The organism is Actinomycetospora aurantiaca (assembly GCF_037401875.1).
Taxonomy (GTDB): domain Bacteria; phylum Actinomycetota; class Actinomycetes; order Mycobacteriales; family Pseudonocardiaceae; genus Actinomycetospora; species Actinomycetospora aurantiaca.
Genome location: NZ_JBBEGN010000001.1, coordinates 739,213 through 794,772, shown reverse-complemented (window position 1 = coordinate 794,772; position 55,560 = coordinate 739,213). Strand labels below are relative to the sequence as shown.

General features: G+C 74.0%; 57 protein-coding genes and 1 riboswitch (1 of these 58 only partly in view). Of the genes, 19 read left to right on the top strand and 38 right to left on the bottom strand.

Annotation, left to right across the window (positions count from 1 at the left end; translation table 11 throughout):
- The first annotated feature begins 391 nt into the window (after positions 1–391).
- Positions 392–1,636, top strand: a complete 1,245-nt coding sequence (locus WCD74_RS03690) for an acyl-CoA dehydrogenase family protein (RefSeq protein ID WP_337693463.1) — start codon at positions 392–394, stop codon at positions 1,634–1,636.
- 75 nt (positions 1,637–1,711) lie between these two features.
- Here WCD74_RS03690 and WCD74_RS03685 read toward each other — a convergent pair whose 3' ends face one another.
- From WCD74_RS03685 to WCD74_RS03650, 8 genes are all read right to left on the bottom strand, one after another.
- Positions 1,712–3,310: a dipeptide ABC transporter ATP-binding protein gene (locus WCD74_RS03685; protein ID WP_373696024.1), complete on the bottom strand. Its 1,599-nt coding sequence runs from the start codon at positions 3,308–3,310 to the stop codon at positions 1,712–1,714.
- A gap of 11 nt (positions 3,311–3,321) precedes the next feature.
- Complete coding sequence (locus tag WCD74_RS03680; RefSeq protein ID WP_337693462.1) at positions 3,322–4,224, bottom strand: ABC transporter permease; 903 nt, start codon at positions 4,222–4,224, stop codon at positions 3,322–3,324.
- Entirely contained in the window at positions 4,221–5,174 is a 954-nt protein-coding gene (locus WCD74_RS03675; RefSeq protein ID WP_337693461.1) for an ABC transporter permease, read from the bottom strand. The genes WCD74_RS03680 and WCD74_RS03675 overlap by 4 nt, the downstream gene beginning before the upstream one ends.
- A complete protein-coding gene (locus WCD74_RS03670; protein ID WP_286056701.1) occupies positions 5,156–6,754 on the bottom strand; it encodes an ABC transporter substrate-binding protein in 1,599 nt (532 codons plus the stop codon). The genes WCD74_RS03675 and WCD74_RS03670 overlap by 19 nt, the downstream gene beginning before the upstream one ends.
- Positions 6,751–8,124, bottom strand: coding sequence for an NtaA/DmoA family FMN-dependent monooxygenase (locus tag WCD74_RS03665; protein ID WP_337693460.1), 1,374 nt, complete (start codon positions 8,122–8,124; stop codon positions 6,751–6,753). The genes WCD74_RS03670 and WCD74_RS03665 overlap by 4 nt, the downstream gene beginning before the upstream one ends.
- Positions 8,121–9,332 (bottom strand): LLM class flavin-dependent oxidoreductase, encoded by a 1,212-nt coding sequence (locus tag WCD74_RS03660; protein ID WP_337693459.1) that lies wholly within the window; start codon positions 9,330–9,332, stop codon positions 8,121–8,123. Before WCD74_RS03660 ends, WCD74_RS03665 begins: the two co-directional genes overlap by 4 nt.
- A 49-nt stretch (positions 9,333–9,381) precedes the next feature.
- Positions 9,382–9,483 (bottom strand): putative leader peptide, encoded by a 102-nt coding sequence (locus tag WCD74_RS03655; RefSeq protein WP_337693458.1) that lies wholly within the window; start codon positions 9,481–9,483, stop codon positions 9,382–9,384.
- Between the two features lie 5 nt (positions 9,484–9,488).
- A riboswitch (SAM riboswitch) is annotated at positions 9,489–9,582 on the bottom strand.
- Positions 9,583–9,680: 98 nt separating this feature from the next.
- Positions 9,681–10,418 (bottom strand): helix-turn-helix domain-containing protein, encoded by a 738-nt coding sequence (locus WCD74_RS03650; RefSeq protein ID WP_337693457.1) that lies wholly within the window; start codon positions 10,416–10,418, stop codon positions 9,681–9,683.
- 47 nt (positions 10,419–10,465) lie between these two features.
- Between WCD74_RS03650 and WCD74_RS03645 the strand changes: the two genes are divergently transcribed.
- On the top strand, positions 10,466–11,419 hold the full coding sequence (locus tag WCD74_RS03645) for a TIGR03564 family F420-dependent LLM class oxidoreductase (protein WP_337693456.1): 954 nt from the start codon (positions 10,466–10,468) through the stop codon (positions 11,417–11,419).
- Here WCD74_RS03645 and WCD74_RS03640 read toward each other — a convergent pair.
- Positions 11,371–12,672 carry an LLM class flavin-dependent oxidoreductase gene (locus tag WCD74_RS03640; protein ID WP_337693455.1) on the bottom strand — a complete coding sequence of 434 codons (1,302 nt, stop codon included), beginning with the start codon at positions 12,670–12,672 and terminating at the stop codon, positions 11,371–11,373. The genes WCD74_RS03645 and WCD74_RS03640 overlap by 49 nt on opposite strands.
- Complete coding sequence (locus tag WCD74_RS03635) at positions 12,672–13,700, bottom strand: LLM class flavin-dependent oxidoreductase (RefSeq protein ID WP_337693454.1); 1,029 nt, start codon at positions 13,698–13,700, stop codon at positions 12,672–12,674. The genes WCD74_RS03640 and WCD74_RS03635 overlap by 1 nt, the downstream gene beginning before the upstream one ends.
- Positions 13,701–13,720: 20 nt before the next feature.
- On the opposite strand from WCD74_RS03635, the gene WCD74_RS03630 reads away from it, so the two are divergent.
- From WCD74_RS03630 to WCD74_RS03620, 3 genes are all read left to right on the top strand, one after another.
- Positions 13,721–14,368 (top strand): nitroreductase family protein, encoded by a 648-nt coding sequence (locus tag WCD74_RS03630; RefSeq protein WP_337693453.1) that lies wholly within the window; start codon positions 13,721–13,723, stop codon positions 14,366–14,368.
- Between the two features lie 486 nt (positions 14,369–14,854).
- Positions 14,855–15,211 carry a hypothetical protein gene (locus WCD74_RS03625; RefSeq protein ID WP_337693452.1) on the top strand — a complete coding sequence of 119 codons (357 nt, stop codon included), beginning with the start codon at positions 14,855–14,857 and terminating at the stop codon, positions 15,209–15,211.
- Between the two features lie 172 nt (positions 15,212–15,383).
- Positions 15,384–16,526, top strand: coding sequence for an LLM class flavin-dependent oxidoreductase (locus WCD74_RS03620; RefSeq protein ID WP_337693451.1), 1,143 nt, complete (start codon positions 15,384–15,386; stop codon positions 16,524–16,526).
- Between the two features lie 80 nt (positions 16,527–16,606).
- Here WCD74_RS03620 and WCD74_RS03615 read toward each other — a convergent pair whose 3' ends face one another.
- Positions 16,607–17,914 (bottom strand): MFS transporter, encoded by a 1,308-nt coding sequence (locus WCD74_RS03615; protein ID WP_337693450.1) that lies wholly within the window; start codon positions 17,912–17,914, stop codon positions 16,607–16,609.
- Positions 17,911–19,083 carry an LLM class flavin-dependent oxidoreductase gene (locus WCD74_RS03610; protein ID WP_337693449.1) on the bottom strand — a complete coding sequence of 391 codons (1,173 nt, stop codon included), beginning with the start codon at positions 19,081–19,083 and terminating at the stop codon, positions 17,911–17,913. The genes WCD74_RS03615 and WCD74_RS03610 overlap by 4 nt, the downstream gene beginning before the upstream one ends.
- A gap of 240 nt (positions 19,084–19,323) precedes the next feature.
- Between WCD74_RS03610 and WCD74_RS03605 the strand changes: the two genes are divergently transcribed.
- From WCD74_RS03605 to WCD74_RS03575, 7 genes are all read left to right on the top strand, one after another.
- A complete protein-coding gene (locus WCD74_RS03605) occupies positions 19,324–20,118 on the top strand; it encodes an IclR family transcriptional regulator (RefSeq protein ID WP_337693448.1) in 795 nt (264 codons plus the stop codon).
- Positions 20,119–20,235: 117 nt separating this feature from the next.
- Positions 20,236–21,099: an ABC transporter substrate-binding protein gene (locus WCD74_RS03600; RefSeq protein WP_337693447.1), complete on the top strand. Its 864-nt coding sequence runs from the start codon at positions 20,236–20,238 to the stop codon at positions 21,097–21,099.
- A 258-nt stretch (positions 21,100–21,357) separates the two neighbouring features.
- Positions 21,358–22,377 (top strand): ABC transporter substrate-binding protein, encoded by a 1,020-nt coding sequence (locus WCD74_RS03595; RefSeq protein ID WP_337693446.1) that lies wholly within the window; start codon positions 21,358–21,360, stop codon positions 22,375–22,377.
- Positions 22,374–23,213 carry an ABC transporter permease gene (locus tag WCD74_RS03590; protein ID WP_337693445.1) on the top strand — a complete coding sequence of 280 codons (840 nt, stop codon included), beginning with the start codon at positions 22,374–22,376 and terminating at the stop codon, positions 23,211–23,213. Before WCD74_RS03595 ends, WCD74_RS03590 begins: the two co-directional genes overlap by 4 nt.
- Positions 23,210–23,953 carry an ABC transporter ATP-binding protein gene (locus tag WCD74_RS03585; protein ID WP_337693444.1) on the top strand — a complete coding sequence of 248 codons (744 nt, stop codon included), beginning with the start codon at positions 23,210–23,212 and terminating at the stop codon, positions 23,951–23,953. Before WCD74_RS03590 ends, WCD74_RS03585 begins: the two co-directional genes overlap by 4 nt.
- A gap of 26 nt (positions 23,954–23,979) precedes the next feature.
- Positions 23,980–24,888, top strand: a complete 909-nt coding sequence (locus WCD74_RS03580; protein WP_337693443.1) for an ABC transporter substrate-binding protein — start codon at positions 23,980–23,982, stop codon at positions 24,886–24,888.
- A 4-nt stretch (positions 24,889–24,892) separates the two neighbouring features.
- Complete coding sequence (locus WCD74_RS03575) at positions 24,893–26,050, top strand: MFS transporter (protein WP_337693442.1); 1,158 nt, start codon at positions 24,893–24,895, stop codon at positions 26,048–26,050.
- Between the two features lie 50 nt (positions 26,051–26,100).
- Here the strand turns inward: WCD74_RS03575 and msrA are convergent, their stop codons facing one another.
- The 3 genes from msrA to WCD74_RS03560 form a co-directional block, all read right to left on the bottom strand.
- Entirely contained in the window at positions 26,101–26,613 is a 513-nt protein-coding gene (gene msrA, locus WCD74_RS03570; RefSeq protein ID WP_337693441.1) for a peptide-methionine (S)-S-oxide reductase MsrA, read from the bottom strand.
- Between the two features lie 56 nt (positions 26,614–26,669).
- The gene (locus WCD74_RS03565) at positions 26,670–26,864 is read right to left on the bottom strand and encodes a hypothetical protein (RefSeq protein WP_337693440.1); all 195 of its coding nucleotides are present in this window, start codon (positions 26,862–26,864) and stop codon (positions 26,670–26,672) included.
- Positions 26,865–27,354: 490 nt separating this feature from the next.
- Entirely contained in the window at positions 27,355–28,659 is a 1,305-nt protein-coding gene (locus WCD74_RS03560) for an MFS transporter (protein WP_337693439.1), read from the bottom strand.
- 762 nt (positions 28,660–29,421) lie between these two features.
- Here WCD74_RS03560 and WCD74_RS03555 point away from each other — a divergent pair.
- Positions 29,422–30,177, top strand: a complete 756-nt coding sequence (locus WCD74_RS03555) for a calcium-binding protein (protein ID WP_337693438.1) — start codon at positions 29,422–29,424, stop codon at positions 30,175–30,177.
- 23 nt (positions 30,178–30,200) lie between these two features.
- On the opposite strand, the gene WCD74_RS03550 is transcribed toward WCD74_RS03555, so the two are convergent.
- Positions 30,201–31,298 (bottom strand): LLM class flavin-dependent oxidoreductase, encoded by a 1,098-nt coding sequence (locus tag WCD74_RS03550; protein ID WP_337693437.1) that lies wholly within the window; start codon positions 31,296–31,298, stop codon positions 30,201–30,203.
- Positions 31,299–31,381: 83 nt separating this feature from the next.
- Here WCD74_RS03550 and WCD74_RS03545 point away from each other — a divergent pair, with 83 nt between their 5' ends.
- Positions 31,382–32,587, top strand: a complete 1,206-nt coding sequence (locus WCD74_RS03545; RefSeq protein WP_337693436.1) for an NAD(P)/FAD-dependent oxidoreductase — start codon at positions 31,382–31,384, stop codon at positions 32,585–32,587.
- On the opposite strand, the gene WCD74_RS03540 is transcribed toward WCD74_RS03545, so the two are convergent.
- From WCD74_RS03540 to WCD74_RS03530, 3 genes are read right to left on the bottom strand one after another with little or no spacing between them, the layout of a single operon-like run.
- Positions 32,578–33,738, bottom strand: coding sequence for an acyl-CoA dehydrogenase family protein (locus tag WCD74_RS03540; RefSeq protein WP_337693435.1), 1,161 nt, complete (start codon positions 33,736–33,738; stop codon positions 32,578–32,580). The genes WCD74_RS03545 and WCD74_RS03540 overlap by 10 nt on opposite strands.
- Positions 33,735–35,036: an MFS transporter gene (locus tag WCD74_RS03535; RefSeq protein WP_337693434.1), complete on the bottom strand. Its 1,302-nt coding sequence runs from the start codon at positions 35,034–35,036 to the stop codon at positions 33,735–33,737. The genes WCD74_RS03540 and WCD74_RS03535 overlap by 4 nt, the downstream gene beginning before the upstream one ends.
- Positions 35,033–35,473: a cupin domain-containing protein gene (locus WCD74_RS03530; protein WP_337693433.1), complete on the bottom strand. Its 441-nt coding sequence runs from the start codon at positions 35,471–35,473 to the stop codon at positions 35,033–35,035. The genes WCD74_RS03535 and WCD74_RS03530 overlap by 4 nt, the downstream gene beginning before the upstream one ends.
- A gap of 364 nt (positions 35,474–35,837) precedes the next feature.
- On the opposite strand from WCD74_RS03530, the gene WCD74_RS03525 reads away from it, so the two are divergent.
- Positions 35,838–36,326, top strand: a complete 489-nt coding sequence (locus WCD74_RS03525) for a beta-class carbonic anhydrase (RefSeq protein WP_337693432.1) — start codon at positions 35,838–35,840, stop codon at positions 36,324–36,326.
- A gap of 84 nt (positions 36,327–36,410) precedes the next feature.
- On the opposite strand, the gene WCD74_RS03520 is transcribed toward WCD74_RS03525, so the two are convergent.
- The 7 genes from WCD74_RS03520 to WCD74_RS29915 all read right to left on the bottom strand — a co-directional run bounded on the left by WCD74_RS03520 (position 36,411) and on the right by WCD74_RS29915 (position 42,499).
- Positions 36,411–37,310, bottom strand: coding sequence for a sulfite exporter TauE/SafE family protein (locus WCD74_RS03520; RefSeq protein WP_337693431.1), 900 nt, complete (start codon positions 37,308–37,310; stop codon positions 36,411–36,413).
- A 110-nt stretch (positions 37,311–37,420) separates the two neighbouring features.
- Positions 37,421–38,698 (bottom strand): sulfate adenylyltransferase subunit 1, encoded by a 1,278-nt coding sequence (locus WCD74_RS03515; protein ID WP_337693430.1) that lies wholly within the window; start codon positions 38,696–38,698, stop codon positions 37,421–37,423.
- Between the two features lies 1 nt (position 38,699).
- Entirely contained in the window at positions 38,700–39,605 is a 906-nt protein-coding gene (gene cysD, locus WCD74_RS03510) for a sulfate adenylyltransferase subunit CysD (protein ID WP_337693429.1), read from the bottom strand.
- Positions 39,602–40,321: a phosphoadenylyl-sulfate reductase gene (locus tag WCD74_RS03505; RefSeq protein WP_337693428.1), complete on the bottom strand. Its 720-nt coding sequence runs from the start codon at positions 40,319–40,321 to the stop codon at positions 39,602–39,604. Before WCD74_RS03505 ends, cysD begins: the two co-directional genes overlap by 4 nt.
- Positions 40,318–40,443, bottom strand: coding sequence for an Insertion element protein (locus WCD74_RS03500; RefSeq protein ID WP_337693427.1), 126 nt, complete (start codon positions 40,441–40,443; stop codon positions 40,318–40,320). The genes WCD74_RS03505 and WCD74_RS03500 overlap by 4 nt, the downstream gene beginning before the upstream one ends.
- Positions 40,440–42,206, bottom strand: a complete 1,767-nt coding sequence (locus WCD74_RS03495) for a nitrite/sulfite reductase (RefSeq protein WP_337693426.1) — start codon at positions 42,204–42,206, stop codon at positions 40,440–40,442. Before WCD74_RS03495 ends, WCD74_RS03500 begins: the two co-directional genes overlap by 4 nt.
- A 116-nt stretch (positions 42,207–42,322) precedes the next feature.
- The gene (locus WCD74_RS29915) at positions 42,323–42,499 is read right to left on the bottom strand and encodes a putative leader peptide (protein ID WP_373696023.1); all 177 of its coding nucleotides are present in this window, start codon (positions 42,497–42,499) and stop codon (positions 42,323–42,325) included.
- A 51-nt stretch (positions 42,500–42,550) separates the two neighbouring features.
- On the opposite strand from WCD74_RS29915, the gene hemW reads away from it, so the two are divergent.
- A complete protein-coding gene (hemW, locus tag WCD74_RS03490) occupies positions 42,551–43,783 on the top strand; it encodes a radical SAM family heme chaperone HemW (protein WP_337693425.1) in 1,233 nt (410 codons plus the stop codon).
- Positions 43,784–44,183: 400 nt separating this feature from the next.
- On the opposite strand, the gene WCD74_RS03485 is transcribed toward hemW, so the two are convergent.
- From WCD74_RS03485 to WCD74_RS03455, 7 genes are all read right to left on the bottom strand, one after another.
- Positions 44,184–44,495 carry a hypothetical protein gene (locus WCD74_RS03485; RefSeq protein WP_337693424.1) on the bottom strand — a complete coding sequence of 104 codons (312 nt, stop codon included), beginning with the start codon at positions 44,493–44,495 and terminating at the stop codon, positions 44,184–44,186.
- A gap of 54 nt (positions 44,496–44,549) precedes the next feature.
- A complete protein-coding gene (locus WCD74_RS03480) occupies positions 44,550–45,686 on the bottom strand; it encodes a WXG100-like domain-containing protein (protein ID WP_444876339.1) in 1,137 nt (378 codons plus the stop codon).
- Positions 45,686–46,036, bottom strand: coding sequence for a hypothetical protein (locus tag WCD74_RS03475; protein WP_337693422.1), 351 nt, complete (start codon positions 46,034–46,036; stop codon positions 45,686–45,688). The genes WCD74_RS03480 and WCD74_RS03475 overlap by 1 nt, the downstream gene beginning before the upstream one ends.
- Positions 46,037–46,114: 78 nt before the next feature.
- Complete coding sequence (locus WCD74_RS03470; RefSeq protein WP_337693421.1) at positions 46,115–46,711, bottom strand: hypothetical protein; 597 nt, start codon at positions 46,709–46,711, stop codon at positions 46,115–46,117.
- An 11-nt stretch (positions 46,712–46,722) separates the two neighbouring features.
- Entirely contained in the window at positions 46,723–47,556 is an 834-nt protein-coding gene (locus WCD74_RS03465; RefSeq protein ID WP_337693420.1) for an EamA family transporter, read from the bottom strand.
- A gap of 40 nt (positions 47,557–47,596) precedes the next feature.
- Complete coding sequence (locus WCD74_RS03460) at positions 47,597–47,767, bottom strand: hypothetical protein (RefSeq protein ID WP_337693419.1); 171 nt, start codon at positions 47,765–47,767, stop codon at positions 47,597–47,599.
- Between the two features lie 63 nt (positions 47,768–47,830).
- Complete coding sequence (locus tag WCD74_RS03455; RefSeq protein ID WP_337693418.1) at positions 47,831–48,619, bottom strand: HemK2/MTQ2 family protein methyltransferase; 789 nt, start codon at positions 48,617–48,619, stop codon at positions 47,831–47,833.
- A gap of 242 nt (positions 48,620–48,861) precedes the next feature.
- Here WCD74_RS03455 and WCD74_RS03450 point away from each other — a divergent pair, with 242 nt between their 5' ends.
- Positions 48,862–49,836: an iron-containing redox enzyme family protein gene (locus WCD74_RS03450; protein ID WP_373696031.1), complete on the top strand. Its 975-nt coding sequence runs from the start codon at positions 48,862–48,864 to the stop codon at positions 49,834–49,836.
- Here WCD74_RS03450 and WCD74_RS03445 read toward each other — a convergent pair.
- Positions 49,788–50,024, bottom strand: a complete 237-nt coding sequence (locus tag WCD74_RS03445; protein WP_337693416.1) for a CDGSH iron-sulfur domain-containing protein — start codon at positions 50,022–50,024, stop codon at positions 49,788–49,790. The two genes, WCD74_RS03450 and WCD74_RS03445, sit on opposite strands and share 49 nt — an antisense overlap.
- A 114-nt stretch (positions 50,025–50,138) precedes the next feature.
- Here WCD74_RS03445 and WCD74_RS03440 point away from each other — a divergent pair, with 114 nt between their 5' ends.
- Both WCD74_RS03440 and WCD74_RS03435 read left to right on the top strand, forming a co-directional pair.
- Positions 50,139–50,705 carry a hypothetical protein gene (locus WCD74_RS03440; protein ID WP_337693415.1) on the top strand — a complete coding sequence of 189 codons (567 nt, stop codon included), beginning with the start codon at positions 50,139–50,141 and terminating at the stop codon, positions 50,703–50,705.
- A complete protein-coding gene (locus WCD74_RS03435; protein WP_337693414.1) occupies positions 50,702–51,721 on the top strand; it encodes a serine/threonine-protein kinase in 1,020 nt (339 codons plus the stop codon). Before WCD74_RS03440 ends, WCD74_RS03435 begins: the two co-directional genes overlap by 4 nt.
- On the opposite strand, the gene WCD74_RS03430 is transcribed toward WCD74_RS03435, so the two are convergent.
- From WCD74_RS03430 to WCD74_RS03415, 4 genes are all read right to left on the bottom strand, one after another.
- Positions 51,722–53,362, bottom strand: coding sequence for an acyclic terpene utilization AtuA family protein (locus WCD74_RS03430; protein ID WP_373696030.1), 1,641 nt, complete (start codon positions 53,360–53,362; stop codon positions 51,722–51,724).
- 131 nt (positions 53,363–53,493) lie between these two features.
- Positions 53,494–54,282, bottom strand: coding sequence for a TIGR03084 family metal-binding protein (locus WCD74_RS03425; protein ID WP_337693412.1), 789 nt, complete (start codon positions 54,280–54,282; stop codon positions 53,494–53,496).
- Positions 54,283–54,287: 5 nt separating this feature from the next.
- Positions 54,288–55,034, bottom strand: coding sequence for an enoyl-CoA hydratase/isomerase family protein (locus tag WCD74_RS03420; RefSeq protein ID WP_337693411.1), 747 nt, complete (start codon positions 55,032–55,034; stop codon positions 54,288–54,290).
- A protein-coding gene (locus WCD74_RS03415) for a class I adenylate-forming enzyme family protein (protein ID WP_337693410.1) crosses the window boundary here: on the bottom strand, positions 55,031–55,560 show its 3' portion. 982 nt of this gene lie beyond the right edge of the window; 530 of the gene's 1,512 nt are visible here — the last part of the coding sequence; the start codon falls outside the window, past its right edge; its stop codon occupies positions 55,031–55,033. The genes WCD74_RS03420 and WCD74_RS03415 overlap by 4 nt, the downstream gene beginning before the upstream one ends.

Here is a 55,560-nt window from a genome sequence, read left to right as displayed (position 1 = left end):
CACTCCCGGAGTGGCCACCTCGACCCGGGACCAACGCCTGATGTGACGGCGGCCTCGAACCGGCCCGCGTCGTCGGCCGTGCCGGTTGACAGGGTCGGCCGTCCCGGGTTCGGTGATCGGTGTGACGCGCGGAGACGAGGTGCCGGTCATGGCACTGCTGACCTCGCGTCGTCACGTCGACCTGCTGCTGGTCTGCTCCAGCGCCTGTCGCGGCTGACCTCGACGGTCCCCGGCGCCCTCTGGGCGCGCCTCTCCCCGCGCGTCGTCCGCGCGGTCCCCGGCGTCCCCGCACGCCGTTCCCCGGCCCGGGATGCGCACCGCCCGTGCGGTCCTCGCGGCCCGTACCCGCGCGCGCCGACGTCGTGCGCTCATCCCCGATGGAAGGACAGCCATGACCGAGGTGGCCGAGATCGTGACCGCCCCCCGTGACGGCGGGGTGGACTTCACCGCCCTGCCCGTCCCGCGCACGCCCGACGAGTGGCTGGAGCGTGCCCGCCTCGTCCGGCGCGTGCTCGAGGTCGACGCCGCGGACCGTGACGCGGCGGGTGCGACGCCGTACGACGAGGTGGCCCTGCTCAAGCGATCGGGCCTGGTCACGCTCCTGGGCCCGACCGCGCAGGGCGGCGGGGGCCAGGACTGGACGCTCGCCTACCGGGTGATCAGGGAGGTGGCTGCCGGCGACGGGTCGATCGGGCAGCTCCTCGGCTACCACTACCTGTGGTTCTGGGCGGCACGGCTGGTGGGCACGCCCGAGCAGATCGACGCCGTGGAGGCCCAGGCCACCACCGAGCAGTGGTTCTTCGGCGGCGCGGTCAACCCGCGCGACGACGACGTCGTCATCCACGACGAGGGCGACGAGCTCGTCTACCACGGCAAGAAGTCGTTCTCGACCGGCAGCAGGGTCTCCGACGTGACCGTCCTGGAAGGGGTCGTCTCCGGCACCGACACCCACGTCTTCGCCATCGTCCCCTCGCGCCAGGACGGCATCGTCTACCACGACGACTGGGACAACATCGGGCAGCGGCTCACCGAGTCCGGCAGCGTCACCATCGACGCGGTCCGGGTGCCGTGGGCCGCGGCGGCCGGCTTCCGCGACAAGGTCTTCCAGCCGCGGGTCTACAACACCCTCAACGTCCCGGTGATCCAGCTGGTCTTCGTGAACTTCTATCTGGGGATCGCGCGCGGCGCGCTCGACACGGGCGCCGAGTACACCCGCACCACCACCCGCCCCTGGCTGCACGGCGGCCAGGAGCGTGCCACCGACGAGCCCTACATCATCGACGGCTACGGCGACCTCACGGCGAAGCTGTGGGCCGCCGAGGCCCTCGCGGACGCCGTCGCCGAGGAGCAACAGGAGATCCACCGCGACCCCGATGCCCTCACCGAGCAGGCACGCGGCGAGCACGAGGTCCGGGTGGCCGCGGCCAAGGCGGTGGCCACCGACGTCGCCCTCGCGGCGTCGAACGCCGTCTTCGAGCTCACCGGTGCGCGTGCCACGAAGGCGTCGCTGGGCTTCGACCGCTTCTACCGCAACGTCCGCACGCACTCCCTGCACGACCCGGTGGCCTACAAGCGCCGGGAGGTCGGGCGCTTCGTGCTGACCGGCGAGCTGCCCCGGCCGACCTGGTACAGCTGATCCGTCCGGACGCCCCGAGCTCGCGGGACCCCGGGTCGAGCGAGCGGTGGCCCGGGAGGTCCCCGGGCCACCCGCTCACACCCGCGCCTGCTGCCCGGCGATCGCCCCCAGGAGGGTCCGCGTGTACTCGTGGTGCGGATCGTCGAAGAGCTCGCGCGTGGGCCGCAGCTCGAGCAGCCGCCCGCCCTGCATCACGCCGACCCGGTGGGCGACGCGGCGCACCACGGCGAGGTCGTGGGAGATGAACAGGTACGACAGCCCGTCGCGCTCCTGGAGCTCGTGCAGCAGGTCCAGCACCTGGGCCTGCACCGACACGTCGAGCGCGGAGACCGGCTCGTCGCACACCACGAGGTCGGGGGACAGGGCGAGCGCCCGGGCGATCGCCACCCGCTGGCGCTGCCCGCCGGAGAGCTCCACCGGCCGCCGGTCGAGCATCGCCTCCGGGAGCGCCACCCGGTCGACCAACTCCGCCGCCCGCGCGGCCTGCTCCTCGCGGGTGCCCACCCCGAAGGCCCGCAGCGGCTCCGTGATCACCTCGCGGACGGAGAAGCGGGGATCGAGCGAGGCGAACGGGTTCTGGTAGACGAGCTGGGCGCGGCGCCGCAGGTCCCGCCAGGCCACCCCGCGCACCGTCGTGATGTCTGCGCCGTCCAGGAACACCTGTCCCGACGTCGGGTCGGCCAGGCGCAGCAGCAGCCGCGCGGTGGTCGACTTGCCCGACCCGGACTCCCCGACGAGCGCGAGGGTCTCGCCGCGGGCGATCGTGAACGACACGTCGTCCACCGCCCGCAGGTGCTCGCGCCGCCACGAACCGCGAGCGCGCGGCAGCGGGAAGTCCTTCACCAGGTTCCGCACTTCCGCGATCGGCGTCCCGCTCACCGGCACCGGCGGCAGGGCGTCGACGACGGCGAGCCCGGGCGCCGCGGCGAGCAGCTCCCGCGTGTACGGGTGGGTCGGCCGCTCGAGGATCTCCGCGGTCGGCCCCTGCTCGACGATCCGGCCCTGCGACATCACGACGATGCGGTCGGCCCGGTCCGCGGCCACACCGAGGTCGTGGGTGACCAGCAGCAGGGCGCTTCCGGTCTCCGCGCGCAGCGTGTCGAGGTGGTCGAGGATCTGTCGCGCCACGGTCGCGTCGAGCGCGCTCGTCGGCTCGTCGGCGATCAGCAGGGCGGGGGAGGCGGCGATCGCGACCGCGATCAGCGCCCGCTGCCGCAGGCCGCCGGACAGCTCGTGCGGGTACTGGCCCGCGCGCACCGCCGCGTCCGGGATGCCGGCGCGTTCCAGCAGCTCCACGGCCCGCGCCGGGGCGGACCGCCGGTCGGCCAGGACGTGCACCCGCAGCACCTCGGCGACCTGGGTACCGATCTTCTGCACCGGGTTCAGCGAGACGCCCGGGTCCTGCGGGACCAGGCCGATCCGGGCACCGCGCACCGAGCGCAGCGCCTTCTCCGAACGGCCCAGCAGCTCCTCGCCGTCGAGCGCGACGCTGCCGGCCCGGACGGCTCCGTTGGCGGGCAGCAGCCCGATCACGGCCTGCGCCAACGTCGACTTCCCCGACCCGGACTCCCCGACGACGGCCACGACCTCGCCGGTCGCGACCTCGAGGTCGACCCCGCGCACGGCGTCGACGGTGCCGCCGGCGACGCGGTAGTCGACCTGCAGGTCCTGCACGCGTAACAGGCTCACCGGTCCCGCCCCCACTCGCCGTCGAGCGCCTTCGAGACGCGGTTCACCGAGAGCACGGTCGCGGCGATCGTCAGACCGGGCATGGCGCACATCCACCAGGCGGTCGCCAGGTAGTTGCGACCCTCCGAGACCAGCGACCCCCATTCGGGCGCGGGCGGCGGCGCGCCGTAGCCGAGGAACGACAGCGACGACACCGCGAGGATCGCGAGCCCGAACTCCAGCACCGCGAGCACGAGCACCGGGCCCGCCGCGTTCGGCAGGACGTGCCGACCCAGCGTCACCCACCACCGCGTCCCGACCGCCCGTGCCGCTTCGACGTACACGGTGCCGCGTATCCGCATCGTCTCCGCGCGCATCACGCGGGCGAACTGCGCCACGCTCGCGACGCCGACCGCGATCGCCACGTTCGTCGTGCCGAAGCCGAGCGCGGCGATGAGGGCGAGCGCCAGCAGGATCGGCGGGATCGCGAGCAGGACGTCGACGACGCGCATGAGCACCTCGTCGACCCAGCCCCCGACGAAGCCGGCGAGCAGCCCGATCAGGCCGCCGACGACGAGCGCGACCGCCACCGCGATCAGGGTCGCCTGCAGCGACAGCGAGGTGCCGTGCACGACGCGGGTCCACACGTCGCGCCCCAGGTAGTCGGTGCCGAACCAGTGCCCCGGGCCGGGCGGCAACGACCGCTGCCGGGGCACCGCCAGGGTCGGGTCGCCCGGCGCGAACAGCGCCGGGAAGACCGCCGAGACCAGCACGAACACGATCACCAGGATCGAGACGACAAGCCCCGGACGGCGCCGCAGGAAGCGGCCGAGCCGGGCGCGGCCCGTCGTCGGGGGCCGTCCTGACGACGGGGTCGGGGTCGGGTCCGCGGCGGTCCGGGGGTCCAGGAGATCGGTCATGCGGGCACCGCCTGGGTGACGCGGGGGTCGAGCAGGGGATAGATCAGGTCGACGGCGAGGTTCACCAGCACGAACACGAGCGCTGCGAACAGCACGACGCCCTGGACGAGCGGGACGTCCTGGTCGGCGACCGCCTCGACGGTGGTCCGCCCGAGGCCGGGGCGGGTGAAGACCGTCTCGACGACGACCGTCCCGGCCAGCAGGTTGCCGGTCACGTAGCCGAGCACGGTCAGCGCGGGGATCGCCGCGTTGCCGAGCGCGTGCCGGAGGTGGACCGCGAGCGGCCCGACCCCCTTGGCCCGCGCCGTCGTCACGTACGGCTCGGTCAGGGCGGTCGACATGCTCTTGACCAGCACCTGGGCGATCAGCGCGCCCGTCGGCAGCGCCAGGGTGACCGCCGGGAGGATCAGCGCAGCCGGCCCGCGCGCCCCGACGGCGGGCAGCCACCCGAGCTGGAACGAGAACAGCTGGACCAGCATCAGCCCGACCCAGAACACCGGCAGCGACACCGCGAGCGACGGCAGGCCCATCAGGACCTGCGCGAGCCAGCGGCTCCGCGTGTAGGTGGCGGTCAGCGCGACCCCGGCGCCGAACACGACGGCGAGGACCAGCCCCGCCGTCGCGATCTGCAGGGTCGGGGGCAGCGCCTCGGCGATCGTGCGGCCGACGGGCTGACCGTTGACGAAGGACGTTCCGAGGTCACCCCGGAGTGCCGCGCCGAGCCGCTCCAGGTACTGCACCGGCACCGGCTGGTCGAGCCCGTAGCGGGCCCGCAACGCGTCCAGCTCGGCCGTCGTGATCGCCGTCCCGTCCGACGCCCGGGCGACGAGCGTCGCCACCGGGTCGGCCAGGAGGTAGAGAACGGCGAACGACACGGTGTACGACGCCCACAGGACGAGGGCCGCGAACCCGAGCCGGCGCAGGAGATAGATCACGGTGCCGACTTCCACGTGTCGTGCAGCTGGATACGCGACGAGGCGTCGAAGGCGACGGAGTGCGCGGCCGGACCGACCGCGAGCGTCGTGGTGAGCTCCGCGACCGGCACGACCAGGTGCTGCGCGACCAGCTGCTGCTGGGCCTGCGCCACGATCTGCGTGCGCTGCGCGGGGTCGAGCGTCCCGGCCTGCGCGACGAGCAGCCCGTCGAGGGGGGTGCCGGCGGGGAAGCGGAAGACGTTCGAGCCGGCGCTGCCGTACTGCGCACGCAGGATGTCCGGGTCGGCTCGGCTGACGTTGAGCCAGGCCGCGGTGAACTGCCCGCTCTGCTGGATGGTCGCGGTGTCGGACACCGGCCGTTCCTGCAGCTGGAGGTCGATCCCGACGGCGCGCAGCTGTTGCTGGAGCAGTTCGAGCGCCGGTCGGTTGGTCGCGATGACCGGCGCGTAGAGCAGCGGCAGCGTCAGCCGCGCTCCGGCCTTCGCTCGGATGCCGTCCGGACCCCGGACCCAGCCGGCGGCGTCGAGCGCCTGGTTCGCCCGGTTCGGGTCGAACGGGAGCACTGCGGACTGGTCGGCGTAGTCCGGCGTCGTCGATGCCAGCGCAGAGGTCGCCGGCTTCGTCTGCGAGGTGTAGACCGCCGACACGACCTCCTGCCGGTTGATCGCGGTCGAGACGGCCTCGCGCACGGCCGGGTCGGCGCCGAGCGGCGTCGCCTGGTTGAACACGATCCCGAACGGTGTCCCCGGATTGGCGCGAGACGGCAGGTCGATTCCGGCGCCGGCGAGCGGCGCCTCGTCCTGCGGGCCGATGCTCGCGATCGCGTCGACCTCGCCGGACTGCAGGCTGCCGGTCCGCACGCCGGACTCCGGGACGACCCGGAACTCGGCGCGGTCGAGGTAGGCCTCGCCGGGGTGGGTGAACAGCGACGAGCCCCAGGAGTAGCCGGGCCGCTTCGTCAGGACCGTGGCCTGGTTCTTCGTGTACGAGGCCAGCACGAACGGCCCGGACCCGATCACGCCCGCGCAGCGCTGGTCGTCGGTCTGCGCCGCGCTCGCGGGGGACACCAGGCCGAGGCTGTGGGTCGAGGTGCCCTGCAGGAACTGCACGTTGGGCTGGGCGAACCGCACCGTGAACGACGTCGGGCTCGTCACCGTCGTGCCCTGGTAGCCCGCGAGGTAGCCCTTCGGCAGCGTGCCGCGGGCGCCGAGGGACGGCACGCGGTCGAAGTTCGCCTTGACCGCGTTCGCATCGACCGGGGCGCCGTCGGAGAACGTCGCACCCGGGCGCAACTGGAAGGTCCACTCGGTGGCCTGCGGGTTCGACGACCACGAGGTCGCGAGCCACGGCTTGATGTCGCCGGTGGCCGGGTCCTGGTCGGTGAGCGAGTCGACGATCTGGCGCATCGAGTAGATCGAGTCGTTGCTGCCGACCTGCGCCGGGTCGGCGCACCCGGCGTCGCTGGACACCGCGAACACGAGCGTGCCGCCGGGCCGGGGCGGGCCGGCGTCCTCGCCGGACCCGCCCGCGCCGCTGCTGCAGGCGGCCAGGGCGAGCAGACCCGCCGTCAGGAACGCGGGGACGGTGAGCCTCACGACGCCACCACCGACGGACGACGCTCACCGAAGCGGGCCGGGGAAGCCAGCCCGAGGTTCTCGCGCAACGTGCCTCTTTCGTAGTCGGTACGGAACACCCCGCGGTCGGCGAGGATCGGGACGACCTTCTCGACGATCTCGTCGAGGCCGGTCGGGCTCACGTGGGAGCCGAGGATGAAGCCGTCGCAGGCGTCGGCCTGGACGTAGCGGTCGATCTCGTCGGCGACGTGCTCCGGGGTGCCGACGAACACCGCCCGGTCGAACACGTGCTTGACCGTCTCGCGCAGCGACAGCCCGCGGGCGTCGGCGATCTCCCGCCACGCCTTCGCGGTGGCGTGCGCGTCCTGGGTCAGCGGGGCGCGCCCGCGGATCCAGGTCGGGGCCTCGGGCGTGGGGTCGACGTCGGGGAGCGGGCCGTCCGGGTCGTACGCCGAGAGGTCGCGGTTCCAGACCATCTCTGCCAGCACGATCGCGGTCCACGGGTCGACCTGGCGGTCGTGGATCTCGGCGTGCCGCTCGCGCGCCTCGGCCTCGGTGTCGCCCAGCACGACCGCGGCCGAGGGCAGGATGCGTACCTCGTCGGGGTTGCGCCCGGCCTTCGCGACCCGCGCCTTCACGTCGTCGAAGAACGCCCGCGCCTCATCGAAGCGCTGGTACCGCGAGAAGATCGCGTCGGCGTTCGCGGCCGCGAAGTCGCGGCCGGCCGGGGACTCGCCTGCCTGCAGGATCACCGGGTGGCCCTGCGGGCTGCGGGGCACGGTGAAGCGGCCGGCGATGTCGAACTGGTTCCCGTGCACGGCGAAGTCGCCCACGTGACCGTCGCGCAGGAACGTCCCCGACGACGGATCCGCGACGACGGCGTCCGACCCCCACGAGTCCCAGAGCGCACGCACCGCCGCGAGGGTCTCGCCCGCCCGCTCGTAGCGCTGGTGGTGCCCGAGGTAGCCCCCGCGACGGAAGTTCTCGCCGGTCGGCGCGTCCGAGCTGGTCACGACGTTCCACGCGGCGCGTCCGCCGGAGAGCACGTCCAGCGTGGCGAACTTCCGCGCCAGCTCGTAGGGCTCGTTGAACGTGGAGTTGATCGTGCCCGCGAGGCCGATGTGGGAGGTGACGGCGGCGAGCGAGGCCAGGACGGTGAAGGTGTCCGGTCGTCCGACGACGTCCTGGTCGAAGAAGTCCTCGCCCCGGGTGCGGATGCGCAGGCCCTCGGCGAGGAAGAGCAGGTCCAGCTTGCCGCGCTCCGCGGTGCGGGCCCAGTGCTCGAACGAGGCGAAGTCGATGTGGCTCCCCGACGCCGGGTCGCTCCAGACGGTGTCGTGGTTGACGCCCGGGAAGTAGGCGCCGAGCACGATCTGCTTGCGGTCGCTCATGCGGGGCTCCCGACTCCTGCGTAGCGGCTGACGGGTCGCGGCAGGCCGAAGCGCTCGCGCAGGGTCGGCTCCGCGTACACGGTGCGGAACGCCCCGCGGCGCTGGAGCTCCGGCACCAGGCCGTCGACGATGCGGTCGAGGTCGGTCGGCAGGACGGCGGGCCGGAGCCGGTAGCCGTCCAGGCCGGCCTCCTGCCAGGCGACGAGCAGGTCCGCGAGGGCGGACGGCGTGGTCGCGAGGATCGTCGCGTCGCTCGTCAGCGCGTCGATCGCGTCCAGGCGGTCCAGCCGCTCACGGGCCTCGTCATCGGTGTCGGCGAGGACGACGACGAGGTCTGCGAGGATCCGGAGCGGCTCCTCGCGAGCGGTCTCGCGCTCGATCTCCCGGAACCGCCCGACGATCCGGCAGGCCTCGTGCGCGTCGTGCGGGGTGACGAACACGACGTCCCCGCCCCGGGCGGCGAGGCGGTACGGCTCGTCGCCGTGGCCGAGGGAGACGACGAGGGGTTGTCCCTGCGGCGGTCGCGGCACGATCGAGGGCCCGCGGACCGAGAACTGCTCGCCGACGAAGTCGACGTGGTGCAGCTTGTCGCGGTCGAGGAACCTCCCGGAGGTCGCGTCGCGAATCTCGGCGTCGTCCTCCCAGGAGTCCCAGAGGCGCCGAACCACCTCGATCGCGTCCGCGGCCTCGCCGAAGAGCTCGGCGACCAGGGCCTTCGCCGCCGGCGTGTCGAGCTCGTCGCGGCGCAGCCCGGCGATCGTCCGGCGCCCGAAGTGCGCGGCCTCGTCGGGCCGCACCGACGTCTGGACCCGCCAGCCGGCGCGACCCCGGGAGTCGTGGTCGAGGGTGGCCAGCGCCGACGCGACGTGGAACGGCTCGGTATGGGTGGTGGTGACCGTCGGGACGAGGCCGATCCGGTCGGTGAGCGGCGCGACGAACGCGGCGATCAGCTCGGCGTCGAGGCGGCCCTGCACGCGATCGGTGCGGCGCGTCGGCGTGGCGAGGTGGTCGCCGGACTGCAGCCCGAGGGAGTCCTCGATCGTGACGAGGTCGAGCAGCCCCCGTTCCGCGGTGCGGACCAGATCGGCCCAGTAGCGGGCGGAGAAGAGCTCGTCGGGGCGGGCGCCGGGCTCGCGCCAGGCGGCGGGGTGCCAGCCGGCGCCGTCGAGCGCGACGGCGACGTGCAGCGGCAGGAATGTTCCGGGCATGGGGGTACCGCGCTCCTGCGGGGGAGGGGGGAGTGGTCGGTCGGGCTGGTCAGGCCGGACAGACCGCGCTCGCGACCCGCTGCAGGTCGACGTGGCGGCGGTAGCTCCCGCGGTGCTGGGCGCCCAGGACGGTGTCCCGCTCCGTGCGCATCGCGTCCTCCATCGGTCCTGGCATGAGCACCCGCACCCGGTGGTCGGGGGGTTGCTGCGGCGTCGTTGAGCCAGGTCTCTCGGCCGCTCGGGATGGCTGGGTCAGACTGTATGGAGTCGGACCCGTGAGCTGTCAACCGTGCCAACGTCACACCGGAGCGGCTCACTCACGCACGGTGGTCGTCCTCGACGGAGATCTCACGGAACGTGCGCGGGGAGGAGGACCAGGACCGAGGCCTCGGCCGCATCGGCGGCCCCCGCCTCGCCGAGCAGGAACGCCTCGCGCGGGACCCCGTCCACCCGCACCCGCGGGCGGCCGAACGCCCCCACCGCCCGGCAGTCCCACAGCGGCGTGAGCCCCGGCGCCACGGCGCGGGCACGGTCCCGGACCCGGGCCACGCGCTCGTCGTCGCCCAGCAGGTTCTCCACCATGCGCAGTCGCCGGGCGACCGCCCGGACGAGCTCCGCCACGTCGTCCCGGCCGACGAGCGTCCCCAGCAGAGCCCGCCCGGCACTCGGGCCGAACCCGTCCTCCCACGCCTCGTTGGCGGCCCGGACGTCGAGGCGGGCGTCGAGCAGGACGGCCGGGTGGGCCGACCAGCTCGCGAGCAGCGGGCGCAGTGCCTCCGGTCCGGACAGGGCCCCGACGGGCGGGCGGGACAGCGCGCGCAGGTGCCCGCGTCCGACGTCGTCGATCCCCAGCACCCGGCCGACCGCGTCGACGACCTGCTCGGACGCCGCGACCCGGCCCTGCTCGAGCCACGTGTACCAGGTGACCCCGACCCCGGCGAGCGCCGCGACCTCCTCGCGTCGGAGCCCGGGCGTGCGCCGCCGGTCGCCGGTCGGCAGCCCGACCGCGCCCGGCGTCCGCAACTCGCGGTAGGACCGGACACAGCGTCCGAGTTCGCGACGGCGGGCGTCGGTCGAGCCTGTCACCGTCGGGCTCCTGGTTCCGCCGCGCGTCGTTCCGCAGCCTCGCTCGCATGATCCGACTCGGAGTGAACCTGGCCGCCGGGCTGCGCGCGGGCGGCCACCTCGTCGACGAGCTCGTGGCCCGGGCGAGGGCGGTCGAGGCCGCGGGCCTGGACACGGCGTGGCTCCCGCAGGGCTACGGGTTCGACACCCTGACCACCCACGCGGCGCTCGCCCGCGAGACCGCGCGGGTGGAACTCGGCGCGTCCGTCGTCGTGGTCCAGCCACGCCACCCGCGGGTCCTCGCCGCGCAGGCCCAGACGGTGCAGGCCGCGTCGCACGGGCGGCTCGCGCTGGGGCTCGGGGTCAGCCACCCGGGCCTGCTGGAGATCTACGGCCTGCCGTTCGAGCGACCCGTGGCGGCGCTGCGGGCCCACCTCGACGTCCTCGAGCCGATCCTCGACGGCCGGTCGGTCCCCGGGACGAGTGGCGCCGGCTCGAGGCCGGCGGACACCGCGGTGCCCGGTGCCGAGCCGCGGGTGCCGTTGCTGCTCGGGGCGCTGGGCCCGGTGATGCTCGCCCTCGCCGCCGAGCGCACGACCGGCACGATCACGTTCCTGTCCGGCCCGCGCACGATCGGCGAGCACGTCGTGCCGCACCTGGCGCGGGCCGCCGGGGGTGAGCCGCGGCGGGTCGTCGTCGGGGTGCCGATCGCCCTGACCGACGACCCGGACCGGGTGCGCGCCGAGGTCGCCGCGGACTACGCCGCCTACGCGCAGCTGCCGTCCTACGCCGCCACGCTCGCGCGCGACGGGTTCGCCTCGCCCGGGGACATCGCGGTCGCGGGCGACGACGCGGCGCTCGCGGCGGGCATCGCGCGCTACGCCGACGCCGGGGCCACCGACCTCCTGCTGAGCCTGGTCGGGACGCCGGACGAGCGGGACCGCACGCTCGCCGCGCTGGCCGTGCTGCGCGGTCAGACCGGCACCACCCCCAGGTTCTCCCGCAGCGTCGCGCCCTCGTAGGCGGTGCGGTAGACCCCGCGGTCCTGCAGGGCGGGGACCAAGCGGTCCACGACGTCGTCGAACCCGTCGGGCACGCCGTTCGGGTTGAGGTTGAGCCCGTCGATCGCCCCCGCGGTGACGTAGTGCGTGAGGGTGTCGGCCACCGACGACGGGGTGCCGACGAACTCGAGGGTGTCGTTCAGGTGCAGCACCAGCTCGCGCATCGACCAGCCCTTCGCCTCGGTGAGCTCACGCCACGCGGCCGCCGTGCGCAGCGGGCGGTCGCTGGTGTTGACGACGCCGTGGGTGATCGTCTGGGTGGCGACGACGGGGTCGGTGGCCGGGAGCGGCCCGTCCACGTCGTGATCGGAGAGGTCGTGGCCCCAGATCGCCTCGACCACCGACCGCACCCGGCGGTCGCTCCACACCCGGTCGCGGAACCAGCGGGCCTTGTCGCGGGCCTCCGCCTCGGTGTCGTCCAGCACGATCCGGGTCGCCGGGAAGATCTTCACGTCCTGGCGGGGCCGGCCGTGGCGCTCCAGGCGGTCGCGGACGTCGGTGGCGAACGCGAGCGCCTCGTCGAACGCCAGGTAGCGCGAGAAGATCCCCTGTGCGTGCCGCGCGGCGAACTCGCGGCCCTCGTCGGACTCGCCCGCCTGGAAGAGCACCGGCCGCCCCTGCGGGCTGGGCGGGAGCGACGGCCAGGCCCGGCGACCCCCGCGGACCACCTCGCCGATGCCACGCGACCACCGCTCGCCACCACCGGCCAGGGCGTCCTCGGGCCAGCCCGACCACAGCGCCTCGACCGTGGCGAGGTGCTCCTCGGCGTGCGTATAGCGGTCGTCGTGGGTGACGTCGCCGCCGCGCCGGAAGTTCTCGCCGGTCCAGGTGTTGTCCGTGGTCACCACGTTCCACCCGGCGCGACCGCCGGAGAGCACGTCGACCGTCGAGAGCCGGCGGGCGAGGTCGGCCGGGTCGGTGAACGTGGTGTTCAGGGTGGCCACCAGGCCGATCCGCTCGGTCACCGCGGCGAGATGCGCGAACAGCACGAGTTGGTCGGGGCGGCCGGTGACGGAGTGGTCGGTGATCTTCCCGAGGTGTTCGCGCAGCCGCTGGCTGTCGCCGAGGAACAGGCAGGAGAACAGGCCGCGCTCGGCGGTCTCCGCGAGCCGGCGCCAGGACTCGAACTCGTAGTAGACGTGCGGGTGCGCGGCCTGCGACCACACGTACGACGGGCCGAAGCCGAAGAACCCGGCCAGGTGCAGCTGTGCCATCACGCCCTCCTCGTGTCGACGTAGCGCCCGACGGGCCGGGGGAGACCAAGCCGGTCGCGCAGGGTCGTCCCGGTGGTCGGCCGCAGCAGCAGGTCACCGAGGGCCGGGAGCACCTCCTCGCCCAGCACCCGCCCGTCGACCTCGAGGACGGCGGGGAGCAGGCGCACCGCGTCGACGTGCGGCGCGAGGGTCTGCAGCCGGTCGACCAGGCCCGCGGCGTCGCCGACGTACCGCTCCCGGCCCGAGATGGGCCAGGGCGTGTGCCGGTCGAGCCCGTCGAGGCGCCGGGCCGCGGGCCGGCCGCCGTCGTCGAGGACGACCTCGATCTCGGCGAGAGTGCGGTTCTCGACGGCCGGTGCGCCCGGTCCGGGGACGATCCCGACGTCGGTCCCCGGCGTCCCCGTCGCGGCGACGACCGGGACCTGGCCCTGCGGCGGGCGGGGCACCAGGGCCGGGCCGCGGATCGCGAAGGAGCGGCCGACGTAGTCGACGTGGTGCACGCGGTCGGCGTCGAGGAAGCGTCCGGTGGCCTCGTCGGCGATGACGGCGTCGTCCTGCCAGGAGTCCCAGAGCCGCCGGACCGCCTCGATCACGTCGGCGGCCTCGGCCGCCGGGTCGGGGTCCGCGGGCAGCCCCAGCGCCGCCGTGCGTGTGCCGGTGGAGCGCGTCCCGACGAGCCAGCCGGCCCGTCCGAGCGACGCGTGGTCGAGCGAGGAGAGCTGGTTGGACACGTGGAACGGCTCCGCGTGCACGGTCGGCACCACCGGCACGAGGCCGATCGCCGACGTCGTGGCGGAGAGGAACGCGGCGGCCCCCACGGGGTCGAACCGGCCCGCCACGTCCGGTCCGGCGCCGTCGACGGGCCCGTCGTCGAGGGTGACGAACCCGAACCCGGCCGCCTCGGCCCGCCGTCCGGCCGCGCCCAGGTGATCGGCCGTGAGGAGGGCGGAGGGAGAGTGGCCGGCCGCGCGCCACGCGGCGGGGTGCGCGCCCTCACCGTCGATCTCGAGTCCCACGAGGAGGCTCATCGCGCCCTACCGTGCTCGGCATGGTCGATCATCTCGAGCTCCGCGAGGGTCTGCGCACGACACCGTCCCGGCGCTACCTCGCCGACACCCCGATCCCCGACGACGTCCTGTGGGACCTGCTCGACACCGCGGTGTGCGGTCCGTCCGGGGGCAATCGGCAGGGCTGGGGCTGGGTCGTCGTCACCGATCCGGACGCGAAGGCGCGGATCGCCCGCTGGTACTCCGACGGGTGGGAGAAGGCCTACGGCGTGCGTCGGGACGAGCTGCTCGACCCGGCGCGGGAGGGCGCGGAGCTGGGCCTGAGCCCGTCGTCCTACCGGGCCACCGAGCACCTGGCGGGGCACATCGCCGAGGCCCCGGTGTTCGTGGTGCCGGTGCTCCGCAACGCCGCGGACTCGACCGACAAGCGGCTCGGCGCCTCGATCTACGGGGCGGTGCAGCAGCTCCTGCTCGCCGCCCGCGGGTACGGGATCGGGGGCGTGCTCACGCTGTTCCACCTGACCGGTGAGTCCGACGTCGACGAGCTTCTCGGCCTGCCCGACGACGCCGCGACGATGGGCCTGGTCCCGCTCGGCTACCCCGCACGCGGCCGCTGGTCGACCCCGCGCCGGCAGCCCGTCGAGGAGGTCGTGCACTGGGGGCGGTGGGGCGAGCAGCACTCTCGCTGAGCCCGACGGCACGACGGCGGCCGGGGGACTCGGAGACGGAACGGCACGGGGCGGCACGACACACCTCGGGGACGGTCGACGGAGGGGCGCTGGGAGGTGGGTCAGCGACAGAGGTCGGCGCGCGTGCGGCAGAGGTCGACGTGGCGACGACGGGTCCAGCGGCGCGTCCGGGCTGGGCACGGCACGGCGGGCTCCTCCGGGCGACGGCGACTGGTGCTCCGACGGTGAGCGGGCCGTGACGGTCCGTCCTCGCCGTCACTCAAGCCCCGGCTCCGAGCGCCTGTCAAGCACGGGGTGAGCAGTCCGTCGGGCTGGTGGTCGGTGCCGCGACCGTGCCAGAGTGATGGCCGTGACGGGACCCGGATCGCGACTCGTGCGCCGCACGTACGTCGATCTGCTGCGCGTCGTCTCCTCGGGGTGTCGGGCGAGCTGACTCTCGCCGCCCGCCCCCTCGGCCCGCTCGGGCCGTCCCCGTGAGGAACCTCCGTGCGCACCACCGTCGCCACCACCACCCCCGCCACCGCAGCCCCCGCCACCGAGCCCGTCGTCGTCGTGCCGACGCGGCGTCGACGCGGGGCCGGGTCGCGTGACCACCTCGAACGCGCCGTCACCGACGCCGTCCGCGACCTGCGGGCCGTCGACACCGACGGTCTCCGCGAGCGGTACACCCGCTGCCGCCGCGTCGAGACCGCACTGCGCGCCGCGCTGGAGAGGCAGGTGGCGCTCGGGCCCTCCGACGCCGCCCCCGCGGTGACGATCGCCTGCGCCTACCTCACCGCCACCGACGTCGAGGAGGCCTACCACGCCCTGCTGGTCGCGGCGGACCGGTTGCGCCGACGCTGAGGCAGGCGTGGAGTAGGGACGACGACCGGCGACGGGACCGCGAGCGGGAGGAGGGTGTGATGCTCCGCCACCGCACCCTGCGCCGCCACGTCGACCTGGTCCGGACGGCGAGCGCGGTGAGTCCGGGGACGAGCGCCCCGACTCCCGTCCCCGCCCGCCCGGAAGGTGCCGCGTGTCCCTCGCCGTCCCCCTCTCGATCCTCGACCTCGGCCCCGTCCCCTCCGGCGGGACCGCCGCCGACGCGCTGCAGAACTCCATCGACCTCGCCCGCGTCGCCGAGGCCGCCGGCTACCGCCGCTACTGGCTGGCCGAACACCACCTGAACCCCGGGGTGGCGTCGGCGTCGACCCCGGTGCTGGCCGGGATGGTGGCGAGTGCCACCTCCTCGATCCACGTCGGGTCGGGCGCGGTGCAGATGCCGTTGACCCCGCCACTGCAGATCGCCGAGCAGTTCGGGACGGTGGCCGCGGTGCACCCGGGGCGGGTCGACCTCGGGCTCGGCCGGTTCGACATCCACAAGATCCTGGCCATGATCCGGGCGCGTGCGGCACCACCCGCGGACGCGCCGCCCCCGCCGCCGTCGCGCTACGTGGACGGCCTGCTCATCCCCAGCCCGGGGCGCGTGCCGGGCGCCGACCTCTCGACCTTCGCGTCGCTCGCCGAGCGCTTCGGCATCGACGGCGAGGCGCCCGACCACCGCGAGCAGGTCCTGGAGATTCTCTCCTACGTCCGCGGGACGGCGGTGCGCGACGACGGCACGCCGCTGCACGCACTGCCGGCCGAGGGCGCGGACCTCGACGTGTGGATCCTCGGCTCCAGCCCCGGTGTGAGCGCGCAGACCGCCGGGGAGCTGGGGCTGCCGTTCGCGGTCAACTACCACACGCTGCCGACGACCGTGCTCGAGACGGTGGCGGCCTACCGGGAGGCGTTCCGCCCCTCCGCGCGACTCGACCGGCCGTACGTGATGGTGTCCGCGGACGTCGTGGTGGCGGACACCGACGCGGCAGCCCGCGAGCTGGCGTCCCCGTACGGGCAGTGGGTGCTCGACATCCGCACCGGCCGCGGTGCGCACCCGTACGTCACGCCGGCGCAGGCGCGGTCACGGCGGTGGTCGGACGCCGAGCGCACCGGGGTGGCCGACCGGGTGGCGACGCAGTTCGTCGGCTCGCCGTGCACCGTGCGCGTCGGGCTGCAGACGCTGGTGAACGCGGTCGGCGCGGACGAGCTGCTGGTCACCACGATCACCACCGAGCACGCCGACCGGGTGCGCAGCCACGAACTGCTCGCCGAGGCCGTCGGAGCGGCGGCTGCCTGAGCCGGCCCGACCCGTCGTCGGGAAAGCGTACGAACGGGCCGTTCGTCACCTTCTATCGTGACGAACGACCCGTTCGTGCCCTACAGGTGCTCGAGCGGCCGGGCCCGCAGCGCCGCCCAGATGCTCACGAGCGCCGCGACGAACAGGTAGCCCGCCGCGTACCAGGGCGCCCCGCCGCCGAGGGCGAGCAGCGAGGTGAGGATCAGCGGCGTGAGCCCGGAGGCGTAGATCCCGCCGCCCTGGAAGGCCAGCGACATGCCGGTGTAGCGCGTCCTCGTCGGGAAGATCTCCGCGAACAACGTCGACTCGGCGCCGCTGGTCAGCCCGTACGAGACGCCCAGCATGACGATGAGGACGAGCCCGACGACGACCGTCGACCCCAGCCCGAGCAGGGCGAACGCCGGGAACACCCCCACCGCGAGGATCGCGCAGCCGATCGCGAACACCCGTCCGCGCCCGATGCGGTCACCCCAGAACCCGGCGAGCAGCACCACGAACGCGCTCACCACGGCCGCGACGGTCACCGCCACGAGCATCTCCGTGCGCGGCAGCTTCAGCGTGGACACCGTGTAGGTCAGGACGAAGACGCCCCAGGTGTTGAACGAGGCCCCCTCGGCCCAGCGGGCGAGCAGGCCGAACCCGAGGTTGCGGCGGGACTCCGGGTCGCGCACGACGTCGACGGCGGGCACCCGCGAGACCTCCGCGGCCTCCTGCAGGCGCCGGAACGCCGGGGTCTCGAGCACGGCCAGGCGCACGATGAACCCGATGACGACGAGCACGATGCTGGCGACGAACGCGATGCGCCAGCCGTAGTCGATGAACGCCTGGTCGTCCATCACGGCTCCGAGCAGCGCGAACGCCCCGGTGCCGAGCGCGAGACCCAGGCCGAGGCCGATCTGCGGCGTCGCGCCGTACACCCCCCGCTTGCCGGGCGGCGCGTACTCGACGGCCATGAGCACGGCGCCGCCCCACTCGCCGCCGATGGCGATGCCCTGGATGACGCGCAGCACCACGAGCAGGATCGGCGCGGCGACACCGATCGCGGCGTAGGTGGGCAGGAGGCCGATCGCGGCGGTCGAGAGCCCGGTCAGGGCCATCGTCACGATGAGCGTGCTGCGCCGGCCCACGCGGTCGCCGATGTGGCCGAAGATCAGTCCGCCGATGGGGCGGGCGACGAAGCCGATCGCGAAGGTGGCGAACGAGAGCAGCGTCGCCACCGTCGGGTCGCCGTTGCCGTAGAAGAGCTGCGGGAAGACGATCCCGGCCGCCGTCGCGAAGAGGAAGAAGTCGTACCACTCGATCGTCGTGCCGATGAGGGACGCCGCGAGGACGGTACGGCCTTCGCGGCTGCCGGCGGACGGGACGGCGTGATCGGCCGTCGCGGTCATCGGGCCGACCCCGCGAACGGCACGGACGCGGCGGGTGCCTCGAGCGCGCGGGCGGCCTCGGAGCCGGCGGCCGGCGTCCACAGGCCACGGCGGCCGAGCTCGGCCAGCGGGCCCTCGCCGACCCAGTAGGCCTCCTCGAGGTGCGGGTGCCCGGAGAGGACGAACTCGGTGATGCCCAAGTCGTGGTACTCGGCGATGCGGTCGGCGACCTCGGCGTGGCTCCCGACGAGTGCCGTCCCCGCTCCACCGCGCACCAGGCCGACACCGGCCCAGAGGTTGGGGGAGACCTCGAGGTCGGCGGCCGTCTTCGCCCCGCCGTCGTGCAGGGAGCGCATGCGCTGCTGGCCGACGGACTCGCTCTTCGACAGCCCGGCCTGGACGTTCTCGATCATGTGGTCGGGGATGCCGCGCAGCAGCTCCTCGGCCTGCGCCCAGGCGGCATCGGCCGTGTCGCGGGTGATCACGTGCAGCCGGATGCCGAACCGGACCTCGCGGCCCTCCTCGGCGGCGAGCTTGCGGATCCAGGTGACCTTCTCCTGCACCTGCTCGGGGGGTTCGCCCCAGGTCAGGTACACGTCGACGTGCTTGGAGGCGACCTCGCCGGCCTTCGCCGACGAGCCACCGAAGTAGATCGGGGGCACCGGGTCGGGGACCCGCTCGAGCTTGGCGCCCTCGACGTGGACCTGCTCGCCGTCGAGGGTGACCTCCTCGCCCGCCCAGAGCCGGCGGACGACGTCGAGGAACTCGCCGGTGCGGGTGTAGCGGTCGTCCTTGCCGAGGAAGTCGCCGTACGCGCGCTGCTCGGAGGGCTCGCCGCCGGTCACGACGTTGACCAGCAGGCGGCCACCCGAGTGGCGCTGGAACGTGGCGCCCATCTGCGCGGCGAGCGTCGGGGAGGTGCCGCCGGGGCGGAACGCGACGAGGAACTTCAGCCGCTCGCTCTCGGCGGCCAGCATCGCGGTGGTCAGCCAGGCGTCCTCGCACCACGCGCCGGTGGGGGTGAGGGCGCCCTCGAAGCCGACCGTCTCCGCGGCGCGGGCGATCTGGGCGAGGTAGCCGAGCGAGGCCTCGCGGGGCGTGCCGGCGGCGGCGGTGCGCACACCGTGCCCACCGCCGACCAGGCCGCGGGAGTCGCCGTAGGTGGGCAGGAACCAGTGTGCGGTGATCATGAGGAGGTGCCTTCGGCTCGTGAGTACTTTTCCGTGTCTGGAGACGGAGAAGTGCACACGAGCCGAAGGCACCTCTGGTCGACGTGACGGCGCTGCGTGAGCAGGCACGTGTGGTCGACGCTCATGGACGACCATCCTCCGGTCGTCGGGCGGACCCGACAACCGGAGGTGATCAGCCCGTCAGGCCGTGCCGGGCAAGGCGCACGGCGGCCGACCGGGCGGGGGGCGGACACTGGGTCGGTGACGTCGAGCCCTTCGTCCGGTGCCGCCGCGCGCGGATCGGAGATCCAGTCCGTGGCGCGGGCGGCGACCGTGCTCGGGATGGTCGTCGACAGCGAGCGCGGCCTGACGACCACCGAGATCGCGAAGCGCACCGGGCTGACGGTGAGCACGGTGCATCGGCTCGCGCACACCCTGACCACGTCGAACCTGCTCTGCCGCGACCCGCACACCGAACGGTTCCTGGCCGGCCCGGTGCTGCTGCGCCTGGCACGCAAGGCTCTCGGCGCATCCGGTGTCCCGGAGGCCGCCGACGTCCTCAAGGAGCTCGCCGACCGGACGGGGGAGACCGCGAGCATCGGGATGCGCCGCGGGGACGAGGTCCTCGTGGTGCTGTCGGTGCCGTCCACCCGCGCCCTGCGCTACACCGGCCGTCCGGGCACGCGGGTGCCGCTCCTGGAGTCGGCCATCGGCGCCGCGGTCGTGGCCTTCGGTCCGGACCCGGTGGGCCACGCCGCGGAGGTGCTGACGCGTGCGGGCGAGGACGCGTCCGCGACGTGGGTCACCGAGATCGACCTGCTCGCCACCCAGTTCCGCGGCTACGCCGTGTTCGACGATCCCCGCGACCCGTCGTTGCGCGCGGTCGCCGCACCGGTGCTCGGGGCGAGCGAGCACGTCCGGCTCGGGGTGGAGATCCAGGGCCCGGCCTCGCGCCTGGCCGACGAGCGCCTCGACGAGCTGGGCGCCACGGTCGCGGCCGCGGCCGGCGCGCTGGAGGGTCTACCGGTGTCGATGGCGTTCGGCGACTTCGGCTGACCTTTTGCAGCATGCGGTGGGCTCTTCCGCAGTGTGCAAAGCAACAGTTGACCCGACCCGGCGGCGCTGCCTACCGTCATCGGCGTCGCGCGAGACGGACCACGAGGAGGTGACGCGGTGAGCCCGGAGCCCCGGACCATCGTCGTGTCGCCGAACCACACCGTGTTCGACCTCCCCGAGATCGTCGCCATCACCGAGGGCCTGTTCGACGCGGTCGGGCTCGACGTGCGCTTCGCCGACGGGAACGACGCCACGCAGACCCGTCGCGACCCGGCCGAGCGGCTCAAGGAGACCTTGTTCTCCTCCGCGCGGGCCGACGTCTTCAACGTCTGCGAGTGGGGCGGGATCGACCGGCTCGAGCGCGACACGCGCGGCGGCCGGATCGGCCACCTCCGCGCCGCCGTGGTGGCCCAGGCCCTCGTCAGTACGGACGCCCACCTGCACGAGCCGCACGACCTGGCCGACGTGCCCGTGGCGGTCAACGAGTACACCGGCTCGCACTACACGGCCCTGCACCTGCTCGAGGGCACCGTGCCGCGGGAGCGGATCCGGCTGCAGCACGTCGGTGCCCCCCTGGTCCGCCTCGACGGCCTGCTCTCAGGCGAGCTCCCCGCCACCATGCTCATGGAACCGTTCCTGAGCCTCGCCCTGGCCAGCGGCGCGCACGTGCTCGGGACCTACTCCTACCGCGGTTCCCAGGTCATCGCCCCGCACCTGTCGGCCGAGGCCCAGGACGCGTACCGCAGCGCGGTCGACAAGGCCGTGGACGTGATCAACGCCGACCGGGCGCGCTGGGCGCCCGTCCTGGTGCGCGAGCTCGAGGGCCGGTTGGCGCCCGAGGACCTGCGCACGGACTACGTCAGGTACACCCACGTCGCGCCCTTCACCGAGCGGCGCTTCACCGAGACCTACGCCTGGATGCGCTCCTGGCGGCTCACCGACGGCCGCAGCGGCTACGAGACCCTGCGGAGCCTGCGGTGAACGCGACCCTGACGCGGCGTCGGCACATCGACTGGTGCCTCATCAACGGCGGGGGCTGTCGGCGCTCCTAGCGCCACCTCCCACGACGGCACCGCGGGCCGGCGTCCGCCCACGCCGCACGGTGCGGCGTCCCGCCGCGCCCGTGCCGCGGCGCCCCGGCGTCCGCCGTCCGGCGCGGGTGCCGACGTCCGGGTCGGCCGCGTGCCCGCACCCCCTTCCCGTCGCGCTCTCGCGCGCCCACTTCCTCGGAGTCGACACATGTCCGCGATCCCGCACGCCCTCGGCCGGCGCTCGGTCCTGCGCGCCGGCCTCGCCGGAGCCCTCGGGCTGGCCGGGGCCTCCCTGCTCTCCGCCTGCGGCGGCCCCGCCGCCGACGGGCCGACCGCCAAGCTCGAGGACGTCCAGGCCGGCACCGCCGGCGCCGTCATCCGGCCCATCGCCGAGCAGAACGGGCTCCTCGGCGACCTGACTCCGGACTGGGTGGGCGGCACCGGGCCCGGCGACGTGCAGAACAAGCTGCTCTCCGGGGCCCTCGACGCCGCCAGCATGGGTCCGCTCGGCGCCGCCGTCGCGGGCGCGGCCGGTGCCGACCTCGTGCTGATCAGCAACAGCCTGAACAACCACGTGCGCTGGCTGGTCCCAGCGAACAGCCCGTACCGCACCCCGGCCGACCTGCGGGGCAAGCGCGTGGCCACGCCCCCGAACAACAGCGACGCGTTCCGCTCGGCCCAGCTCGCGGCCGCGGTCAACGGGAGCGACCTGACCGCGGACCACCAGCTCTTCCCGGGTGCCGTACTCGCCGGGCTGGCGCTGTTCGACCGCGGCGACGTCGAGGGCATCATCACCATCGAGCCGAACGCGACCCGCCTCGTCGCCCGGGGCGCCCGCCAGATCGCCACGGTCGGCGAGCTGTGGGCCCGGGGCACCGGGGAGGACCCGAACACCCTCGTGCTCAACGGGCAGGGCGTCACCCGGGCGTGGCTGGAGGCGAACCAGCCCGCGGCGCGGGCGATCGCATCGATGCGGATGCGCGCCCACCAGGTCGTCCACGACCGGCCGCAGGTCCTCGCCGACCTCCACGAGTCCTACGGCATCCCCGCCTCGGAGCCGGCGGCCATCGCGCTGCTGCCGCAGCGGATGCGCGACGTCTACCCGCTCACGTGGGGCGAGCCGGTCTTCGTCAACCTGCGCCGCCAGCTCCAGGTGGCCGCCCAGGTCGGCCTCGTCCGGGCCGCCCCCGCGCGCGAACCGTGGGTGGACCTCGGAGCGGGCGCGTGAGCGCCGAGGCGCCGCTGCGCGCGCCCGTCGCCGACGTCGCGGACGGTCCGCGGCCGGAGGCCCCGCCGCGTCGGCGCGGGCGGACCGGGCGGGTCCTCCCGGCCCTCGCCTTCCTCGTCCTGCTGGTCGCCGCGTGGCAGGTCATGGCCGTCCTGGTGGACAGCCTGCTCGTGCCCGGGGTCGGCGCGGTGGCCGCGGAGCTCGTGGAGGTCGTCGCCGACGGGTCCTTCGTGGGCGAGCTCGGCGCGACGGTGCTGCGGGTCGCGCTCGGCTTCGCCCTCGCCGCCGTCGTCGCCCTCCCCGTGGGTATCGCCATGGGTCGCAGCGACCTGCTCCGCCGCTTCGCCGAGCCCGCCGTCCTGCTCGGCCTGACGGTGCCGGGCCTGGTCTGGGCCCTGCTCTGCGTCATCTGGTTCGGGGTGGGCCTGGCCAACCCGGTGGTCGCGGTGGCCCTGTCCTCGGCACCACCGCTGGTCCTCACCACCCTGCAGGGAGTGCGGTCGGTCGACCCCGACCTGCTCGAGATGGCCCACGTGTACCGGTTCTCCCGCCGCGTGCAGCTGCGTCGGCTGTGGCTGCCCGCGCTCGCGCCCGCCCTGTTCGCGGGCGCCCGGCTCGGCCTGTCGCTCGGCTGGAAGGTCGTCGTGCTCGTCGAGGTGTTCGGGATGTCCAGCGGGGTCGGCTACCAGCTCAACAACGAGTTCGGCTCCCAGAACGTCGCCGGCGTCCTCGCGTGGACGCTGCTGTTCGCCGTGGTCATGGCGGTCCTCGAGTACGGGGTGCTGCAGGGCCTGGAGCGGCGGACCGGGCGCTGGCGCAAGGAGGTGTCGGTATGACGCTCACCGGGTCCACGCGCGTGCACCTGTCCGGCCTGAGCAAGACCTTCCACGATCCCCGCGACGGGCGGGCGCGGCCGGTTCTCCGCGACTTCGCCCTCGACCTCGCCGCGGGCGAGCTCGTCGCCGTCGTCGGGGCCTCGGGCACCGGGAAGTCGACCCTGCTCCACGTCGTCGCGGGTCTCGTACCCCCGGATGCGGGAGAGGTCAGCACCGTCGGTGCCGACGGCGGGCCGCCGCGGCTCGGGATGGTGTTCCAGCAGCCCCGCCTGCTCGACTGGTGCACCGCCCGGCAGAACGTCGTCCTCGCCCTCGAGGCCGCGGGCCTGCCGGGGGGCGGCGCCGACGAGGTGCTCGCGGCGGTCGGGCTCGCCGACCACGCGGACGCCTTCCCGACGACGCTGTCCGGCGGCCAGCGCCAACGGGTCGCGGTCGCCCGCGCCTTCGCGATCGAACCCGACCTGCTGCTGCTCGACGAACCGTTCTCCGCCCTCGACGAGATCACCGCGCGGCGCCTCCGCCTGCTGCTGCAGGAGCTGTGGATGGCCCGGCCCCGCGCCGGGCTGCTCGTCACTCACAACCCGCTCGAGGCGGCGCTGCTCGCCGACCGCGTCGTCGTCCTCGCCGGCAGCCCGGCCCGTGTCGCCGCGGAGTACCGCGTCGACCGCTCCCGGCCCCGCTCGCCCGAGGACCCCCTGCTGTTCGACCTGCACACCCGCATCGTCGCCGACCTGGCCTGATGCGACCCGTGAGAGAGAAGGACACCATGACCGACACCGTGCGCCCGAAGGTCACCATGGAGCTGCTCTCCCTGGTGTTCTCCCTGCCCCAGCTCGTCGCCCGGGACGAGGGCTACTTCGCCGAGGAGGGGGTCGACGTCGAGTTCGTCACCAAGGACTACGCCCGCGCCGGGATCTCGCCGCTCGAGGACCACGAGCTGCTCTCCTCGTTCGGCTCCACCAAGTCGCACTTCGAGAGCGGGGAGGCCTCCCTGTACCGCGCGTGCGAGTGGGGCCAGCTGCGTCGTACCCAGGACACCACCGTCGGCGGCCGCGTCGTCAGCAAGCGGGCCGCCGTGAACGGCCAGGCGATCATGGTGCGGGGCGACCACCCGGCCACGCACCCGCAGGACCTCGCCGGGCGCACCGTCGCGGTGAACTTCCACCACGGCTCGCACTACGTCGCACTGCAGACCCTCGAGGGCTTCCTGCCGCGCGAGGAGATCAAGGTGGCGCACTTCGGGGGCCCGCAGGTGCGCTTCGAGGCGCTGCGCGACGGTACGGTCGAGGCCGCGGCGCTGATGGAGCCCTGGATCACCCTGGCGGAGAAGCAGGGCTACAAGGTGCTCGCCGAGGCGTTCTACGTGGGCGCGGAGATCGCGAGCCCGGCCATCGACGAGGACACCTACGCCGCGGTCAACCGTGCCGTGGTCCGGGCGGTGCACAAGCTCGCCGAGGACCCGACCCCGTACCTGCACCACCTCACCGCCGAGATCCCCGCGGAGCTGGGCAGCGTCGAGCCGCACGAGATCCCGCGCGGCCGGCTGCGCTACGTGGAGCCGGCGGCCTACCCGCAGGAGCAGTTCCAGCGGACCTACGACTGGATGGCCTCCTGGGGCCTCATCGCTCCCGACCACACCTACGACTCGGTGGTCAAGAACCTCGTGGACGTCTGAGCGGATGCGCGGGCGGACGTGGCCGCTCTACGTGGGCGGCTTCCTCGGCCCCTACGCCAGCACCATGGTCACGCCGATGGTGCACGAGGTGGCCGTCGGCCTGCGGAGCACCCCGCAGGCCGCGGCCGGGGCCGTGACGGCCTACATGCTTCCGTTCGCGGCGCTCATGCTCGTCTCGGGCACGCTCGCCGAGCGGTGGGGCAGGGCCGCGACGATGCGGTGGTCGCTGCTGGCCTTCGTCGCGGCCTCGGCGGCCTGCGTCCTCGCGCCCGACCTCGGCTGGTTCCTCGCCGCGCGGGTCGCGCAGGGGGCGACGAACGCGTTCACGACGCCGCTGCTCGTCGCGGCCATCGCCGACCTCGTCGCGGTCGACCGGCTCGGCCGGGCGCTGGGCCTGTTCGCCGGGATGCAGGCGGCCGGGCAGGCGGCGAGCCCGCTGGTGAGCGGGCCGTCCGCGGCCCTGGACTGGCGCCTGGCGTTCGCCTTCCCGGCGCTCGTCGCCCTGGTCCTCGCCGCGACGGTACCCGCCATGGACGGCCGTCCGGGCCGGGCCCGCGCGAGCTGGCGGGCCCTCGCGAACCCGCGCCTCGCGCTCGCGTGCGGGGTGTCCTTCCTGTGCTACCTCTCGGCCGTCGCCCTCACGGTGCTGTCGGTCCTGCGCGCGGAGGACGACTTCGGGCTCGGCCCCGGGCAGCGGGGTCTCCTCGCCGCCGCGTTCGGGGTGGCGGGGCTGCTCGCCGCGCCGGTGCTCGGACGTCGCCTGGAGGTCACCGGCCCGGTGGCGACCGGGGTGCTCATGAACCTGGTGCTCTGCGCCGGACTGCTGCTCGCCGCCCTGGGGACGTCCGTCATCCTGCTCGCGGTCGGCATCGCCCTGGTGGGGCTCGCGGTGACGGGGCTGCGCACCACGGTGAACGCGCTCGCGGCCACCAGCGCGCCCACCAACCGGGCGGGGGCGACGTCGGTGGCCCTGGCGTTCCAGTTCTTCGGCGGCGCACTGGCGCCCCTGGTGTGGGTGCCGGTGTACGACGGCGTCGGCGGGCCCGCCCTCGCGGCGGTCGCGGTCGTCCCCCTCGTCGCGGCCGGGCTGGTCCTGGCGGCGCGCGGCGCGGGGAGCCGGCACCCGGTGTCGGCGCTCCCGGGTGACGGACCCCCGCCGTGACGCCCGGGGCGGGGGACCGCAGGTCCTCCCGCCCCGCGCGTCGCCGTCGGTCAGGCGGTCTGCTCGCTGCGCTTCGGCAGCTTCCAGTCCTCGCGCACGAAGTGGCAGGTGTAGCCCCAGGGCTGGCGGAGCAGGTAGTCCTGGTGCTCCGGCTCGGCCTCCCAGAAGTCGCCGGCCGGCTCCACCTCGGTGACGACCTTGCCCGGCCACAGGCCGGAGGCGTCCACGTCGGCGATGGTGTCCTCGGCGACGCGGCGCTGCTCGTCGGAGGTGTAGTAGATCGCCGAGCGGTAGCTGCGACCGACGTCGTTGCCCTGGCGGTTGCGGGTCGACGGATCGTGGATCTGGAAGAAGAACTCGAGGATCTCGCGGTAGGAGATCTTCTCGTCGTCGAACACGACCTCCACCGCCTCGGCGTGGTCGCCGTGGTTGCGGTAGGTGGCGTTCGGGACGTCCCCGCCGGAGTAGCCGACGCGGGTGGAGATCACGCCGGGCCGCCGGCGCAGCAGGTCCTGGGCACCCCAGAAGCAGCCGCCGGCGAGGATCGCGGTCTCGGTGGCCATGAAGGTCCCTTCTCTCGACTCGTCGTGCACAACGGATCGGGGACGCCGAACCTTCCCTATTCGCGGGTCTGTCGGCGCCGGTACTGGTCGACGATCCCGCGGGGCAGCGGCCCGTTCGCCGGGACGGGCAGCCCCCGGTCGCGGGCCCACATCCGGGCGGACTCGACCCAGCCGGCGACGGTGCCGGCGCGGGCGTTCTCGTGGTCGTCGCGGCGGGGGAGCGGTCGCGTGGGTTCGCGGGCTTCGGTCATCGTGGTCACCTCCGAGGGCACGACCTCGTCGTCGCGCCCCACCACGCCTACCCCTGTGCGCCGGATCACACAACTGCGACCGTGTGCAGTCGGGTGAGAATGCGGTCGCAGACCACCCGGTGGGCCCGGAGCGCGGCGGCGTCCAGGACGGACCGACGGTGCGCGACCTCGAGCAGGACGGTCGCCGCCCGGTCGTCGGCGGGGACGAGGACGGCCAGCAGGCACGCGAGAGCCGAAGGGTGCCCACGGCGGAGGCAGGACGGTTCGTCACGGGAGACCGATCTCGACGGGGCACCGCGCGCGGGCGCGGACGCGAAGGGGACCGACGGGCCCGTGACGTCGGGACGGCGTCGGTCAGGGACGCGGGCGAGCGGCCGGTCGACAGCTCGTCGCGCCGAGCCGGCACAGGTCGACGTGTAGACGTCGCACCAGGCCCGCGGTCACGGGCCCGATCCTGCCCGGCGCGGGCCCGCCCGCCAAGCCCCGGGACTCACAGCTCCACGGGCCGCAGGGCCCGGGTCGCGACCACGCTGACCACCGCGGTGAGCACCAGGAACGCGCAGGCGAGCCACGGCGAGCCGCCGGTGACCGCCAGCAGCGAGGTGAGGATCAGCGGGGTCAGACCGGAGGCGTAGATGCCGCTGCCCTGGTAGACGAGCGACATCCCGGTGTAGCGGGTGCGGGCCGGGAAGAGCTCCGCGAACAGCGGGGCCTCGGCGCCCGACTGGACCCCGTAGACGACGCCGAGGAGCAGCACGAGGACCACGGTGACCACCACCAGCGAGCCGGTGGAGAGGCCGAGGAACGCCGGGTAGACGCCGACGCCGAACGCCACGGCGCCGGCGGCGAACACCGCCCGCCGCCCGAAGCGGTCGGCGAGGTGCCCCGCGAGGGGGACCACGACGGCGCTCACGAGCCCGGCGATCGTCACCGCCACCAGCACCTCCGAGCGCGGCATGCGGACGGTGGTGACGGCGTAGGTCAGGACGAACACGCCCCAGGTGTTGAACGCGGCGCCCTCCGCCCAGCGGGCGAGCAGGCCCAGGCCGAGGTTGCGCCGCGAGGGCTCGTCGCGCACCACCTCGACCACCGGCACGCGGGCGACGTCAGCGCTGTCCTGCATCCGGCGGAACGCCGGGGTCTCGAGCACCGCGAGGCGGACGACGAGCCCGACGACGACGAGCAGCACGCTGACGAGGAAGGCGATCCGCCAGCCCCAGTCGAGGAAGGCGCGGTCGTCCATGGCGCCGCCGAGGAGCGCGAACGCACCCGTGCCGAGGCTGAGGCCGAGTCCGAGACCGATCTGCGGGCTGGATCCCCACAGGCCGCGGCGCCCGGGCGGGGCGTACTCGACGGCCATCAACACCGCGCCGGCCCACTCCCCGCCGAGCGCGATGCCGCCGAGGACGCGCAGGACGACCAGCAGGATCGGCGCCCAGAGCCCGATGGTCGCGTAGGAGGGGAGCAGGCCGATCAGCGCCGTCGCGAGCCCGGCGAGGAGCATCGTCGAGACCAGCGTGGCCTTGCGTCCCACCCGGTCGCCGAGGTGGCCGAACAGGATGCCGCCGATCGGGCGCGCCACGAAGCCGACCGCGAACGTGGCGAACGAGAGCAGGGTACCGACGGTCTCGTCGCCCGCGGGGAAGAACAGCTGCGGGAAGACGATGCTCGCGGCGGTCGCGAAGAGGAAGAAGTCGTACCACTCGATGGTGGTGCCGATGAGCGAGGCGGTCAGCACGGTGCGGGCCCGGGTGCCCGTGCTCTCGTCCTCGGGGGTGACGTCGGTGGTGGTCACGGTGTCCTCGCAGGGGTGGTCCGGCCTGGGCGCGCATCCGCGCCCGGCGGTGACCACCGGGAGGACGGATGCAGGGACGTGCGCTCCCCGACGGGGCCGGCGGGCGGCGGGTGGGGGAGGGCGGGCGTCAGACCGGACAGGCCTGCGAGCAGCGACGGCCGAGGTCGACGTGGCGGCGTCGGATCAGCGGCACGGTGGGCCGGACGCGGGAGGCACGACGGCGCCGCACGGTCGTCCGGGTCACGGCGGGGAGGTGCCCACGGGTGAGGCCGGTGAAAAGTCCAGCCGGAGATTCACCCACACGGGTGGATACGGCCGTGTGGTCTCGGGCACAGTGGCGTCGAGTGCCTCTCGACGTGATCACCTGGTCACCCGACGTGGCCATGGTGCACGTCACATCGGATCGCCCGGTCGTCGGCTCCTGAGGTGTCCTCCGCCGCGTTCGCCCCTTTGACGACGGGCGTTCCGACTGTCAGCTTTCCGGTCGTGCGCAACCACGTCGATCTCGCCTCCCGGCGACACGTGGATCTGTCGCGCATGTCCAGCGCGCTCTGTCGCTGACGGCGGCTCTCGGCCGTCCGCGCGCCCGGTCGTCCGACGACCGTGTGCCCGGACCGTCCCCGGCCCCCGTGGCCCGCTGGACCGTCGCCCTCGCCGTCCGTCGGCGACGTCCCCCCCCCGAAGGCACGGCCGTCCGCGCGCACCCGAGGTGCCCGTGGACCTCCCCGGCCGTGCGTGCTCCCCGAACCGAAGGACTTCCCCGTGAAGACATCACGCTGGATCGCGACCGCGACCGCGGCGCTCGTCATCCCGCTCGCCGCCGCGAGCAGCGCCCTGGCCGCCCCGCCGGCGCCGGGTCCGATCAACCTGTGCAACGGCCTGCAGGGCGGGACGTGCGTCGGGACCCCCGGCAACGACACGCTGATCGCCGGGCAGCTCATCGACCACATCTTCGGCGGGGAGGGCGACGACGACATCGAGCAGAACCTGATCTTCCTGCAGGGCAGCAGCGACGACGCCCACGGCGGCCCGGGCCGCGACTGCATCGACGGCGGCGGTGGCGTCTCGCGGCAGTTCGGCGACGACGGCGACGACAACGTCCCGTGCGAGTTCACCGCGTTCGTCGACCCGCAGGCGGCGCTCACCGGCGGGCCGGGTGACGACATCATCCACGGGGGCAACGGCAACGACTCGATGGACGGGATCTTCGACAGCGACACCCTCTACGGCGACGACGGCGACGACCTCCTCAACGACCCGTACCCGCTCGACCAGGACAAGCTCTACGGCGGGACCGGGAACGACGTCCTGAACGCCTCCGACCTCGGCGGCGAGGACTACGTCGACGGCGGTGCCGGCACCGACACCTGCTACGGCGACTCGGGCGACACCATCGTCAACTGCGAGAAGGTCATCCGCGTCAACGCGCCGTTGCTCGTGAACCCCTCCGGGCCGGTCCCGCTGCCCAAGGCCCTCGGGATCAACCCCGGCGTCGCGGTGCCGCCGCTGCTGAAGTGACCTGACCGGGCGGCACTCCCGTGCTACGCGCCCGGGAGTGCCGCCCGCACCAGCGGCAGGACGTCGCGGCCGAGCGCGGCGACGTCGTCGAGCGGGTCGTAGCCGCGCAGCAGGAACGTCGTGACACCGATGTCGACGTAGTCGAGCAGCGCGGCCGCGACCGTCTCCGGCGACCCGACGAGGGCCGTGGAGTTGCCCGCGGCCCCGCTCGCCGCCGCCGTCGGGGTCCAGAGGGCACGGTCGTGCAGCTCCCCGCGCTCGGCGGCGGCCATGAGGCGCTGCGACCCGACGTTGGTGCGGGTCGTCTCGTGGCCCTGGCGGTGGGAGGTGCGTCCGGTGAACGAGCCGCCGCCCCCGCCGGCGGCGACGATGCGGTCCAGGACGTCGTGCGCGCGCTCCCACGCCTCGTCGTCCGTCGCGCCGACGATCGGGCGGAAGGAGACCGAAATCCGGGGGAGCGTGGTTCGCCCGGCCGCAAGGGCGGCGTCGTGCACGGCGGCGATCTGCTCGGCGGTCTCCGCCAACGGCTCGCCCCACAGTGCGAACACGTCCGCATGCTTCCCGCCGACCCGGTAGGCGTCCTGCGACGAGCCGCCGAAGTAGATCGGGATGCGCGGCTGCTGGACGGGCCGTGCGACGGAGTGCACGTCGGCGACGTCGTAGAACTCGCCGTGGTGGTCGAAGGGCTCGTCGCTCGTCCAGGTCCGCTTCATGACGTCGAGGTACTCGTCGGTGCGCCGGTAGCGGCCCGCCTTGTCGAGGTGGTCGCCGTCGCGGGCCTGGTCGGCGTCGCTGCCCCCGGAGATCGTGTGCACCGCGACCCGCCCGCCGGAGAAGACGTCGAGGGTGGCGAAGGCACGGGCGGCGAGCGTCGGCGCCGTGAAGCCCGGCCGGTGGGCGATCAGGAAGCCGAGCCGCTCGGTGTGCGCGGCAGCGTACCCGGCGACCTGCAGCCCGTCGGGCGACGAGGCGCTGTGCCCGATCAGGACCTTGTCGAACCCGGCGTCCTCGTGGGCCGTGACGAAGCGCCGCAGGAACGCGGGATCGATCGCCGGCCCGGACGCGGGGTGGATCTCCGAGGAGTGCCGGGTGCTGACCTGACCGATGAACTCGACGCCCATCCTCTTGGGTGCCTCCGGCTCGTGAGTACTAATCCGTGCCGGAGGACGGATTAGTGCACACGAGCCGGAGGCACCTACGGGGTATGCACATCGTCATCATCGGCGGCGGCCTGGGCGGGAGCACCACGGCCGGAGCGCTGCGCGAGCAGGGTTTCGACGGCGACGTCACGCTCGTGGGCGCGGAGGCGCACCTGCCCTACGACCGCCCGCCGCTGTCCAAGGACTACCTCTCCGGCTCCTCGACGTTCGACGACGGCGTCGTGCTGCACCCGCGCGAGTGGTACGACGAGCAGCGCATCTCCCTCCTCCTGGGCACCCGTGCGACGGCCGTCGACCCTCGCGGGCACCGCGTCACGCTGAACGACGGCACCACCCTCGAGTACGACAAGCTCGTGCTCGCGACCGGCTCCACCGCCCGCACCCTGTCGCTGCCCGGCGCCGACGCGCAGTGCGTGCACACGCTGCGGACCCGGGAGGACTCGGACGCGATCCGCGCCGAGTTCGGCGAGGGCCGCCGCCTCGTCGTCATCGGGGGCGGCTGGATCGGCCTCGAGGTCGCGGCCTCCGCGCGGGGGGTCGGCACGACGGTGACGGTGCTCGAGCACGAGGAGCTGCCCCTGCTCAAGGCGCTCGGCCCGGAGATGGCGCAGGTCTTCGCCGACCTGCACACCGAGCACGACGTCGACCTGCGGCCGACCGTGGAGGTCGCCGAGATCGTCACCGAGGGCGGCCGGGCGACCGGGGTCCGGCTTGGCGACGGCAGCACGGTCGAGGCCGACGCCGTCGTCATCGGGGTCGGCGCCGCCCCCGACCTCTCCCTCGCCGAGACCGCCGGGCTCGATCTCGACGGCGGGGTGCTGGTCGACGCCTCGCTACGCTCCTCCGATCCCGACGTGTACGCGGTCGGCGACATCGCCGCCCACGACCACCCGACCTTCGGGCGCATCCGCGTCGAGCACTGGAACGCCGCGTCCACCCACCCCGTGACCGCGGTCGCCGCCCTGCTCGGCGGGGACGCCGCCTACACCGACGCGCCGTACTTCTTCTCCGACCAGTACGACCTCGGGATGGAGTACCTCGGCCACGCCCCGCAGGGCACCTACGACCGCGTCGCGACCAGCGGCGACGTCGGGAAGCGCGAGTTCGTCGCGTCCTGGCTCGACGGGTCCGGCCGGCTGCTCGCCGTCATGAACGTGAACGTGTGGGAGGGCCTCGACGGGCTCCGCGGATACGTCGGGTCGCAGGAGCCGGTACCCGACGAGGTCGTGCAGGTGGTCGCTCAGAAGTAGCCGTTGCGCGGCAGCGGCTCGCCGCTGATCCACAGCCGGCCGAGCGCGGTCGCCCGGTACGACGCCGGGTTGTGCAGGGTGATCGTGCGGATGTTCCGCCAGTGCCGGTCGAGGTTCTTCGCGCGGCACGAGGCCGACGCTCCGCCGACGTCGAACAGCGCCGTCGCCGCGTCGGCCGCCACGCGGTCGAGGTGCACCTTGACCGCGCTGGCGGCGACGGACGCGGCACGGCCGACGTCGTCGGTGGGCTCCCCGGCACGGACGGCGTCCTCGGCGGCCTGCACCGTGTCGGCGGCGGCGAGGACGGCCGACTCCGCCACCCACGCGGTGGAGACGAGACGACCGACCGTCTCCTGCAGGATCGGGTCGTCGACCGGCTGCGAGGTGGGCGCATGGTCGAAGGTCCGGGTGCGCGAGCGGACGAGCGCGGCGGCGTCGGTCGCGACGGAGCGCAGGATCCCCGCCACCACGGCGTGGAGGTAGAGCTGCAGGAACGGCACGTCGGCCGCCGGGCGCGGCTCCGCGCGCGGGCGCACGGTCAGGAACTCGTCGGGGGCGACGGCGACGTGGTCGAACCGCGTCGTCCCCGTCCCGGTGCGTGACTGGCCCATGCCGTCCCAGTCGTCGACGACCTCCACCCCGGGCCGCGTCGCCGGCACCAGCACGGTCGCGACCCGGTCGCCCTCGACGCGCGCCGCCACCGAGATCCAGTCCGAGTACAGCGTCCCCGTGCTGTAGTACTTCACGCCGTCCAGAACCCACCCGTGGGCGGTCCGCGTCAGCGTCGTCGTGAAGTCGTGGTTCCCGGCCGCGACGGTGCCCGTCTCCGAGATTGCGTTGCCGAACACCTTCCCGGCGCGGACCTCGTCGAGCCAGCGCGTGTGACCGCCCCGCACGAAGCCCAGCGTCTGGCTGTAGTGGGTGCGCAGGACGTGCGCGACGATCGGGTCGGCCTCCGCGAGGTCGATCACGAAGCGCAGCAGATCGCGGATCGACCCGCCGGTCAGGGGGAGCGCTCCGAGCCCGGCGTCCGCGACCGCGGCCACCTGGTCGAACGGGCTGACGTCGTCCCGCTCGCGCTGCGCGGCGCCCTCACCGATCGACGCCAGCAGCTGGGCGAGCTCCGGCGAGCCGAGGCGCACCACCCTCACGCCGCCACCGGTTCCCGACGCCGGGTCGGGTCGGGCGCGAGCAGCGCCGCGGCCGTCGTCAGGACCGCCACGCCGGCGTAGGCGAGGACGATCAGCCACGGCCGCCCGTCACCGGCGATCAGCAGGGACGCAGCCACGAGCGGGGCGAACCCGCCGGAGAGCACCGAGCCGATCTGGTAGCCCAGCGACGCGCCGGAGTAGCGCACCCGCACGTCGAACATCTCGGCGAACCACGCCGCCTGCGGCCCGTACATCGAGTCGTGGACGACGTTGATCGCGAGGACCGCGGCGAGGACGATCAGCACCGTCGACCCGCTGTCGACGGCGAGGAAGAACAGCGCGAGCGCCACCGTCCCGCCGATCGCGCCGATGAGGTAGGGCCGCCGTCGTCCGACCCGGTCGGACAGGATCGCCCACAGCGGCGTCGTCACGAGCCCGATCGCCGACACGACCACCACGGCGGTGAGTCCGGCCGTCGATCCGCGGCCGAGGGTCTGCGTGACGTAGGTCAGACCGTAGGTCGTGATGAGGACGTAGAGCCCGATCTGGGAGAGCCGTAGACCGGTCGTCAGGAGCACCGCCCGGGGTGCGGTGCGCAGCACCTCGACGATCGGGAGCCGGGCGACCTGCCGTTCGGACCGAAGCGTCGTGAACTCCGGCGCGTCCTCGAGGCGCAGGCGGATGACCAGACCGACCACGACGAGCACCGCGCTCGCGAGGAACGGGATGCGCCAGCCCCAGGCGAGGAAGGCCTCCTCGGAGGTCGTCGCGCGCACGAGGAAGAGCGAGCCGGTCGCGAGCAGCATCCCGGCGGGCGAGCCGATCTGGGTGAAGCTGCCGTACCAGCCGCGGCGGTGCGCCGGGGCGTGCTCGGCCGAGAGCACCGCGGCGCCGCCCCACTCCGCGCCGACCGCGAACCCCTGCACGAGGCGCAGCACCACGAGCAGGGTCGGGGCGAGGGCGCCGATGCTCGCGTACGGCGGCAGCAGGCCGATCAGGGTCGTGGCGGCGCCCATCGCGATCAGCGACGCGACGAGCACGCTCTTGCGCCCGATCCGGTCACCGAGGTGCCCGGCGACGATCGCGCCGATCGGCCGGGCGCCGAACCCGGCCGCGTAGGTGGCGAACGCGGCGAGCGTCCCCGCCGTCGGGCTGACCGACGGGAAGAACAGCGCGTTGAACACCAACGCGGTCGCGGTGGCGTACAGATAGAAGTCGTACCACTCGATGGTGGTGCCGACCGCGCTGGCGAGGGCGACGCGGCGCGGGGTGGTCGGCCGCTCGGCGGTGGCCGTCACGACGGGTCCAGCGGCGTCAGCGCCGGCAGGTTGACCACGATGGCCTCCTGCGTCGTCCGGGAGATCACGACGACGGCAGGCGTCTCCGGATCGGGATTCTCCTCGCGGTGCGGCACCCACGGCGGGACGTAGACGTAGTCGCCCGGCGCGGTCTGCAGGACCACCTCGCCCTCGCCGTCGTGGAAGACGAAGCGCGGCCGGCCGGAGACGACGTAGATCGAGGTCTCGGACTCACCGTGGTGGTGGTCGGAGGAGGCGGTGTCCGGCGCGACGTGGGTCTCGCCGGTCCACAGGGCGGAGGAGCCGACCGACTTGCCGCTGATCGCCTCCAGCCGGCGCATCCCGCCGGACTGGGCGGTGTCGCCGGTGAGCTCCCCGGCGCGGACGTGGTGCACCCGGGTGTGGGAGGGCAGGTCGGGATGGAAGTCGTCGGGCACGGCAGGGCTCCGGGGGAGAGGCGCGGGCGGAGGTCGAGGTCGTCACCGACAGAGTGCGGACGCGACCCGGACCAGATCGATGTGCTCGTGCGAGGTGAGCTCCCGGCCGGACATGGACGCGGACGCTAGGAGGCGGGGCAGCGGACCACAACCGGACCCGGCGCACGTCACGGTCCTTGCGCCGTTCGCCGCAGGTGCGATCGAATGGTGCGCATGTGCGCAGGTGGACTCGACGCCTTCTGGCCGAGTCGCCGCGTCCAGGAGTTCGACCAGTGGTGTCGCCGGGCCGCGTGAGCCCGCGTGCCCGTGGGTGTCCGCGGCCGGTCCGTGCCTGCCCGCTGTCGACCTCCCGAGAGGAACCCCGGTGTCCGTCACCGACGACTACCTGAAGAACAACGAGACCTACGTCGCGAACTTCCCCGGCGAGCTGCCGCTGCCGCCCGCACGGAAGACCGCCGTCGTCGCGTGCATGGACGCGCGCGTGAACCCCTACGGCGCGCTCGGTCTGAAGGAGGGCGACTCGCACGTCATCCGCAACGCCGGTGGGATCGTCGCAGACGACACGATCCGCTCCCTGGCGATCTCCCAGCACCTGCTGGGGACCGAGGAGATCATCCTCATCCACCACACCGACTGTGGCATGGTGACCTTCACCGACGAGCAGTTCGCCGAGATCCTCGAGAAGGAGACCGGTCAGCGGCCGTCGTGGACCGCGAACGCGTTCCCGGACGCCGAGCAGGACGTCCGCGACTCCATCAAGCGCATCACCGACAGCCCGTTCATCAAGAACAAGGGTTCCGTGCGCGGCTTCGTCATCGACGTGGCGACGGGGAAGCTGAACGAGGTGTCGTGAGCACCCGTTGTTGAGCGAAGGGCCCCTTCGGTCGATCTACTCGACCGAAGGTGCCCTTCGCTCGTTCACGACGGCGGGCTCGGCTCAGGCCTGCGCGACCTCGGTCGACGCCGCGTCCGCCTCGGCCCGCTCCCGGCGCGCCGAGCGCACAGCCACCACGATCGCCGCGACCCACGCGACGGCGAGCAGCACCAGGACCGTCACCAGCGCGGTCGTCGGGACGTCGAGCGCGTTGAGCAACGTGCGGGTGTTGGTGATGATGATCAGCCCGCCGGCCGCGGTGCCCAGGACGCGCGCGGGCAGGATGCGGACGAGATAGGCGGCGAACGGCGCGGCGATGATCCCGCCGACCATCAGCGCCGCGATCGTCGTCCAGTCCAGCGGCTCGTCGGCGAGGGCGAACAGGAAGCCGATGCTCGCCGACAGCGCGATGACGAACTCCGCGGTGGACACCGAGCCCACGACCTTGCGCGGCTCCAGCCGCCCGGAGGCGAGCAGCGTCGGGGTCGCGACTGGGCCCCAGCCGCCGCCCCCGGACGCGTCGAGGAAGCCCGCGACCAGCCCGACGGGGGACAGGAGCTTCCCGCCGGGCTTCGGGCCGGCGACCACCTTCGCGGCCACCGTGCGCGAGCTGAAGCGGACCAGCACGTAGATCCCGAGCAGCAGCAGGATCACCGACATGAACGGCGCGGCGTCCTCGGTGAGGTTGACCAGCACGTAGGCGCCGAGCACCGCGCCGACGGCGCCGGGCAGGGCGAGCAGGCCGACGACCTTCCAGTCGACGTTGCCGAAGCGCCAGTGCGACACCCCGGAGACGAACGTGGTGCCGACCTCGGCGAGGTGCACCGAGGCGGACGCGACCGCCGGCGCGGTGCCCGCGGCCAGCAGGACCGAGGTCGAGGTGACCCCGTAGGCCATCCCGAGCGACCCGTCGACGAGTTGCGCGACGAGGCCCGCAAGGGCGAAGACGATGAACGTGGGCATGCGGGTTCCTGACGACGGGTGTGGTCGGGGCAGTGGGGTCGGGGCTCAGCCCCGACACACCGCCGACGTCACCCGCATCAGGTCCACGTGGGCCCGACCCACGAGCAGGGTCACGCGTCGACCGGGGTCGTCACGAGCGGGCGACCCACCAGACCGGCGGCGAGCGTGTCGCCGGCCTGCGGGTCGATCACCAGGAACGAGCCGGTCGCGGCGACGCGGTCGTACTCGTCGAGCGGCAGCGGCTCGGCGACGGTGATCGCGACGTGCCCGATGTCGTTGATCTCCAGCGTGCCCGGGTCGGCGTCGAGGCCCAGGGTCTGGATGTCGAGGCGGTCCTCGACGGCGGTGATCATGGCCTGCACGGTGTGCGTCCCGTGCTTGACCAGCAGCCGACGGCCCGGGGTCAGCGGCTTGTCGTGCAGCCACGCCAGGGTCGCGGTGAACTCGGTGACCGGCTCCGGGGCCGACCCCGCCGCCACGATCACGGCGCCCCGCGCGATGCCGAGGTCGTCGGCGAGCCGCAGGACGACGCTGTCGCCCGCACCCGCCGTCGGGAACGAGTCGGTGTAGCGGTCGATGCCCTCGACCGTCGTGCGCTGCCCATCGGGCAGGACCACGACCTCGTCGCCGACCGCCACCGAACCGGCCGCCACCAGGCCCGCGTAGCCGCGGTAGTCCGGGTACTCCGCCGACCGCGGCCGGATCACCGTCTGCACCGGGAAGCGGAACGGGGCGGCGTCGTCCGGACCGTCGACCGGGACGGACTCGAGGTGGTCGAGCAGCGTCGGGCCGTCGTACCAGGGCGTGCGCTCCGACCCCAGCACCACGTTGTCGCCCTTCTTGGCCGAGACCGGGATCGTGACGACGGCGTCCTCGGCGTAGCCCAGGGCCGCGGTGTGGTCGCGGAACTCCTTCGCGATCGTCAGGTAGGTCGCCTCGTCGTAGTCGACCAGGTCGATCTTGTTGACGGCGAGCACCAGGCGCGGCACCCGCAGCAGCGCCATCACGGCGGCGTGACGGCGGGTCTGCTCGACCACGCCGTGCCGGGCGTCCACCAGCAGCACCGCGAGCTGCGCGGTCGACGCGCCCGTCACCGTGTTGCGGGTGTACTGCACGTGGCCCGGGGTGTCGGCGAGGACGAAGGACCGGCGGGGCGTCGCGAAGTAGCGGTACGCCACGTCGATGGTGATGCCCTGCTCGCGCTCCGAGCGCAGGCCGTCGACCAGCAGCGACAGGTCCGGCTCGCCGTCGGCGCTCTTCGAGGCGCGCTCCACGGCCTCGAGCTGGTCGGCCAGGACCGACTTCGTGTCGTAGAGGAGGCGGCCGACGAGCGTGGACTTGCCGTCGTCGACGGAACCCGCCGTCGCGAGCCGGAGAAGGTCGGTCATCTCAGAAGTAGCCTTCCTTCTTGCGGTCCTCCATGGCGGCCTCGGAGAGCCGGTCGTCCGCTCGGGTCGCGCCGCGCTCGGTCAGCCGGGACTCGCGGACCTCGGCGAGCACCTCGTCCAGCGTGGTGGCGGTCGACTCCACCGCGCCGGTGCAGGAGCCGTCGCCGACCGTGCGGTAGCGGACGGTCTTCGTGACGACGTCCTCGCCGTCCCGCGGGCCGCCCCACGGCCCGCTGGTGAGCCACATGCCGTCGCGGGCGAACACATCGCGGGTGTGCGCGTAGTAGATCGTCGGCAGGTCGATCGACTCCCGCTGGATGTAGCGCCAGACGTCGAGCTCGGTCCAGTTCGACAGCGGGAACACGCGGACGTGCTCGCCCGGCTTGTGGCGCCCGTTGTAGAGGTTCCACAGCTCCGGGCGCTGCCGGGACGGCTCCCAGGCGCCGAAGGCGGTGCGCAGCGAGAAGATGCGCTCCTTGGCCCGCGCCCGCTCCTCGTCGCGCCGGCCGCCGCCGAAGACCGCGTCGTGGCGGTGCTCGGCGATGGCGTCGAGCAGGGGCGTGGTCTGCAGCGGGTTGCGGGTGCCGTCGGCGCGCTCGGCGAGCCGCCCGTCGTCGATGTAGTCCTGCACGCTCGCGACCTCGAGGGTGAGGCCGTACCGCTCGACGACGGTGTCGCGGAAGGCGATCACCTCGTCGAAGTTGTGCCCGGTGTCGACGTGCAGCACCGGAAACGGGATCGGGGCGGGCCAGAACGCCTTGTGGGCGAGGTGCACCAGCAGCATGGAGTCCTTGCCGCCGGAGAAGAGGATCACCGGGCGGTCGAACTCGCCGGCGACCTCGCGCATCACGTGGATCGCCTCGGACTCGAGGACGTCGAGTTGGTCGGTACCGAGCAGTGCGGTCATCCGTGCAACCCGCATTCGGTCTTGGTGAACCCCGCCCAGCGGCCGCTGCGGGGGTCGGCGCCGGGCGCCGGCTTGGCGGTGCACGGCGCACAGCCGATCGACGGGTAGCCCTCGCCGACCAGCGGGTTCACCAGCACCGCGTGCTCCGCGATGTAGGCGTCCATCTGCTCGTCGGTCCAGTGCGCGATCGGGTTCACCTTCGCCAGGCCGTGCTTCTCGTCCCACGTCACCAGCGGGGTGTGCGCGCGGGTCGGCGCCTCGACGCGGCGGACGCCCGTGACCCAGGCGTCGTAGAGCGCGAGGGTCTTCTTCAGGGGCTCGACCTTGCGCATCCCGCAGCAGGCCCCCGGGTCCGTCGCGAAGAGGTCCTTGCCGAACTCGGCGTCCTGCTCCTCGACCGTCAGCTCCGGGTGTGCCTCGACGATGTTCACGCCGTAGACCTGCGCGACGGCGTCGCGGGTCCCGAGCGTCTCGGCGAAGTGGTAGCCGGTCTCGAGGAACAGCACGTCCACCCCGGGCCGCGCCTCGGCGCCGAGCTTGACCAGCACCGCGTCCTGCATGTTCGACGCCACGATCAGGCGCTCGCCGTACGTGGCGGCCGCCCAGGCCAGGATGTCGTGGGTGAGCTCGAGGTGGTCCGTCGAGTCCTCGAGCGCCGCGAAGCGCTCGCCGGCGGCCAGGGCGTCGGCCCTGGTCACGCTCTCGGTGCTGGTCATGACGCTCCCGTGACGACGAAGGTGCTGCGGCAGTCGGCGCACTCCCACGCGTTCTCCGGGGTCTCCCGGGGGCGCAGGTCCTGCTCGCCGCAGTACGGGCAGTACTGGATGGCCAACCTCATTGCAGCTGCGCTTCTTCCGCCCGGAGCACCCACTGCGCGAAGCGCTCGTCGTCGTTGCGGTCGGCGACGAAGGCCCGGACCAGGCGCTCGACGTACGGGCCCAGCTCGGAGGAGAGGACCTTGTGGCCGCGCAGCTTCCGACCGAAGCCGGAGTCCAGGCCCAGTCCGCCGCCGAGGTGCACCTGGAACCCGGCGGCCGGGTTCCCCTCGGCGTCGTTGACGATCTGGCCCTTGAGTCCGATGTCGGCGACCTGCACCCGCGCGCACGAGTTCGGGCAGCCGTTGAGGTGGATCGAGATCGGCGTCTCGAGGTCCCCGGCGACGTCCGCGCACAGCTGCTCGAGCTCCGTGACGAGGTCGCCGGCCCGGTTCTTGGTGTCGACGAACGCGAGCTTGCAGAACTCCAGGCCGGTGCAGGCCATCGTCGAGCGGCGGAACACGCTCGGCCGCGCGGGCAGCCCGAGGTGGTCCAGCGCCGTCGTCAGGGTGTCGACCTTCTCCTCGGCGACGTCGAGGACGACGATCTTCTGGTACGGCGTGAGGCGGATGCGGGTGGACCCGACGTCCTCGGCGGCCTTCGCGACGCCCACCAGGGTGGAACCGGAGGTCCGGCCCGCGGGCGGGGCGACGCCGACGTACTTGCGGCCGTCGATCTGGTCGTGGACGCCGACGTGGTCGATGGTGCCCGCGATCGCCTCCGGCGCGGGGCCGTCGACGAGCTTCCGCTGCAGGTACTCGTCCTCCATGACCTGCCGGAACTTCTCCGGGCCCCAGTCGGCGATCAGGAACTTGATGCGGGCCCGGGTGCGCAGACGGCGGTAGCCGTAGTCGCGGAAGACCTGGACGACGGCGTGCCAGACGTCCGGGACCTCCTCCAGCGGCACCCACGCGCCGAGCCGCACCGCGAGCTTCGGGTTGGTGGACAGGCCGCCACCGACGTGCAGGTCGAAGCCCGGGCCGTGCTCGGGGTGGACGACGCCGACGAAGCTGACGTCGTTGACCTCGTGGGCCACGTCCTGCTGGCCGGAGATCGCGGTCTTGAACTTGCGGGGCAGGTTCGACAGCGAGCGGTCGCCGATGTACTTGGCGGCGATCTCGTCGATCGCGGGGGTGCCGTCGATGACCTCGCCGGCGCTGATCCCGGCGACGGGGGAGCCGAGGATGACGCGCGGGCAGTCGCCGCAGGCCTCCGTCGTCGTCAGGCCCACGCCCTCGAGGCGGCGCCAGATCTCCGGGACGTCCTCGACGCGGATCCAGTGCAGCTGGATGTTCTCGCGGTCGGTGACGTCCGCGGTGTCGCGGGCGAAGGTCTGCGAGATCTCGCCGATGACCCGCAGCTGCTCGGTCGTCAGGGCGCCGCCGTCGACGCGGACCCGCATCATGAAGTAGGAGGCGTCGAGCTCCTCCTCCTCGACGTGGCCGGTGTCGGTGCCCGGGAAGCCCTCGGCGCGCTGGGTGTAGAGCCCCATCCACCGGAAGCGCCCGCGCAGGTCGGCCGGGTCGATCGAGTCGAAGCCGCGGTGGGCGTAGATGTTCTCGATCCGCGCGCGGACGTTGAGCGGGTTGTCGTCCTTCTTGGACTGCTCGTTCTTGTTCAGCGGCTCCCGGTAGCCCAGCGCCCACTGACCCTCGGCCTTGCCCTTGCGGGCGCGCTTCGGCGCCGGGCGCACCGGCTTGTCGTCCGAGACGTCCTTGAGGGGCGTGGTCTCGGCGTAGGACTCCTCGGGGGTCGAGGCACCTTCGCTGGACGGGGCGCTGGTCATCGGTGGTGCGTCCTCCGGGGCGCAGGCGCACACGCCGACCCCGGGCAGGCCGCGCGCGCACCCGCTGACGATCGTGGTGGTGGTGTGCCCCTCGGCGGGGCGTCAGCGGTGTGCCGTCAGCACGCCGGGCAGAGTGCGCTGGCGACGCGCGCGAGGTCGACGTGGGGTCGGCCGACGAGCATCGGATCCAGGGCACGCACGTCCACGAGCGTGCCACGTCGGTCGCGGTGATTCCACCGGCGGCGGGTGTGTGGTGCCGCGCACTGCCCTCCGGGTGTCAGCACTGCGGCCATGCTGACACTGGGCGTCACGAAGGTGGTCGGTACGGCGCGCACAATGGACGGATGCCCTCCGTGCCCCCCGGCGGCGAACCCGCCCCGGCCGACGGTGCGCTCCCGCCCGACGCGCTGACCGGGCTCGGGACGCGCCCGTTCGGCGTCTACGTCCACGTGCCCTTCTGCGCCACGCGCTGCGGGTACTGCGACTTCAACACCTACACGGCGTCCGACCTGGGCCTGAGCTCCAACGACGACCCCGCCTCGCCCGCGTCGTGGTTGGAGGGCCTCCGGCGGGAGCTGGACCTGGGCGCGCGCGTGCTGGGGGCGCCGCCACCGGCCGACACCGTGTTCCTCGGGGGCGGCACACCGTCGCTGCTGGGAGCCGAGGGGCTGACGGCGGTGCTGGACGCGGTGCGCTCGTCGTTCGGGCTGGCGCCCGGCGCCGAGGTGACCACCGAGGCCAACCCGGAGTCCACCACCCCCGGGCTGCTCGCCGCGATCGCGGACGCCGGGTACACGCGGCTCTCGCTCGGGATGCAGTCCGACGTCGACCACGTCCTGGCCGTCCTGGACCGCCGCCACACGCCCGGGGCGGCGGTGTCGGTGGCGCGCGCAGCGATCGAGGCGGGGCTGCGTCACGTCAACCTCGACCTGATCTACGGCACGCCCACCGAGACCGACGACGACCTCCGCCGCTCCCTGGACGCGGTGCTCGCCTCCGGCGCCGACCACGTGTCCGCGTACTCGCTGATCGTCGAGGACGGCACCGCGCTCGCCCGGCGCGTGGCCCGCGGCGAGCTGCCGATGCCCGACGACGACGTCCTCGCCGACCGCTACGAGATCGTCGACGACGTGCTCACCGGGCAGGGCTTCGGCTGGTACGAGGTGTCGAACTGGGCGCGCTCGACCGACGCGCGCTGCCGGCACAACCTCGGCTACTGGTCCGGCGGCGACTGGTGGGGCGCCGGACCGGGCGCGCACTCGCACGTCGGCGGCGTCCGGTGGTGGAACGTCCGCCACCCGGCGCGGTACTCGAAGCAGCTCGCGGCGGGGGAGTCGCCGGCCGAGGCGCGGGAACTGCTCACGCCGGCCGATCAGCACGTCGAGCAGGTCCTGCTGCAGCTCCGCACGGTCGACGGGCTCGCCGTCGGCGTTCTCGACGACGCCGGACGCGCGGCCGGGGAGCAGGCGGTCCGCGACGGCCTGCTCGACGACGGGTCGTGGGCCCGGGGGCAGGCGGTGCTCACCCGGCACGGTCGGCTGCTGGCCGACGGCGTCGCGATCTCGCTGACGGGCTGACCGCGTCCCGGCGAGTGCGTCACGGCGCAGGTTCGGCGGCCCCGGAGCATGCGTGCAGTAGCACTCGCGGACGGGGTAGCGGGGTCGCATCCGCGAGTGCGACACCGCGCAGGTTCAGCGGCCCCGGATCCTGCGTCCTGTAGCACTCGCGGACGGGGCAGCGGGGTCGCATCCGCGAGTGCGACACCGCGCAGGTTCGGCGGCCCCGGAGCATGCGTCCAGTAGCACTCGCGAACGGGGTAGCGGGGTCGCATCCGCGAGTGCGACAGGGCGCAGGTTCAGCGGCCCTGGAGCATGCGTCCTGCAGCACTCGCGGACGGGGCGGCCAGGCAGACCCGACGACGGGCGAACCGTGTCGTCTGGACACGGTCGCGCCGCCCCGGTGTCGTCCGTCGGCCCCTCATCGCGGCGCGAACCCGGCCGCGCCGTCGGCCTCGCCCGCCCGGTACTCCTGCGCCGTCGCCCGGAGCGCGTCCCCGAGCGAGCGCAGCCCCGCCGACTCCTGCTCGATCGCGCCGACCCCCTCGGCGGCCTTCGGGTCGTACCGGGCCGCGAACGTCCGACCCTGCTCGTCGTCGCCCGCGACCTCCCCGAGCCCGCTCAGCGACGACCGCAACGACGCGCAGGCGTCCGCCGCGATCCGCGCGGCCTCGTCGAACCGCGCGGCCGCCGCCTCGAGGTCCTCGGGGCGGGCGCCGAATCCGCTGGTCACGACCACCAGCCTAGGAACCGGCTGCCCACCGCGAGGGCGTTTCGGAGAAACTGCTCACGGCCAGAAGATGCTGCCCTCCTCGAACACGAAGCGGATCGAGCGGGGCAGCTCCAGCCCTTCGGCCTGCGCCCGCAGCACCGCGTCGAGCAGCCCCTTCCCGGCCTCGTCCGTGTCCAGCGCGACCGCCCGGCCGTCGACGACGAGGTGACCCCCGCCCTGCCGCGCGAGCCGGCCGCTGCTCTCCAGCACGGCCGCCTCCACCGCGGCCGCCGACGAGGCCTCCGGGGCGGCCATCTCCAGGAAGAGCCCGCGGTCGGCGGCATCGGTCCGCATCAGAGCCCCGGAGCCGGGGCGGGCGTGCACACTCATCCCCTCGGACTCGAGCAGCCTCGCGGTCGGCGCCTGCTCCACCGAGAAGGATGCGCCCGGCGACTCGTGCACCCCGGGCCGGAAGAGCGGCCCGAGCGCTCCCCGCGACGACGGGTCGAGCGCCGCGCTGATCCGGCCGTCGAGCTCGCCGAGGTCGTCGAAGGGGGTCCGCGCGGGGCGGGGACCCGCGAGCAGACCCCGCGCCCCGCCCAGGACCGCGCCGAACCCGGCACCCGCGACGGCAGCGACCCCCGCGCGCTCCAGCGAGTACCCGCCGTCGCCGAACGCCTCGACCCGCAGCGGCTGGGTGACGGCCAGGTCGACGGCCGCGGACTCCACCGCGCCGAACACCGCCCCCACCAGAATCCCGCCGAGCACGGTCGCCGCCGTCGCCGAGAGTTCCACGCCGATCGCGGCCGCCGCCGCGACCAGCCCGGAGCTCACGCCCGCGGCGACAGCGGCCGAGGCCCCGAACGTCAGCCACGCGAGCCCCGCGCCCGCCACGAGCGTCGCCCCCGCGGTCACCGCCAGCTCGGTGACCCGGCGCTTCGCGTCCTCGACGGCCTCCGCGAAGCGCAGAAGAGCGACCCCGAGGGCCCGGCAGCCGGCCGCGTCGTCCTGCAGTGCCGCCTCGTGGGCTCCCCACGCGACCGCGAACCGGTCCGCCGCTCCACCCGTCCACCCCGCCCGTGCCGCCTTCGCGCCGGCACGGCCCACCTCCAGCGCCCGCTCCAGGTCGAGCGCCGTCCGGTCCCAGGCAGCCGCCGCCGCGCGGAGCCGCTCCTCGTCCGCCGCCGGCCACCACAGCCCGACCGCCTCCATCACGCCGCCCGGGCGGTGATCACCTGGCCGTGGCGCGCGATGACGACGGTCGCTCCCGGGCCCTCGACCGTCCACGTGGCGCTGCGCTCGTCCCACGTCGACGAGGCGGGGGAGGCCAGCGTGCGGGCGATCGCGTCCAGGGAGACGGCCGACCAGTCGATGCGCCGGAAACCGTAGTAGCGGGTGCCGCACAGCAACGACGACGTCTCCTCGCCGCGCGGGAAGACCCGCACGACGGTCTCCTCCGGGGAGTGCGGGCCGCACACCTCCCGCGGCTCGGCGGACGCAGGCGGTGCGGCCACCAGCACCGCGACCGCGGCCAGGACAGCGACGACGAACGAACGGACCACGGGAACCTCCGGGCGACCGGGAGCCGCTCCGCACGGCCCCTCGACCGCTTGGACTGCGCCCGCGCCCGATCGGTTCCGTCAATCTCCCGCGATCACGGTCGTGATCCGCACCCACGACGGCGCCGTCGGCGTCGACCCGAACCCGAACCGGACCGGTGGCGACACCGGCCGCAGCGACCCGGCGTCGGCCCCCTCGAACGTCGTCTCCGCCGCCACCACCCGGTGCAGGTCTTGCGCGCCGTAGTACTCGGTCCGCCCGCCACCGGCGCTGCCGACGGTCCGTACCCCCGGCAGCACCCGCCGCGCCACCGCGTCGATCGTCGCGATCCACCACGGCGCCGTGGCCAGCCGCCATGGCACGGCCCGCAGCAGCACCCCGAGCGCGTTCCGGCCGCCCACCGTGAAGCGCGACTCGAGCGGACCCGCCGTCAGGAAGAAGTCCGGGCCGGACGAGCGCAGGTCGACGGGGACGAGCCGGACCTCGTCGAAGGAGTAGGTCGCGCCGACGAACTCCGCCACCTGCGGCGACGGCGCGAGCAGCACGCGGTGCCCGTCGGGACGCTCGAGCATGACGTCGGTGAACGCGCCGAGCGGCGAGCGCGGCCAGTGCCCGACCACGTACCGCAGCCCACCCGCCGTCCCGAACCCGCCGATCCAGCCGTCGAAGCGCTCCATCGGTGCGATCCTCACAGATCCACCAGGACGATCCCGACGACGACCACCGCGGCCGCCACCGCCCGGCGCCACCCGAAGCGCTCGCCCAGGAAGAGCGTCCCGATCACCGCGCCGATGACGATGGACGTCTCCCGCAGCGCGGCCACCGCCGCCGTCGCACCGCTGGTCTGCGCCACGAGCACCAGGCCGTAGGCCGCGAGCGAGACCAGCCCGCCCACGAACCCCACGGCGAGCGACGACCACGGCACCCGCGCCAGACCGCGCCCCCGCCGCAGCACGGCGATCACCGGCAGCACCGGCCCCTGCACCAGGAACATCCACGATGCGTAGACCGCCACCGGCGTCGTCGCGACCGCCTCCGCGTCGACCAGCGTGTACCCGGCGATGAACAGACCGGTCGCGACGGCGGCCGCGAGCGCCGGCAGCGCGGCGCGCGTCAGCCGCCCGCCGTCGAGAGCCAGCGACACCAGCCCGGCCGAGATCACCGCGACGCCGAGCAGCTCCCACCACGGCAGGCCGCCGCCGAACACGACCTCGTAGAGCGCCACCACCCACGGCGCCGTGCCACGGGCCACCGGGTAGACCTGGCTGAACTCGCCCAGCTGGTAGCTCCACCAGAGCAGCAGCGTGTAGCCCACGTGGAACGTCGCCGAGAGCAGCACGGCCGGCCACGCGTGCGAAGGCGGCGCACCGAGCACCAGCGCACCGGCCCCGCCGACGACGACGTAGGACAGACCGATCAGGGCGAAGCCCACGAGGCGGTCGGAGACCCCGTGCGCGATCGCGTTCCACGTCGCGTGCAGGACCGCGGCGAGCAGGGTGATCGAGACGATGCCGGCGGACACTGCTCGGCACCCTAGGCGCCCGCGCGCCCCGGCGGAGACGTCAGCGCGACAGGCCGAACGACATGACCTTGTGGCCGCGCGCCGTCAGGCTGATCATGACCCCGCCGACGAGGAGCAGCAGCGCCCCGATCGCGACGTGTTCGAGCACGAGCGCCGTCAGGGCCCCGGCGAGGACGAACTCGATGAGCACGGTCCGGAGGAAGCGCAGCACGACGGCGGACCGTAGCGGGTGATCACCCGCGGCCCACCGGCAGCGCGCCGGAGGACCACCCGGTCAGGCGGCCGCGCGCCCCGCACCTTCCGGTCGACGGGCCCGCACGACGACGAGTTCCTCGGTCCGCTGCCCGGGCGCGATCAGCCCGCGCTGCTCCAGCATCGCCGCACGGGCGGTGAACACTGGGCCGAACGGGTGCTCGCAGCGGGCGGCCACGTCGGCGTCGAGGCCGTGCGCCCGGAGACGCCGCAGCGTCATCGCGACCCCGTTGATCGCCGAGTGCACCAGCAGCAGCCGGCCGCCGGGGGCGAGCACGGCGGGGGCCTGGTCGCAGACCCGGTCCAGCACGGTGCGGCCGTCGAGCCCGCCGTCGAAGGCGCGCATCGCGCCCCGGGTGGGAAGGGCCTCGTCAGGGGCGGGCACGTACGGCGGGTTCGAGACGACGAGGTCGAACTGCTTCCCGACGACGGGTGCGGCCAGGTCGCCCCGGTGCAGCCGGACCCGCCGTCCCAGGCGCCGGGCGTTCGTCCAGGCGCTGAGCAGGGCGCGGCGGGAGACGTCGGTGGCGGTGACGTCGGTGCCCGGCACACCGGCGGCGACCAGGGACAGGGCGCCGGTGCCGGCGCAGAGCTCCAGGACCCGTCGTCGGGAACGGGGCGCGTCGGCCAGCTCGCGCTGCAGCACGTCCGCGAGCAGCCAGGTGTCGCGCTGGGCGGGATAGACGCCGGGGCCGCGCAGGACCGGCAGGTGGGGTCGGAGGCCGTCGGGGGCCGGGATCGGCACGACCACGTCGGGGACGACCGGCACGACGGCCTCGTCGGGGCGGACGGGCGGCAGGGAGATCGACATGCAGGGGCTCCTCGGCGGACACGGGAGGCCGGTCGGATCGATCCGGCGGCCGGCGTCCCCGAGATGCAGCTGCGACTCAACCGCCGGGGACGGGAGATGGGTCGGTGTTACCCGGGGGTTACGAGGTCCCACTCCCCGGGCGCGGTGTGATGCATGCACCGCGTGGAGCGGGTCCGTTCCGGGGTAGCCCGAGCGCTCCGTCCTGCCCACCCCACGCCGAGGAGCTCTCGTTGACCGACGTCATGACCCGTGCCGACGCCCTGCCCACCGCCCGCGGGCCGGTCTCCGCGGCGGTCCTCGAGGTCCTGGCCGGGACACGCAGCGCGGCCGACCTGCCGTCGGAGCCGGGCCTCGACCCATACGGCGAGGACCTGCAGCTGGCGCTCTACGTGCTCTACGAACTGCACTACCACGGGTTCGCGGGCGTCGATCCGGAACTCGAGTGGGAGCCGGACCTGCTCCGGTTGCGCCGCAGCCTGGAGACGACGTTCCTCACCGCGCTGCAGGCCGAGGTGCCCGCCGGTGACGACGTGGACGCCGAGGTGGAGGCGCTGCTGGTCGAGCAGGTCGGAGGCGACGGCCCGTCGTACCGCCTGGCCCGCGACGGCGAGCTGTGGCAGCTGCGCGAGTACGTGATCCACCGGTCGATCTACCACCTCAAGGAGGCCGACCCGCAGGCCTGGGTGATCCCGCGGATCGACGGGCAGGCGAAGGCGTCGCTGGTCACCGTCGAGCACGACGAGTTCGGCGCCGGTCGCGGCGAGCGGGTCCACGCGCAGGTGTTCGCGGACATGATGGCCGCGCTCGACCTCGACCCGCGCTACCACGGCTACCTCGAGGCGGCTCCCGCCGAGGCGCTCGCCCCGGTCAACCTGATGTCGCTGTGCGGGCTGCACCGCCAGTGGCGCGGGGCGTCGGTCGGGCAGTTCGCGCTGATCGAGGTGACGTCCTCACCGGGGTCCGCGCGGCTGGTCAAGGGGATGCAGCGGCTCGGGCTGGGCGAGGACGCGCAGGCGTTCTACGCCGAGCACGTCGAGGCCGACGCGGTCCACGAGCAGCTCGTGCGCCGCGGCCTGCTCGCCGATCTCGTCGCGCGCGAGCCGGAGCTCGCTGCCGACGTGGTGTTCGGGATACGCGCGCTGACCCTGCTCGAGGACCGGCTCGGCGATCACCTGGTGCGGTCCTGGGACGCGGACTCGTCGTCGTTGCGGGCCTGACGGACCTTCTTCCGGTGGCTGGTGTCGCAGAAGGGGAACCGCTTGCTGCGCCGGCAGGTGCACACGGCGACGACCGGCCGCTCGGAGCGGACCCGCTCGCCGTCCGGGAGCTCCAGCTCGACGGGTCCCTCGACGAGCATCGGACCGCCGTCGGTGAGGGTGACGCGGGGGACGCTGGGCTGCGGCATGGAGGGCGGCTACCCGGCGTCGGGACCGGGCACGCGAGGCCTTCGTGACGGCGGGTCGGCGTGGTTCCGTTCACTCGATCGGGTAAGCAGACAGCACGGGGGACGGAGGGCGCGTTGGACGGGACCCTGCTCGGGATCGTGATCGCCGCCGCGGTGGTGATCGTCGCCGGGATCGTGCTGGTGCTCGTCGCCCGCCGACGTGGGCGGGTCGGCACCGCGACGCTGCGCAGCCGGTTCGGCGACGAGTACGACCGCGTCGTCGCCGACTACGGCCGCGGTCCGGGGGAGAAGGAGCTGCGGGCCCGCCTCGACCGGCGTCGGCGCCTCGACCTCCGCGACCTCGGCGCCGACGAGCGCGACCGCTACTCGCGCGCGTGGGAGTCCGCGCAGGCGGCCTTCGTCGAGAACCCGTCGACGGGGCTGCGGGACGCCGACCTGCTGGTGCAGCAGGTGATGCGCGACCGCGGCTACCCCTCGGAGCGCTTCGAGGAGCGGGAGAAGCTGGTGTCGGTGGACTACCCCGACCTCGTGGAGCACTTCCGGTCCGCCCACGAGGTCGCGGTCGCCGACGAGCAGGCCGAGCGGCCGCTCGAGGAGCGGCGGCAGGCCATGGTCGACCACCGCTTCCTGTTCGACGCCCTGCTGCAGGGGGGCGACCCCGAGCGCACCCGACGCCTGTGACCCGCCCGTACACCGGCCCGGAGTCCGGCCCGGTGGTGCTGGGCGGGCGGTACGAGCTGGTGGAGCTGATGGGGCGCGGCGGCATGGCCGAGGTGCACCGCGCGACCGACCGCGAGCTCGGACGGGTCGTGGCGGTCAAGCTGCTCCCCGAGGAGCGGCGCGGCGACGACACCGACGCGGCGCGGCTGCGGGAGGAGGCCCGGGCGGCCGCGGTGGTGAGCCATCCGCACGTCGTCGCCGTGCACGACGTCGGGTCGTCGCCGCACGGGGTGTACGTCGTCATGGAGCTGCTCGAGGGCCGGACGTGGGCGGACCTGCTCGTGGCGCACGGGCGCGTCGCCGAGCAGGAGGCGGCCCGCGTGGGTGCGGCGGTGGCGTCCGCGCTGGCGTACGCCCACGAGCAGGGCGTGGTGCACCGCGACGTCGGTCCCGCCAACATCATGCTGCTCGCCGACGGGACCCCGAAGCTGATGGACTTCGGCATCGCCCGGCTCGGCGACCGCGGCGGGCTGACCGAGACCGGCCACGTCGTCGGGACCGCGGCCTACATGTCCCCGGAGCAGGTCCGCGGCGAGGACCTCGACGGCCGCTCCGACGTGTACTCGCTGGGCTGCACCCTCTACGAGCAGGTCACCGGCCGGCCGCCGTTCACGGGCGCGGCGTCGGCGGACGTCGCCGCGCAGCGCCTGCACGAACCGCCGCGCCCGCCGCGTCAGCTGACCCCGGCGATGTCGGTCGGCATGGAGGCGCTCGTCCTGCGCATGCTCGCGCGCGAGCCCCGCGACCGGCCTGACGCCGCCGAGGTGGCCACCGCCCTCGAGGACCTGGCCCGGCCCGCGGCCGCGACGGACGTGCTGCCGGGGGCCGGCGACCCGGTCGGCCCGGTCGGCTCCGTCGGCCCGGGGGAGCCCGAGGACCGGCCCGCGTCCCCAGGCCTACGCCGGGCCGGGATCGTGCTGCTGTGGCTCGGCGTCGTCGCGCTCGTGGTCGTGGCGGTGCTGCTCGCCGTGCGGTGATCAGTCCAGCAGGGCCTCCGGCACGTCGACGACCCGGCTGCGCAGGTACTCACCCAGTCCCTTGGCCTGCGGGTCGGGGCGGGTGGACGAGGCGACGCCGTCGCCGAGGATCCCGTGCACGACGACGTTGACCGCCCGCAGGTTCGGCAGCGGGTGGACCTCGATCGCCAGGTCCGCGACCTCCGGCCCGAGCAGCTCCCGGACCCGGTCCTCCGTCAGGAAGTCCCGGAGCCAGGCGTGGGCGGCGTCGGTGCGGGCCCAGACGCCGATGTTCGCGTCGCCGCCCTTGTCGCCGGAGCGGGCGCCGACCACACGGCCGAGGGGGGCGCGGCGGGTGGGGCCGGTCGGCGTGGTTGCGGTTTCTGTGACGTCGGGTGTCAGCATGGCCGCACTACTGACGCTCGTGACCGGGTCCGCCACCACGCGCCGCTCCCCGTCGGGCAGCACCACGGTGTGCGTGACGGCCGATCGCGGCACTGCGGCCGGGCGGTAGACGCCGAACGCGGACTCGGCGCTCGGGGGCGTGGTGGTGTGGAAACCCGCGTAGCCGCCGAGCGCGAGCTCCATCGTGGCGTTGGAGAACGACCGCCCGACGACGCGCGGGTCCGGGTCCTTCACCGTCACCTTGAGATGGGCGGTCGCCTCGGCGTTGGACGCGGCGTCGGGGTGGTCGAAGCGCAGCAGCCGGACGTCCACCTCGGCGAACCGGTCGCGACCGCCCAGCACGTCGAACAGCAGCGCCTCGGCGTGCGCGGCCTTCGCCTCGATGTCGAGCCCGGTCAGGACCAGCGTCATCGAGTTCCGGTAGCCGCCCGCGTCGTTGAGGGCGACCTTCAGGGTGGGAGGCGGCGCCGACCCCCGCACCCCGCTGATCCGCACCCGGTGCTCGCCGTCGTCGGAGAGCGTGATCGTGTCGAAGTGCGTCGTGCAGTCCGGGCCGAGGTAGGCGGGCGCGGCGATCTCGTAGAGCAGCTGCGCGGTGACCGTGCCGACGGACACGAGCCCGCCGGTCCCCGGGTGCTTCGTGATCACCGACGAGCCGTCCGCGGACACCTCCGCGATCGGGAACCCGGGGTAGCGGCGGTCGGTCACCTCGTCCAGGAACGAGTAGTTCCCGCCGGTCGCCTGCGGGCCGCACTCGATGACGTGACCCGCGACGACCGCCCCGGCGAGCTGGTCGAACGCGTCGCGACCCCACCCGTGCCACCACGCCGCCGGCCCCACGACCAGCGACGCGTCCGTCACCCGCCCCGTCACGACGACGTCGGCGCCGGCGGCCAGCGCCTCGGCGATGCCCCACCCGCCGAGGTAGGCGTTGGCCGAGACGGGCTTGCCGCTCACCGCGGGTGTGATCGATTCCAGCGATCCCCGCAGGTCGTCGCCCTCGACGTACGCGATCCGCGCGCCCGTCCCGAGCTCCTCCAGCGCCGCCGCCAACCCCGCCGGGTTCAGCCCGCCGGCGTTCGAGACGACCTTGACGCCTCGGGCGACGCAGTCGGCGAGCACGTCGCGCATCTGCGTCTGGAACGTCTTCGCGTACCCGGCATCGGGATCCTTGGCCTGCGCCTTCGCGAGGATCAGCATCGTCAGCTCGGCGAGGTAGTCCCCGCACAGGACGTCGACCGGCCCGCCGTCGAGCATCTCGCGCGCCGCGCCCAGGCGGTCGCCGTAGAAGCCGGAGATGTTGCCGATCCGCACCGGACGCCCGTCGTGAGGGGAGGATCCGGTCGCTCCAGCGTCGTGAGGGTTCCCCTCACGCGAGACAGGGGTCGTCACGACAGCGGTTTCCTTCCCGTGCCCGCCTCACCGGCGAACGCCTGACCGATGCGCACCCACTCGGTGGCCGCCTCCCCGACGACGGTCAGCGCCAGGTCGTCCCGGTGCCGCCGCTGGGTGATGAGCAGCGCGAAGTCCTCGGCGGGGCCCGACACCCGGTCGGCCGCGTCCTCGGGCCCCCAGGTCCACGTCGACCCGTCCGGCGCCGTCAGTTCCACCCGGATCGGCACGTCGGGCATCTCCAGCCCGTGCGCGAGGTAGCTGAACGCCCGCGCGCCGACCCCGATGTGCGCCACGTGCCGCAGGCGTCCCGACGGCGGGTGCACCGCGCCGACCGTGTCGAACACGTCCTGCCCGTGCGCCCAGGTCTCCATGATCCGCGCGGTCAGCGACGACGCCGCGGCCATCGGCGGCCCGAACCACGGGACGCGCGCCTTCGGGTCCAGGTCCCGGAACCCGGCGATCAGCCGGGCGCGGGCCTCGTCGAACCACGCGAGCATCTCCGCGCCGCTCATCGATCGGAACCGTTCCGCGATCGTGTCCGGACTGACCCCGCCGTCGGCGTCCATCGCAGCCTTCTCCGCGGTGAACGCCTCCGGGTCGGTCGCGGAGCGCAGCGCGACGTCGTCGAAGAACGCCAGGTGGGAGACCTGATCGAGGATCGACCAGCCGTCGGCCGGGGTCTCCAGCCGCCACTCGGACTCGCCCAGCTCCGCCAGCACGGCCCGCAGCTCGGCGGACTCGGCCGCCAGGTCGTCGCACAGCGCCGTCATCGACACCGGCATCGTCGCTACCTCCCCGTCCAGACCGGCGTGCGCTTGTCGCGGAACGCCGCGGGCCCCTCCTGCGCGTCCGCGGAGCGGTAGACCGGCGCCCAGATGTCCTCGGCGTCCTCGTACACCCGCGGCCGCGACAGCAGCACCGTCGCCTTCGCCGCCCGCACCGACAACGGCGCGTTCCCGACGATGGATCGGGCCAGCTCCTGCGCCCGGTCCCGCAGCTCGGCGGCCGGCACGACCCGGTTCACCAGCCCGACCTCCTGGGCGCGCGCCGCGTCCAGCGGGTCGCCGGTCAGCAGGATCTCCATCGCGACCCGCGGCGGCACCAGCCACGCCAGCGGCGCCGCCCATGGCGACCCGCGCCCGACCTTCACCTCGCTCACGGCGAACCGGGCGTGCTCCGCGGCGATCACCAGGTCGCACTGCTGAGCGAGCAGGAACCCGCCCGCGAACGCGACGCCGTTGACGGCGGCGATCGTCGGCTTCGCGACCTCGACGTTGCGTCCGAACTGCGGCAGGAAGTCCGGCGGCGGGATCTCCAGGGAGGTCTCCGCCATTTCCTTGAGGTCGCCGCCCGCGCAGAACGCCTTCTCGCCGGCGCCCGTCAGCACGAGCACGGCGGCGGAGTCGTCCGCGTTGAACCGGTGGGTGCACTCCCACAGCCCGTCGCGGACGTCCTTCGAGAGCGCGTTCCGCGCCTCCGGCCGGTCGATCGTCACCCAGGCGACGCCGTCGTCGACCTCGTAGGTCACGGTCACGGAAACATCCTCCGCAGGTCGGGTCGGTTGAGCTTGCCGCTGCCGGTGCGGGGCAGGGCGTCGACGATCTCGATGCGCCGGGGACGGTGCATGCCCTGCAGGTCGGGGTGCTCCGCGCACCACCGGTGCAGCTCCTCGACGGTGACCGCCGTGCGCGGCACCACCACCGCGGTCACCTGCTCCACCCACCGCTCGTGCGCGGTGCCGATCACGGCGACCTCGGCGAGGTCCGGGTGGCCCGCGAGGTGCTCCTCGACCATCTGCGGGAACACGTTCTCCCCGCCGGAGACAATCATGTCGTCGATCCGGTCGACGTAGTAGAGGTAGCCGTCGGCGTCGCGGGACATGAGGTCGCCCGTGCGGAACCACCCGGTCCCGTCCTCGGAAACAGGGAACTTCTCCGACGCGTCGATGCCCCAGTAGCCCGGCGTCACCGCGTCGCCGCGCACCCACAGCTCGCCGACGGCCGAGTCCCCCGGCTCCAGGTCCGGCGACCCGTCCACCGGCACCAGCCGCGTCCGCACGA

What these genes read in the sequence shown, in the direction of transcription:
- WCD74_RS03660 (WP_337693459.1), bottom strand. Translation starts at nt 9,332, where the DNA reads ATGCCCGGAACATTCCTGCCGCTGCACGTCGCCGTCGCGCTCGACGGC.
- WCD74_RS03450 (WP_373696031.1), top strand. Translation starts at nt 48,862, where the DNA reads ATGACCCGTGCCGACGCCCTGCCCACCGCCCGCGGGCCGGTCTCCGCG.
- WCD74_RS03545 (WP_337693436.1), top strand. Translation starts at nt 31,382, where the DNA reads ATGCACATCGTCATCATCGGCGGCGGCCTGGGCGGGAGCACCACGGCC.
- WCD74_RS03580 (WP_337693443.1), top strand. Translation starts at nt 23,980, where the DNA reads ATGACCGACACCGTGCGCCCGAAGGTCACCATGGAGCTGCTCTCCCTG.
- WCD74_RS03610 (WP_337693449.1), bottom strand. Translation starts at nt 19,083, where the DNA reads ATGATCACCGCACACTGGTTCCTGCCCACCTACGGCGACTCCCGCGGC.
- WCD74_RS03635 (WP_337693454.1), bottom strand. Translation starts at nt 13,700, where the DNA reads ATGAGCCTCCTCGTGGGACTCGAGATCGACGGTGAGGGCGCGCACCCC.
- WCD74_RS03690 (WP_337693463.1), top strand. Translation starts at nt 392, where the DNA reads ATGACCGAGGTGGCCGAGATCGTGACCGCCCCCCGTGACGGCGGGGTG.
- WCD74_RS03595 (WP_337693446.1), top strand. Translation starts at nt 21,358, where the DNA reads ATGTCCGCGATCCCGCACGCCCTCGGCCGGCGCTCGGTCCTGCGCGCC.
- msrA (WP_337693441.1), bottom strand. Translation starts at nt 26,613, where the DNA reads ATGGCCACCGAGACCGCGATCCTCGCCGGCGGCTGCTTCTGGGGTGCC.
- WCD74_RS03550 (WP_337693437.1), bottom strand. Translation starts at nt 31,298, where the DNA reads ATGGGCGTCGAGTTCATCGGTCAGGTCAGCACCCGGCACTCCTCGGAG.
- WCD74_RS03500 (WP_337693427.1), bottom strand. Translation starts at nt 40,443, where the DNA reads ATGAGGTTGGCCATCCAGTACTGCCCGTACTGCGGCGAGCAGGACCTG.
- WCD74_RS03505 (WP_337693428.1), bottom strand. Translation starts at nt 40,321, where the DNA reads ATGACCAGCACCGAGAGCGTGACCAGGGCCGACGCCCTGGCCGCCGGC.
- WCD74_RS03585 (WP_337693444.1), top strand. Translation starts at nt 23,210, where the DNA reads ATGACGCTCACCGGGTCCACGCGCGTGCACCTGTCCGGCCTGAGCAAG.
- WCD74_RS03425 (WP_337693412.1), bottom strand. Translation starts at nt 54,282, where the DNA reads ATGCCGGTGTCGATGACGGCGCTGTGCGACGACCTGGCGGCCGAGTCC.
- WCD74_RS03520 (WP_337693431.1), bottom strand. Translation starts at nt 37,310, where the DNA reads ATGCCCACGTTCATCGTCTTCGCCCTTGCGGGCCTCGTCGCGCAACTC.
- WCD74_RS03630 (WP_337693453.1), top strand. Translation starts at nt 13,721, where the DNA reads ATGGTCGATCATCTCGAGCTCCGCGAGGGTCTGCGCACGACACCGTCC.
- WCD74_RS03640 (WP_337693455.1), bottom strand. Translation starts at nt 12,672, where the DNA reads ATGGCACAGCTGCACCTGGCCGGGTTCTTCGGCTTCGGCCCGTCGTAC.
- hemW (WP_337693425.1), top strand. Translation starts at nt 42,551, where the DNA reads ATGCCCTCCGTGCCCCCCGGCGGCGAACCCGCCCCGGCCGACGGTGCG.
- WCD74_RS03495 (WP_337693426.1), bottom strand. Translation starts at nt 42,206, where the DNA reads ATGACCAGCGCCCCGTCCAGCGAAGGTGCCTCGACCCCCGAGGAGTCC.
- WCD74_RS03445 (WP_337693416.1), bottom strand. Translation starts at nt 50,024, where the DNA reads ATGCCGCAGCCCAGCGTCCCCCGCGTCACCCTCACCGACGGCGGTCCG.
- WCD74_RS03645 (WP_337693456.1), top strand. Translation starts at nt 10,466, where the DNA reads ATGATCCGACTCGGAGTGAACCTGGCCGCCGGGCTGCGCGCGGGCGGC.
- WCD74_RS03680 (WP_337693462.1), bottom strand. Translation starts at nt 4,224, where the DNA reads ATGACCGATCTCCTGGACCCCCGGACCGCCGCGGACCCGACCCCGACC.
- WCD74_RS03515 (WP_337693430.1), bottom strand. Translation starts at nt 38,698, where the DNA reads ATGACCGACCTTCTCCGGCTCGCGACGGCGGGTTCCGTCGACGACGGC.
- WCD74_RS03430 (WP_373696030.1), bottom strand. Translation starts at nt 53,362, where the DNA reads ATGCTCGACGGCGGGCCGGTCGACGTCCTGTGCGGGGACTACCTCGCC.
- WCD74_RS03470 (WP_337693421.1), bottom strand. Translation starts at nt 46,711, where the DNA reads ATGGAGCGCTTCGACGGCTGGATCGGCGGGTTCGGGACGGCGGGTGGG.
- WCD74_RS03665 (WP_337693460.1), bottom strand. Translation starts at nt 8,124, where the DNA reads ATGAGCGACCGCAAGCAGATCGTGCTCGGCGCCTACTTCCCGGGCGTC.
- WCD74_RS03655 (WP_337693458.1), bottom strand. Translation starts at nt 9,483, where the DNA reads ATGCGCACGGAGCGGGACACCGTCCTGGGCGCCCAGCACCGCGGGAGC.
- WCD74_RS03615 (WP_337693450.1), bottom strand. Translation starts at nt 17,914, where the DNA reads ATGACCGCGACGGCCGATCACGCCGTCCCGTCCGCCGGCAGCCGCGAA.
- WCD74_RS03455 (WP_337693418.1), bottom strand. Translation starts at nt 48,619, where the DNA reads ATGTCGATCTCCCTGCCGCCCGTCCGCCCCGACGAGGCCGTCGTGCCG.
- WCD74_RS03575 (WP_337693442.1), top strand. Translation starts at nt 24,893, where the DNA reads ATGCGCGGGCGGACGTGGCCGCTCTACGTGGGCGGCTTCCTCGGCCCC.
- WCD74_RS03480 (WP_444876339.1), bottom strand. Translation starts at nt 45,686, where the DNA reads ATGGAGGCGGTCGGGCTGTGGTGGCCGGCGGCGGACGAGGAGCGGCTC.
- WCD74_RS03565 (WP_337693440.1), bottom strand. Translation starts at nt 26,864, where the DNA reads ATGACCGAAGCCCGCGAACCCACGCGACCGCTCCCCCGCCGCGACGAC.
- WCD74_RS29915 (WP_373696023.1), bottom strand. Translation starts at nt 42,499, where the DNA reads ATGGCCGCAGTGCTGACACCCGGAGGGCAGTGCGCGGCACCACACACC.
- cysD (WP_337693429.1), bottom strand. Translation starts at nt 39,605, where the DNA reads ATGACCGCACTGCTCGGTACCGACCAACTCGACGTCCTCGAGTCCGAG.